The sequence below is a fragment of the Roseitalea sp. MMSF_3546 genome, from assembly GCF_030732865.1.
GTDB lineage: Bacteria > Pseudomonadota > Alphaproteobacteria > Rhizobiales > Rhizobiaceae > Roseitalea.
In genome coordinates this window covers 57,672-114,266 of sequence record NZ_JASHKB010000011.1, presented here as the reverse complement: position 1 = coordinate 114,266, position 56,595 = coordinate 57,672, and the positions used below count along the sequence as shown (strand labels likewise).

General features: G+C 67.3%; 53 protein-coding genes and 1 pseudogene (2 of these 54 running past the window's edge). 34 read left to right on the top strand and 20 right to left on the bottom strand.

What is annotated here, in order from left to right; all coding sequences use genetic code 11:
• On the top strand, positions 1-356 hold the 3' end of the coding sequence (locus RBB34_RS10975) for a helix-turn-helix domain-containing GNAT family N-acetyltransferase (RefSeq protein ID WP_306119260.1). The gene continues 619 nt to the left of window position 1, outside the view; the window shows 356 of its 975 coding nt (coding positions 620-975); its start codon lies beyond the left edge, outside the window; it ends in the stop codon at positions 354-356.
• A 150-nt stretch (positions 357-506) separates the two neighbouring features.
• Here RBB34_RS10975 and RBB34_RS10970 read toward each other — a convergent pair whose 3' ends face one another.
• Positions 507-1,514 (bottom strand): ester cyclase, encoded by a 1,008-nt coding sequence (locus RBB34_RS10970; RefSeq protein ID WP_306119259.1) that lies wholly within the window; start codon positions 1,512-1,514, stop codon positions 507-509.
• A gap of 141 nt (positions 1,515-1,655) precedes the next feature.
• Between RBB34_RS10970 and ugpC (RBB34_RS10965) the strand changes: the two genes are divergently transcribed.
• From ugpC (RBB34_RS10965) to RBB34_RS10890, 16 genes are all read left to right on the top strand, one after another.
• Entirely contained in the window at positions 1,656-2,708 is a 1,053-nt protein-coding gene (ugpC, locus tag RBB34_RS10965; protein WP_306119258.1) for a sn-glycerol-3-phosphate ABC transporter ATP-binding protein UgpC, read from the top strand.
• A 62-nt stretch (positions 2,709-2,770) separates the two neighbouring features.
• Complete coding sequence (locus RBB34_RS10960; protein WP_306119257.1) at positions 2,771-3,994, top strand: extracellular solute-binding protein; 1,224 nt, start codon at positions 2,771-2,773, stop codon at positions 3,992-3,994.
• Positions 3,995-4,065: 71 nt separating this feature from the next.
• Positions 4,066-5,091 carry a sugar ABC transporter permease gene (locus RBB34_RS10955; protein WP_306119256.1) on the top strand — a complete coding sequence of 342 codons (1,026 nt, stop codon included), beginning with the start codon at positions 4,066-4,068 and terminating at the stop codon, positions 5,089-5,091.
• A complete protein-coding gene (locus RBB34_RS10950) occupies positions 5,091-6,248 on the top strand; it encodes a carbohydrate ABC transporter permease (RefSeq protein ID WP_306119255.1) in 1,158 nt (385 codons plus the stop codon). Before RBB34_RS10955 ends, RBB34_RS10950 begins: the two co-directional genes overlap by 1 nt.
• Positions 6,245-6,781 carry an ester cyclase gene (locus tag RBB34_RS10945; RefSeq protein WP_306119254.1) on the top strand — a complete coding sequence of 179 codons (537 nt, stop codon included), beginning with the start codon at positions 6,245-6,247 and terminating at the stop codon, positions 6,779-6,781. Before RBB34_RS10950 ends, RBB34_RS10945 begins: the two co-directional genes overlap by 4 nt.
• 1 nt (position 6,782) lies before the next feature.
• Positions 6,783-8,114 (top strand): histidinol dehydrogenase, encoded by a 1,332-nt coding sequence (gene hisD / locus RBB34_RS10940; RefSeq protein ID WP_306119253.1) that lies wholly within the window; start codon positions 6,783-6,785, stop codon positions 8,112-8,114.
• The gene (locus RBB34_RS10935) at positions 8,114-9,169 is read left to right on the top strand and encodes an ester cyclase (protein WP_306119252.1); all 1,056 of its coding nucleotides are present in this window, start codon (positions 8,114-8,116) and stop codon (positions 9,167-9,169) included. Before hisD ends, RBB34_RS10935 begins: the two co-directional genes overlap by 1 nt.
• Positions 9,166-9,930, top strand: coding sequence for an SDR family oxidoreductase (locus tag RBB34_RS10930; RefSeq protein WP_306119251.1), 765 nt, complete (start codon positions 9,166-9,168; stop codon positions 9,928-9,930). The genes RBB34_RS10935 and RBB34_RS10930 overlap by 4 nt, the downstream gene beginning before the upstream one ends.
• Entirely contained in the window at positions 9,930-10,952 is a 1,023-nt protein-coding gene (locus RBB34_RS10925; protein ID WP_306119250.1) for a LacI family DNA-binding transcriptional regulator, read from the top strand. Before RBB34_RS10930 ends, RBB34_RS10925 begins: the two co-directional genes overlap by 1 nt.
• Positions 10,949-11,917, top strand: a complete 969-nt coding sequence (locus RBB34_RS10920; protein WP_306119249.1) for an ester cyclase — start codon at positions 10,949-10,951, stop codon at positions 11,915-11,917. Before RBB34_RS10925 ends, RBB34_RS10920 begins: the two co-directional genes overlap by 4 nt.
• Positions 11,918-11,922: 5 nt before the next feature.
• Positions 11,923-12,888, top strand: a complete 966-nt coding sequence (locus tag RBB34_RS10915) for a cupin domain-containing protein (protein WP_306119248.1) — start codon at positions 11,923-11,925, stop codon at positions 12,886-12,888.
• 11 nt (positions 12,889-12,899) lie between these two features.
• A complete protein-coding gene (locus RBB34_RS10910; protein WP_306119247.1) occupies positions 12,900-14,027 on the top strand; it encodes a cobalamin-independent methionine synthase II family protein in 1,128 nt (375 codons plus the stop codon).
• Positions 14,027-14,719: an alpha/beta hydrolase gene (locus RBB34_RS10905; protein ID WP_306119246.1), complete on the top strand. Its 693-nt coding sequence runs from the start codon at positions 14,027-14,029 to the stop codon at positions 14,717-14,719. The genes RBB34_RS10910 and RBB34_RS10905 overlap by 1 nt, the downstream gene beginning before the upstream one ends.
• A gap of 275 nt (positions 14,720-14,994) precedes the next feature.
• A complete protein-coding gene (locus RBB34_RS10900; RefSeq protein WP_306119290.1) occupies positions 14,995-15,327 on the top strand; it encodes a cytochrome P460 family protein in 333 nt (110 codons plus the stop codon).
• A 313-nt stretch (positions 15,328-15,640) separates the two neighbouring features.
• Positions 15,641-17,212, top strand: a complete 1,572-nt coding sequence (gene otsB / locus RBB34_RS10895) for a trehalose-phosphatase (RefSeq protein ID WP_306119245.1) — start codon at positions 15,641-15,643, stop codon at positions 17,210-17,212.
• Positions 17,194-19,683 carry a glycosyl hydrolase family 65 protein gene (locus RBB34_RS10890; protein ID WP_306119244.1) on the top strand — a complete coding sequence of 830 codons (2,490 nt, stop codon included), beginning with the start codon at positions 17,194-17,196 and terminating at the stop codon, positions 19,681-19,683. The genes otsB and RBB34_RS10890 overlap by 19 nt, the downstream gene beginning before the upstream one ends.
• A 265-nt stretch (positions 19,684-19,948) precedes the next feature.
• On the opposite strand, the gene guaA is transcribed toward RBB34_RS10890, so the two are convergent.
• The 5 genes from guaA to RBB34_RS10865 form a co-directional block, all read right to left on the bottom strand.
• Positions 19,949-21,511 carry a glutamine-hydrolyzing GMP synthase gene (guaA, locus tag RBB34_RS10885; RefSeq protein WP_306119243.1) on the bottom strand — a complete coding sequence of 521 codons (1,563 nt, stop codon included), beginning with the start codon at positions 21,509-21,511 and terminating at the stop codon, positions 19,949-19,951.
• Positions 21,508-21,705, bottom strand: a complete 198-nt coding sequence (locus RBB34_RS10880) for a hypothetical protein (protein WP_306119242.1) — start codon at positions 21,703-21,705, stop codon at positions 21,508-21,510. The genes guaA and RBB34_RS10880 overlap by 4 nt, the downstream gene beginning before the upstream one ends.
• Positions 21,706-22,183: 478 nt before the next feature.
• Complete coding sequence (locus RBB34_RS10875) at positions 22,184-22,786, bottom strand: 5'-methylthioadenosine/S-adenosylhomocysteine nucleosidase (RefSeq protein ID WP_306119241.1); 603 nt, start codon at positions 22,784-22,786, stop codon at positions 22,184-22,186.
• A 49-nt stretch (positions 22,787-22,835) separates the two neighbouring features.
• Positions 22,836-23,357, bottom strand: coding sequence for a TspO/MBR family protein (locus tag RBB34_RS10870; RefSeq protein WP_306119240.1), 522 nt, complete (start codon positions 23,355-23,357; stop codon positions 22,836-22,838).
• Between the two features lie 50 nt (positions 23,358-23,407).
• Positions 23,408-24,706, bottom strand: a complete 1,299-nt coding sequence (locus tag RBB34_RS10865) for an RsmB/NOP family class I SAM-dependent RNA methyltransferase (RefSeq protein ID WP_306119289.1) — start codon at positions 24,704-24,706, stop codon at positions 23,408-23,410.
• 179 nt (positions 24,707-24,885) lie between these two features.
• Here RBB34_RS10865 and RBB34_RS10860 point away from each other — a divergent pair, with 179 nt between their 5' ends.
• The 7 genes and pseudogenes from RBB34_RS10860 to RBB34_RS10830 all read left to right on the top strand — a co-directional run bounded on the left by RBB34_RS10860 (position 24,886) and on the right by RBB34_RS10830 (position 32,493).
• On the top strand, positions 24,886-26,196 hold the full coding sequence (locus RBB34_RS10860) for an FAD/NAD(P)-binding oxidoreductase (RefSeq protein ID WP_306119239.1): 1,311 nt from the start codon (positions 24,886-24,888) through the stop codon (positions 26,194-26,196).
• Positions 26,197-26,227: 31 nt separating this feature from the next.
• Positions 26,228-26,584 (top strand): DUF5368 domain-containing protein, encoded by a 357-nt coding sequence (locus tag RBB34_RS10855; protein ID WP_306119238.1) that lies wholly within the window; start codon positions 26,228-26,230, stop codon positions 26,582-26,584.
• Positions 26,585-26,650: 66 nt separating this feature from the next.
• Positions 26,651-27,280, top strand: a complete 630-nt coding sequence (locus tag RBB34_RS10850; protein ID WP_306119237.1) for a hypothetical protein — start codon at positions 26,651-26,653, stop codon at positions 27,278-27,280.
• 145 nt (positions 27,281-27,425) lie between these two features.
• Positions 27,426-28,898 carry a glucose-6-phosphate dehydrogenase gene (gene zwf, locus RBB34_RS10845; protein ID WP_306119236.1) on the top strand — a complete coding sequence of 491 codons (1,473 nt, stop codon included), beginning with the start codon at positions 27,426-27,428 and terminating at the stop codon, positions 28,896-28,898.
• A 1-nt stretch (position 28,899) separates the two neighbouring features.
• Entirely contained in the window at positions 28,900-29,601 is a 702-nt protein-coding gene (pgl, locus tag RBB34_RS10840) for a 6-phosphogluconolactonase (RefSeq protein WP_306119235.1), read from the top strand.
• Positions 29,602-29,646: 45 nt separating this feature from the next.
• Positions 29,647-31,470 (top strand): annotated as a pseudogene (gene edd, locus RBB34_RS10835) (phosphogluconate dehydratase); the annotation flags it as partial.
• 315 nt (positions 31,471-31,785) lie between these two features.
• Positions 31,786-32,493 (top strand): SAM-dependent methyltransferase, encoded by a 708-nt coding sequence (locus RBB34_RS10830; protein WP_306119234.1) that lies wholly within the window; start codon positions 31,786-31,788, stop codon positions 32,491-32,493.
• A gap of 24 nt (positions 32,494-32,517) precedes the next feature.
• Here the strand turns inward: RBB34_RS10830 and RBB34_RS10825 are convergent, their stop codons facing one another.
• From RBB34_RS10825 to RBB34_RS10800, 6 genes are all read right to left on the bottom strand, one after another.
• Positions 32,518-33,018 carry a copper chaperone PCu(A)C gene (locus RBB34_RS10825; protein WP_306119233.1) on the bottom strand — a complete coding sequence of 167 codons (501 nt, stop codon included), beginning with the start codon at positions 33,016-33,018 and terminating at the stop codon, positions 32,518-32,520.
• 136 nt (positions 33,019-33,154) lie between these two features.
• On the bottom strand, positions 33,155-34,060 hold the full coding sequence (rimK, locus tag RBB34_RS10820; RefSeq protein ID WP_306119232.1) for a 30S ribosomal protein S6--L-glutamate ligase: 906 nt from the start codon (positions 34,058-34,060) through the stop codon (positions 33,155-33,157).
• A complete protein-coding gene (locus RBB34_RS10815) occupies positions 34,057-34,563 on the bottom strand; it encodes a RimK/LysX family protein (protein WP_306119231.1) in 507 nt (168 codons plus the stop codon). The genes rimK and RBB34_RS10815 overlap by 4 nt, the downstream gene beginning before the upstream one ends.
• An 8-nt stretch (positions 34,564-34,571) precedes the next feature.
• Positions 34,572-35,531, bottom strand: a complete 960-nt coding sequence (locus RBB34_RS10810; RefSeq protein WP_306119230.1) for a GlxA family transcriptional regulator — start codon at positions 35,529-35,531, stop codon at positions 34,572-34,574.
• A gap of 76 nt (positions 35,532-35,607) precedes the next feature.
• Positions 35,608-36,507, bottom strand: coding sequence for a bifunctional methylenetetrahydrofolate dehydrogenase/methenyltetrahydrofolate cyclohydrolase FolD (gene folD, locus RBB34_RS10805; RefSeq protein ID WP_306119229.1), 900 nt, complete (start codon positions 36,505-36,507; stop codon positions 35,608-35,610).
• A 110-nt stretch (positions 36,508-36,617) separates the two neighbouring features.
• Entirely contained in the window at positions 36,618-38,717 is a 2,100-nt protein-coding gene (locus RBB34_RS10800) for a GumC family protein (RefSeq protein WP_306119228.1), read from the bottom strand.
• Positions 38,718-39,055: 338 nt separating this feature from the next.
• Between RBB34_RS10800 and RBB34_RS10795 the strand changes: the two genes are divergently transcribed.
• Positions 39,056-40,345: a lipopolysaccharide biosynthesis protein gene (locus RBB34_RS10795; protein WP_306119227.1), complete on the top strand. Its 1,290-nt coding sequence runs from the start codon at positions 39,056-39,058 to the stop codon at positions 40,343-40,345.
• Here RBB34_RS10795 and RBB34_RS10790 read toward each other — a convergent pair whose 3' ends face one another.
• From RBB34_RS10790 to RBB34_RS10780, 3 genes are all read right to left on the bottom strand, one after another.
• Positions 40,346-41,248, bottom strand: a complete 903-nt coding sequence (locus RBB34_RS10790) for a DUF6492 family protein (protein ID WP_306119226.1) — start codon at positions 41,246-41,248, stop codon at positions 40,346-40,348.
• Positions 41,245-42,039: a WecB/TagA/CpsF family glycosyltransferase gene (locus RBB34_RS10785; RefSeq protein ID WP_306119225.1), complete on the bottom strand. Its 795-nt coding sequence runs from the start codon at positions 42,037-42,039 to the stop codon at positions 41,245-41,247. The genes RBB34_RS10790 and RBB34_RS10785 overlap by 4 nt, the downstream gene beginning before the upstream one ends.
• Positions 42,040-42,124: 85 nt before the next feature.
• Positions 42,125-43,294, bottom strand: a complete 1,170-nt coding sequence (locus tag RBB34_RS10780) for a glycosyltransferase family 4 protein (protein WP_306119224.1) — start codon at positions 43,292-43,294, stop codon at positions 42,125-42,127.
• 162 nt (positions 43,295-43,456) lie between these two features.
• Between RBB34_RS10780 and RBB34_RS10775 the strand changes: the two genes are divergently transcribed.
• From RBB34_RS10775 to RBB34_RS10740, 8 genes are all read left to right on the top strand, one after another.
• Positions 43,457-44,449 carry a glycosyltransferase gene (locus RBB34_RS10775; protein ID WP_306119223.1) on the top strand — a complete coding sequence of 331 codons (993 nt, stop codon included), beginning with the start codon at positions 43,457-43,459 and terminating at the stop codon, positions 44,447-44,449.
• Positions 44,421-45,734 (top strand): O-antigen ligase, encoded by a 1,314-nt coding sequence (locus RBB34_RS10770; protein ID WP_306119222.1) that lies wholly within the window; start codon positions 44,421-44,423, stop codon positions 45,732-45,734. The genes RBB34_RS10775 and RBB34_RS10770 overlap by 29 nt, the downstream gene beginning before the upstream one ends.
• A gap of 74 nt (positions 45,735-45,808) precedes the next feature.
• Positions 45,809-46,678 (top strand): pyrroline-5-carboxylate reductase, encoded by an 870-nt coding sequence (proC, locus tag RBB34_RS10765; protein ID WP_306119221.1) that lies wholly within the window; start codon positions 45,809-45,811, stop codon positions 46,676-46,678.
• 82 nt (positions 46,679-46,760) lie between these two features.
• Positions 46,761-47,591: an ABC transporter ATP-binding protein gene (locus RBB34_RS10760; RefSeq protein WP_306119220.1), complete on the top strand. Its 831-nt coding sequence runs from the start codon at positions 46,761-46,763 to the stop codon at positions 47,589-47,591.
• Positions 47,591-48,292 carry an ABC transporter ATP-binding protein gene (locus tag RBB34_RS10755; protein ID WP_306119219.1) on the top strand — a complete coding sequence of 234 codons (702 nt, stop codon included), beginning with the start codon at positions 47,591-47,593 and terminating at the stop codon, positions 48,290-48,292. The genes RBB34_RS10760 and RBB34_RS10755 overlap by 1 nt, the downstream gene beginning before the upstream one ends.
• Before the next feature lie 5 nt (positions 48,293-48,297).
• Complete coding sequence (locus RBB34_RS10750) at positions 48,298-49,326, top strand: branched-chain amino acid ABC transporter permease (RefSeq protein WP_306119218.1); 1,029 nt, start codon at positions 48,298-48,300, stop codon at positions 49,324-49,326.
• Positions 49,326-50,786, top strand: coding sequence for a branched-chain amino acid ABC transporter permease (locus RBB34_RS10745; protein WP_306119217.1), 1,461 nt, complete (start codon positions 49,326-49,328; stop codon positions 50,784-50,786). Before RBB34_RS10750 ends, RBB34_RS10745 begins: the two co-directional genes overlap by 1 nt.
• A 178-nt stretch (positions 50,787-50,964) precedes the next feature.
• A complete protein-coding gene (locus RBB34_RS10740) occupies positions 50,965-51,891 on the top strand; it encodes an SH3 domain-containing protein (protein WP_306119216.1) in 927 nt (308 codons plus the stop codon).
• 12 nt (positions 51,892-51,903) lie between these two features.
• On the opposite strand, the gene RBB34_RS10735 is transcribed toward RBB34_RS10740, so the two are convergent.
• The 5 genes from RBB34_RS10735 to RBB34_RS10715 are packed head-to-tail and all read right to left on the bottom strand — an operon-like array spanning position 51,904 to position 56,241.
• The gene (locus tag RBB34_RS10735) at positions 51,904-52,386 is read right to left on the bottom strand and encodes a hypothetical protein (RefSeq protein ID WP_306119215.1); all 483 of its coding nucleotides are present in this window, start codon (positions 52,384-52,386) and stop codon (positions 51,904-51,906) included.
• 20 nt (positions 52,387-52,406) lie between these two features.
• Entirely contained in the window at positions 52,407-53,468 is a 1,062-nt protein-coding gene (locus tag RBB34_RS10730) for a D-TA family PLP-dependent enzyme (protein ID WP_306119214.1), read from the bottom strand.
• Between the two features lies 1 nt (position 53,469).
• Positions 53,470-54,339 (bottom strand): MurR/RpiR family transcriptional regulator, encoded by an 870-nt coding sequence (locus RBB34_RS10725; protein WP_306119288.1) that lies wholly within the window; start codon positions 54,337-54,339, stop codon positions 53,470-53,472.
• Between the two features lie 53 nt (positions 54,340-54,392).
• On the bottom strand, positions 54,393-55,457 hold the full coding sequence (ugpC, locus tag RBB34_RS10720) for a sn-glycerol-3-phosphate ABC transporter ATP-binding protein UgpC (protein WP_306119213.1): 1,065 nt from the start codon (positions 55,455-55,457) through the stop codon (positions 54,393-54,395).
• 28 nt (positions 55,458-55,485) lie between these two features.
• The gene (locus tag RBB34_RS10715) at positions 55,486-56,241 is read right to left on the bottom strand and encodes an SDR family oxidoreductase (RefSeq protein ID WP_306119212.1); all 756 of its coding nucleotides are present in this window, start codon (positions 56,239-56,241) and stop codon (positions 55,486-55,488) included.
• Between the two features lie 211 nt (positions 56,242-56,452).
• On the opposite strand from RBB34_RS10715, the gene RBB34_RS10710 reads away from it, so the two are divergent.
• Positions 56,453-56,595, top strand: the 5' portion of a protein-coding gene (locus tag RBB34_RS10710) for an extracellular solute-binding protein (RefSeq protein WP_306119211.1). 1,090 nt of this gene lie beyond the right edge of the window; only the first 143 of its 1,233 coding nucleotides appear in the window; its start codon is at positions 56,453-56,455; the stop codon falls past the right edge of the window.

Sequence of the window (56,595 nt, the reverse complement as noted above, 5' to 3'; positions counted from 1 at the left end):
GCGCCCGGCGCGGCGGCGCGATCGTCGGCACGATCGCCATCGACGGCGAGGATCTGGCGCCGAACGTTGCGCATCTGCGCTGGTTCATCGTCGCCGACGGCCTGCGCGGGGCGGGCATCGGCCGGGCGCTGATGCAGGCGGCGATGGAGTTCGTCGATAGCCACGGCTTTGCGGAGACACGGCTGTGGACCTTTTCCGGCCTCGACGCGGCCCGGGCGCTCTACGAGCGCGCCGGCTTCCGCCTCGTCGGGGAAAAGCCCGGCCGGCAATGGGGCGAACAGGTGCGCGAGCAGCAGTTCGTGCGCCCTCATCCCGGCCGCGCGGCCGACGAGCAGGATCGCTCATTCCACCCATGACGACAATCGGCTTTTCCGACTGTCCGGGCGCACCCATCACGGGCGCGACGGCGGCACGCCCGATCCCATGGTCGCGCCCGGCCACGCGCGCCATGTCGGAGAGCGCATCGCTGTCGCAGATTGCGCGCAAGCACGCTTGGTCGCAGGCCTTCATCCCGATCCGGCTGCCGGAAGGGCCCTCGATCGGGCCAGAAGGTCGACGCCCATCTGATCGAAAAGGCCCAGATAGTCGAGCAGCACCCAGTTCTCGATGATCTTCCGGTCGGCGAGCCGGTAGAAGTCCATCACGTTCAGCGTCAGGGCCTTGCCGGTCGCGGCAACGCCCAGATATTCGCCCCGATGCGTCATGGTCATGGAGGGCCAGCCCGAAAAGGCCGCATAGTCGCCATCGCCTATACGGCAGAAATGGTTGCCGCCCCTGCGGTCGGGAAAGGCGCGCAGGAATGCCGCCCGGTGATGGTTGACGAACCCGTCCCAGCCGAAGGTCGACCCGATTCCGCCGGGTCCGTACCACATCATGTCCTCGTGCCAGTGACCGTGCGTGCCGGTCTGGGCTTCCGAATGGAACGTGTCGGGATCGAAATCGTGCAGGTCGGCGATCATCGCTTCGACGATGTCCAGCGAGGTGCTGCCGGCCTCGGGATCGTTGGGAAGGATGCCGTCATGCGTCGCCGGTCCGGGGAACAGCATTTCCGTGCCCAGCATGCGCGGCAGCGGAAAGCGGCCGGCCTGGCGCATCAGATCGATCAGATCGATGATGATGCGCGCTTTGGTGATCTTGCCGTCATCGATGCGATAGAACTCGCCCGAGCGCAGGAAGGCAAGCCGGTCGGCGGGCCGCACCCCGAACAGGTCGCGGTCGAAGATGCCGACATAATGGGTCACCGAGCACACCCAGTTGCCGCCCTCGGCCCGGCGGTTGGCCGCACCGAAGAAGATTTCGTCACGGCGCCAGATCCGGAACAGGGCCCGGCGCAGCGGCATCAGGAAGCCTTCGACGACGGCTTCGAGCCCGTCCAGACGTCCGACCGGATGCGACACGTCCCAGACCGTATCGTGCGCGATCATCGAGCGCGAAAAACAGTCCAGCTCGGCGTCGGGGATGCGGATCAGGGCGTTCAGAAAGGCGTGACTCGCTTCCCTCCAATCGTCCATCATGTTGATCTTCCTTGTATTTCTCAATCAATTGCAAACGTATTCAAAAAGTGCTTGCCAAAAAGAACATCGCGAGTCTACGGTTTTTGAAATCGTATGCAAAGCGTCCGGCAACAACGCCATACGGTCCAGGGAGGGGGTCCCTTGGCGGAGATCCAGCTTCACAATGTCTCAAAGCGCTGGGGCAATTTCATCGGGGTCGATGATTTCAACCTGACGATCGCCGATCAGGAATTCCTGGTCCTTCTTGGTCCGTCGGGATGCGGCAAGACCACGACCATGCGCATGATCGCCGGTCTCGAGGATGTCACCGAGGGCCAGATCTCGATCGACGGCAAGGTGGTCAATGATCTCGATCCCAAGGATCGGGACATCGCCATGGTGTTCCAGAGCTACGGGCTCTACCCGAACATGAACGTGTTCGAGAACATCCGGTTTCCGCTCAAGGTCCGCAAGGTCGATCCGGCGAGCCATGAAGAGCGGGTCATGCGCGCGGCCCGGATGGTCGAACTGGAGCCGTTCATGCACAGACGACCGGCCGAGCTGTCCGGCGGCCAGCGCCAGCGTGTCGCGCTCGCCCGTGCGATCGTGCGCGAGCCCAACGCCTTTCTGATGGACGAGCCGCTGTCGAACCTCGATGCGAAACTGCGCGTGTCGACGCGCGCGCAGATCAAGAATCTCTCCCATGAGCTCAAGGTGACGACCATCTACGTCACCCACGACCAGATCGAGGCCATGACGCTGGCCGACCGCGTCGTCGTCATGAAGCAGGGCGTGGTTCAGCAGGTCGGCACGCCCACCGATATCTATGACCGGCCGGCGAACACGTTCGTGGCCGGCTTCATCGGCTCGCCGGCCATGAACCTGATGGATGGCGTGCTCGAAAACGGCACATTCACCGGGGACCGCGTCTGCATCTCGGGCCTGGACGGGCCGGACGGGCCGGTCGTTCTGGGCTTTCGGGCCGAAGACGCCAGTGTCGGCGAGGCACAGGGCGCGATCAACGCGCCGGTCTACACGATCGAGCTTCTGGGCGATGCGACCATGATCACGGTGCGCGCGGGCGGGGCTCTCGTCTCGGTAAAGGCGCCAAAGGATTACCGGGCCGAAATCGACGATTCGGTAGCGCTTTCGGTCCCGGCGAGCATCTGCCACCTGTTCGACAAGAAGACAGGGGCGCGTATCGGAGGCCACTGAACGGGCCGACCGGTATCACGCCGGGCAAGCCCGCCGCTGACGCATTGGAAAGGGAGAATGCAATGACACTGAGAACCCTCATGATGGCGGGCATGGTCTCGCTCTTGCCCGTGTCGGCCGCCCAGGCCGACTGCGCGTTCGAGAACGAAACGCCGGTCAAGGTGCTGTCGGCCGGCTTCGAGGCGTGGAAGGCGGTCACCGACGCCATGGCCGAATGCGGCAATGTCGATGCCGAACTCGATCAGGAATTCCGCACCAAGCAGCCCGCCGCCTTCGCTGCCAATCCGTCGCTCTACCACATTGGCGGGGTGGCCAACGGGACGATCACGCCGCTGCTCAACGAGGGCACCATACGCCCCCTTGACGATCTTGTGGCCGAGTACGGGGAGAACCTCGCGCCGAACCAGCTCATCAAGGTCGACGGGCAGACGATGGCCATCGCGATGATGGTCAACACGCAGCACCTGATGTACCGGCAGGACATTTTCGACGAGCTCGGCCTTGAGGTTCCCACCACCTGGGACGAGGCGCTCGAGGTCGCGGCGCAGATCGAGGAAGCGGACGTCGTCGACTATCCCCTCGGCGCGACGATGAAGTCGGGCTGGAACCTGGCGCAGGACTTCAACAACATGTTCCTGGGCTATGGCGGCCAGTTCACCGACGCCGAGTCAATGCCGACGGTCAACACCGAAGCGGGCGTCAACGCGCTCGAAATGATGAAGGCGCTGACCGAATACATGGACCCCGAATATCTGGTTTCGGACTCCACCTACGTGCAGCAGCAGTTCCAGCAGGGCAAGATCGCCATGGCCAATCTGTGGGCCAGCCGCGGCGCGGCGATGGACGATGAAGCCGAAAGCCAGGTGGTCGGCAAGGTCAACGCGGCCGCCGCCCCGCTCGCCATGGAGGGCGGCGCACCGGCGACGACCCTCTGGTGGGACGGCATCGTGATCGCCCGCAACATCTCCGACGAGCAAGCCCAAGCCGCCTTCCGTGTCGCCATGGAGGGCCTGGACACCGAGATGGTCAAGGCCAACAATGACGCCGCGATCTGGCTGATTTCGGGCTATCAGCCCAACCGCCTGGCCGAAGGCGCCATCGCGACCGCTTCGGCCGAACCGGCGCCGCCGTCCTACCCGTCGACCAGCCAGATGGGCCTGATGCACACCGCGCTCGGCAACGAACTGCCGGCCTTCTTCACCGGCGAACGCGACGCCGAGGCGACGCTGGCCGCGGTGGAAGATGCCTATATCACGGCCGCGCAGGAAGCGGGCCTGATCGAGTAGCCGCCGGGCACAGTCCCGCAGCCGGCGAGACCGGCTGCGGCAAGCTCCATGGGGCCTTGGGGGAGGCGGCGATGAAATTCAGAACATTTGCATGGTTCGTCGGGCCGTCGGTCCTGATGATGCTGCTGTTCATCGCCTTCCCGCTCGTTTCGGTGTTCCTGCAGAGCTTTCAGGTCACCCAGCCGGTGGTCGAGACGGTAGAGGTCGAAACCTGCACGCCTGGCTTTGTCGGCCAGACCTGCGTGACCGAGACCAAGACGACGCCGGTGCTCGATGCCAACGGCAACCCGGTGACGACGACCGAATGGGTCGGGCTGTTGAGCTACACCCGCCTGCTGCAATTCGATCAGGTGGGCGCGGCGATCGCCAGCGGTGCCTTCAGTTCGATCCTCGCCATCGATTTCTGGAAGGCGCTCCGGTTCACGCTGACATTCACGCTTGTCACCCTGCCGCTGGTGATCGGCCTGGGCCTGGCAATCGCGCTGGCGGTCAACAATGCGGCGCGTTCGGTCCGCGGTCAGATCATCTTCGTTTCGCTGCTGCCCTTCATCATCACGCCGGTGATCGGCGCCCTGTCCATCCGCTGGCTGTTTTACGGCGACGGCATCGTGACGGCGCTGCTCGAGGACATGCTGGCAACCGACATCTCGGTGGCCGCCAACGGATGGGCCATCGAGTTCTTGATGATGTTCTACCGGGTATGGCACGTCGCGCCGTTCGCCTTCGTGATCTTCTATGCCGGCTTGCAGACGGTCAATCAGGACACGCTGGAAAGCGCGATCATCGACGGGGCGAGCCGGTTCGAGCGGCTGCGCTTCGTGGTCGTTCCCCACCTGATGCCGCTGATCATCTTCGTCGCGCTGATCCACCTGATGGACGCCTACCGGGCCTTCGAGGAAGTGGTCGGCTTTTCCTCGCAGGCGCACCGCATCACGCTGCAATGGCTGACCTACGACCTGCTGACGCCGGACGATGCGGGCAACCGGGCGATCAGCCGCGCCTCGGCCAGCGCCATGCTGACCATGATCGGCATCGTCATCCTGCTGATCCCGCTACTGCGCCGCACATGGCGCGACCACAAGGGGAGCGCGCGCTGATGGCGACCGCCAAGGCCATGCAACAGCCCTTTTCGCTGCGCTTTGCGTCGGCATCGTTCCTGACGCTGTGGTGCCTGATCGCCGCCTTCCCGATCGTTTGGATCGCGGTGATGAGCTTCAAGTCGCCGGTGGACGCGTTCTCGGCCAACCCGCTGAACGTCGTCTTCGGCCCCGCGACGCGGGCCGACGGCAATGGCCTGTCGCTGCTCGATATCGCGGTCGGACTGGCGGTTCTGGTCGGCGCCGGCCGCATCGCGTTCACGCAATTGCCCAGGTGGGTCGCACGCTTCACGCCCAAGGGCCTGATCGTCGTCGGCTGGCTGGTCGGAGCCGGCGCGTTCGCCGCCGCATTCCTTTTGGTATTTTTCGGTCTGCTGCCGCCGGTTCTCGCCGTGCTCAATTCGATCGCGGGGCCGCTGGGTACGCCGATCATCGGGCTGACAGCCGAGCACTATTACGCGGTCTGGGTCGAAAACCAGTTCTGGCGCAACTTCCAGAATTCGCTGATCGTCACCGCCGGCGTCGTCACGGTCTCGCTGACGGTGGGCACGCTGGCCGGCTACGGACTCGCCCGCTCGGGCTCCAATCTCGCCTTCTGGATCCTGATCGTCGCGCTGGTCTTCCGCGCCCTGCCCCATTCGGTCCTGGTGGCGGGCTATCTGCCGGTGTTCATCAACTCGGCTGAAATCCTCCGGCCGATCCTAGGCGAGAACGCGCCGACGCTGTACGGCCAGCCGCTGGCGGTCATCGCCGTGCTGGTGGCCATCAACCAGCCCTTCACCATCTGGATGCTGCGCTCGTTCTTCCAGAACATTCCCAACGAGTTGGACGAAGCGGCGCGGGTCGACGGGTGCACGCATTTCCAGGCATTCCGCTGGGTGATCATGCCCGTAATGTGGCCCGGGGTGATCACCACCGGCCTGTTCTCGTTCCTTCTGGCCTACAACGACCTGCTGGTGACATCGCTGCTGCTGGACGCGCAGAACCAGACCATGGTTCCGGCGATCGCCGGCTATTTCAACCGCGAGACCACGACCACCGACCAGGTCGAGGCTGTCGCCGCCGCGGTCTCCATCACCGCGCCGCTGTTCCTGCTGGTGATGGTCTTCCAGCGCCAGATCGTGAGCGGCCTGACCGCCGGAGCGGTCAAGGGATGACAGGGGCCCGTCCCGAACAGGCGGTGCTCAGCCGCGCCACGGATCTTTCGAAGACCGGCGAGACCCGCGCGGTCATCGAAGCGATGGTGGACGGGCTCAACGATCACCGCATCGACGATATGGGCGAATTCTTCGCCGAGTCGTTCCGCTGGATGGGCAATTGTGGCTGCGGCACCAAGAACGGGCTGCGCGAATTCCAGGATCATTGGCAGCGCCCCTTTCAGGCCGCGTTTTCCGACAAGGTCTGCATCGACGAGGCCCGGCTCTTCATGGGGGAATGGGCCGCCGCCTTCGGCCGGCAGGAGGCGACCCATTCCGGCCCGTTCATGGGCCTGGAGCCGACCGGCAGGCGCGTTCAGATCCGGTACATGGATTTCTGGAAGGTGGTCGACGGCAAGATCACCGACAATTGGGTGATGGTCGATTTCCCGCATGTGCTCGCCCAGCTCGGCGTCGACGTGTTCGGCGGACAGGGCTGGGAGGCCTACGACCGCGGCGAGAAGACGCCGCCGGTCCCGAATGAACGAGGATGAGATGGCGATCAGGCATCTGAAAACCGCAAAACCGCAGACCGAACGTGCCCATGACGATGCCCGGGTCCGGGCCATCGTCGAACAGACGCTGGCGGACATCGAGGCGCGCGGCGACGCGGCCGTGCGGGACCTGTCCGAAAAGTTCGACAATTATTCGCCGCCCGCCTTCCGGCTCACCGACAGCGAGATCGAAGCCCTCATGGCAAGGGTCTCCGAGCGCGACATGAACGACATCCGCTTCGCGCAGGACCAGGTGCGCAACTTCGCCCGCGCCCAGCGCGATTCGATGCTGGACATCGAGATCGAGACCCTGCCCGGCGTAATTCTCGGTCACAGGAACATCCCCGTGCAATCGGTCGGCTGCTATGTGCCCGGCGGCAAGTTTCCGATGGTCGCCTCCGCACACATGTCGGTGCTGACGGCGCAGGTGGCCGGCGTGCCGCGCATCATCGCCGCGACGCCGCCCTTCAGGGGCGCGCCGAACCCGGCGGTGATTGCCGCCATGCATATGGGCGGCGCGCACGAGATCTACGTGCTCGGCGGCATCCAGGCGGTCGGCGCGATGGCGATCGGGACCGAGACGATCGAGCCGGTGCACATGCTGGTCGGCCCGGGGAACGCGTTTGTCGCCGAGGCCAAGCGTCAATTGTTCGGCCGGGTCGGCATCGACCTGTTCGCCGGCCCGACCGAAACCATGGTCATCGCCGACGAGACGGGCGCGGACGCAGAACTGTGCGCCACCGACCTTCTCGGCCAGGCCGAACACGGCTACAATTCGCCCGCCGTGCTGGTCACCAACTCCGAACGGCTCGCCCGCGACACGCTCGAGGAGATCGACCGGCTTCTGAAGATCCTGCCGACCGCCGACACCGCGTCGAAGAGCTGGGAGGATTATGGCGAGGTGATCGTCTGCGACAACCATGACGAGATGCTCGCCGTTGCCGACGACATTGCCTCCGAGCACGTGCAGGTGATGACCGACCGGGACGACTGGTTCCTCGACAACATGACCTGTTATGGCGCATTGTTCCTTGGCGCGCGCACCAATGTCGCCAATGGCGACAAGGTGATCGGCACCAACCATACGCTGCCCACCAAGAAGGCGGGCCGCTACACGGGCGGGCTGTGGGTGGGCAAGTTCCTCAAGACCCATTCCTATCAGAAGGTGCTCACCGACGAGGCTGCAACGCAGATCGGCGAATACGGCTCCCGGCTGTGCATGCTGGAAGGCTTTGTCGGCCATGCCGAGCAATGCAACGTCCGCGTGCGCCGCTATGGCGGGCGGAACGTGCCCTACGGCGCGGCGGCGGAGCCGAAACTGGCAGCGGAATGATGTCAGGCGACATCCACACCGCAAACAAGGCGGCGATCGCGCCGTTGCGCGCGGCGCTCTACGACTACGATCCGGCCGCGCTGCGCGCGCAGCTTCAAGGGCTGGTCGCCCCCGACGCGCCGGTCCGTTTTTCCGAACCGCTCGGCGAGACGACAGGGCCCGAGGGCTATTTTCGCGACATCGTCGCACCGTTTGCCGCGGCCTGGCCCGATCTGGAGCGGCGCGACTACATCGTCATGGCCGGACAGACCGAACACGGTGCCGACTGGGTCGGCTGCGGGGGCTACTATACCGGCACATTCGTGCATCCCTGGCTCGATATCCCGCCGACCGGGCACGTGGCGCACATGCGCTTTCACGAGTTCTACCGGCTAAAGGACGGGCGGGTGAGCGAAGTGCAGGCGCTCTGGGACGTGCCGGAGGTGATGATGCTGGCCGGCGCCTGGCCGCTGGCCCCGAGCCTGGGCCGGGAGTGGCACGTGCCCGGGCCGGCGACCGAAGACGGCATCGTGCCCGGCCCTTACGACGAAGCGGCCAGCGCCGGGTCCTGCCGGCACGTGGTCGACATGCTCGATGCGCTCAAGCGCCATCCTTCGGAAGGCGGGCCGGAGGTCATGGAAATGGACCGGTACTGGCATCCGAAGATGAGCTGGTACGGGCCCGCCGGTATCGGCACCGGGCGCGGCATTGCCGGGTTTCGCAACTGGCACCAGATCCCGTTCCTTGCCGGCATGCCCGATCGCGGCCGGTATGTCGACGAGATCACCTACCATTTCTTCGGCGATGGCGCCTATGTCGGCGTGACCGGCTGGCCAAACATGATCCAGACGCTGAGCCATGGCGGCTGGCTGGGCATTGCGCCCGTCGGCAAGCGCATCGAGATGCGCAGCCTCGACTTCTGGCGAGTGGAGAACGGCCTGATCCGCGAGAACTGGGTGCTGGTCGACCTTTTGCACATGTACCGGCAGATCGGCGTCGACGTCTTCGCGCGGCTGCGCGAATTCAACAAGGCGCGGTGCGGGTTCGACCCCGAGACCGGAGAGGCGTTGGCATGAACCTGCCGCAAACGCCGTCGTTTCGTCTTGACGGCAAGCGGGCGCTGGTCGCCGGCGCTTCCTCGGGCATCGGCCGCGGGTGCGCGGTGGCGCTGGCACGGGCGGGCGCGACGGTCACCCTCGTTGCCCGGCGGGCCGATGCGCTCGCCGCCCTGTGTGCGGAACTGGCCGAAGCCGGGCTCGATGCCGAAGCGCTCCCGCTCGACATCACGGACCTGGCGGCGGCGGCCGATGCCGTGGCGCGCGACGGGCCGTTCGACGTGCTGGTGAACGCGGCGGGCATGGCCCGGCACGGGCCGGCGCTCGAAACGCGCGCGGACGACTATGACGCGGTGATGAACGTCAATGCCAGGGCCGCCTATTTTCTGACACGCGCGGTGGCAGGCGGCCTGATCGCCGCGGGTCGGCCGGGCAGCCTGATCAATGTCTCCTCGCAAATGGGTCATGTCGGCGGCATCGACCGAGCGGTCTACGCGGCGTCCAAGCATGCCATCGAGGGCATGACCAAATCGATGGCCATCGAGTGGGGGCCGCACGGCATCCGGGTCAACACGCTGTGCCCGACTTTCGTGCGCACGCCGCTGACCGAACCCACCTTCGAGGATTCGGAGCGGCGGCGATGGATCGAGGACAGGATCAAGCTGGGCCGCATCGGCACCGTCGAGGACATGATGGGCCCCGTCGTCTTTCTGGCCTCGGACGCATCGGCGCTGGTGACCGGCTCCGCGCTCATGGTCGACGGCGGATGGACGGCCGGGTGATGGCGGGCGAAAAAATCACATCGTTGGACGTGGCGCGGCTGGCCGGCGTCAGCCAGTCGGCGGTCAGCCGGGCCTTTACACCGGGGGCCAGCATTTCGGCGAAAACCGTTCGCAAGGTGCGCGAGGCGGCCGAAGAGTTGGGCTACCGGCCCAACGTTCTCGCGCGCAGCCTGATCACCGGGCGAACGCGGATCATCGGCCTGGTGGTCGCCTATCTGGACAACCAGTTCTATCCGGTCGCCCTCGAGCACCTGTCGAACGCACTTCAGGCGCGCGGCTATCATGTGCTGGTGTTCATGGCCGGCAACGAAACGCGCGACGTGCCCGCGGTGATGCAGGAACTGCTCGACTATCAGGTCGACGGCATCATCACCGCCTCGGTGGCGATCAGCAACGAACTGGCCCGCCGATGCCAGGCGGCCGGCATTCCCGTCGTCCTGTTCAATCGCGGCCAGGACGATCCGCGTCTGTGCGAGGTAACCTCGGACAACGTTGCCGGAAGCCGCGCGGCGGCCGAGTTCCTCGTTGCGGGCGGGCACCGGCGGATCGCGCACATCTCCGGCTGGCAGGGCTCGTCCACCGGCCGTCACCGCGCCCAGGGATTCGTGGCGGCGCTCAAGGATGCGGGCCTCGAACCGTTGGCGGTGGTCGATGGCATGTACCGCCGGGACACGGCCGCACAGCTCACGCGCGCCCTGTTCGACCGCCCGTCCCCGCCCGACGCCATTTTCGTCGGCAACGATCACATGGCGTTCGCCGTCATGGACACCGTTCGCTTCGAAATCGGGCTTTCGGTGCCCGATCACGTCTCGATCGTGGGCTATGACGACGTGCCGATCGCCGCCTGGCCGGCCTACCGTTTGACGACGGTCCGCCAGCCGGTGCGGCGCATGGTCAGCGAGACGGTGGAGATCTTGCTCGGGCAGATCGAGGGGACCGTCGAAGCGGGGCAGAAGCGGCGCATCGAATCGAACCTGGTCGTGCGGGCCTCGGCCCGAACTCCGAAAGGATGGTCAGCATGAAGGGCTTTGACCCCAAGTTCAGGGACTTCCCCGATTTCATCATCGGGATCACCAAGGAAATCTGGGAAGACCGTGGCATCCATACGCTGCACGACTACTACGCGCCGGACATCGTCGTGCGTTCGCCCGCCTCGGTCGTGGCCGGAAACAAGGACGTCATCGCCGCCACCATGGCGACGCTGCACGAGTTTCCGGATCGGACCCTGCTGGGCGAGGACGTCATCTGGTCGGGCACTCCCGAGGACGGCATGCTCTCGTCGCACCGGCTGTTGTCGACGGCGACGCATCTGGGCGACGGGGTCTACGGCCGGGCGACCGGCAAGCGTCTTGTCTATCGCATCCACGCGGACTGCCACGCCAAGGACAACCGGATCGATGACGAGTGGATCGTCCGCGACCAGGGCGCGATCGTCCGCCAGCTCGGCCGGGATCCCAAATCCTGCGCCGCGGACCTGATCGCGCAGGAGGGCGGCGCGGATGCGTGCACGCGGCCGCTCACCCCGGACAACGATCGGCCCGGACCCTACACCGGGCGCGGCAACGACAATGAATGGGGCGGCAAGCTGGCCGATATCCTCACGCGGATCATGGCCGCGGACATGAGCGTGATCCCGAACGAATATGACCGCGCCTGCCACCTGGGCTATGCGGGCGGCATCACCGACCACGGCGTCGGGCCGGCCGACCGGTTCTGGATGGGATTGCGCGCGGCGTTTCCCTCGGCGGCCTTCGCGATCGACCACGTCATCGGCCGCGACGACCCGCTGATGCCGCCGCGCGCGGCGGTGCGCTGGTCGCTCTGGGGGCGGCACGACGGTTGGGGCACGTTCGGCGCGCCGTCGCACGCCATGGTCCATGTGATGGGCATCACCCACGCCGAGTTCGGCCCCTGGGGCCTGCGCCGCGAATACACGCTCTATGACGAAGTCGCGATCTGGAAACAGATCCTCATGCATACAGGATGACACCCATGACACCGCAAGCCATGCAAGAAAGGATCGTCCGCTACGGAGACCTGCGCCCGTGCCGCACGGCCTTTATCGATGCGCACACGCCCGGATCGGATCAGAAGGAAAACTTCACGATCATCGGCGGCGGCGTGTCCGAAAGCCCCGACCAGCATGTGCACTTAACGATCCCGCACGGCTTCAACATCGGTGCGGCGGGCCAGCCGCCCAAGTGCCGCAACTCTTTGCATTCGCACCGGACCGCGGAGGTCTTCTTCGTGCTGTCGGGCCGCTGGCGGTTCTTCTGGGGACGCTGGGGCCGTGCCGGCGAGGTCGTGCTGGAGGAAGGCGACATCTTCGACATCCCCACCGGCATCTTCCGCGGCTTCGAGAACATCGGCACTGACTACGGGATGATCATGGCGATCCTGGGCGGGGACGATGCCGGCGGCGGCGTCGTCTGGGCGCCGCAGGTGATCGAGGAGGCGAAGGCGCACGGGCTCGTGCTGTCCGAACAGGGCCGGCTTTACGACACCAAGAAGGGCGAGAGCCTGCCCGAAGGCGTCGCGCCGATGCCGGTCCTGACCGAAGACGAACTCGCCGCCTTCCCCGAACCCTCGCCCACCGAGGTCATAGGCGGCTATGTGCGCCGCTATTGGGACATGGTGGCAATGGCCGAGCAAAAGCCGGTCAAGGTCATCGGGGAGACGGGCATCATCCGCGACAGGCCCGGTTTCGAGGTGGATTTCATCACCCGCGCCTCGGCCGACCGGACCATGCAACGCCACGACCGGCCCAGCGTGCTGATGCCCGTCAAGGGCCACTGGCGCGTCGCATGGGAAGGTGGTGAAGCGGTTCTCGCCCCGGGCGACACGATGAGCGTCCCCGAGGGGATGGACCATGGCGTGGCCCCGTCCATGACCGGCGAGGCCGCGCTTTATCGCGTGGTCGGAACCGACGATCCGGCCGGCCCGACCTGGAAGCAATGAGGGAGCGTTCGATGCGCCTGCGATCGACCCATGTCGGCAGCCTGCCACGGACCCAGGCCGTCGTCGACCAGCTGTTCGCGCGGGAGCGCGGCGAAAGCATCAATCCGGACCGATTCGACGCGGTGATGACGGAAGCGGCGGACGAAACGGTGCGGCGCCAGGTGGCGGCCGGTATCGACATTGTCAGCGACGGCGAAACCTCCAAGATCTCCTATGCGACCTACGTCAAGGACCGCTATACCGGCTTTGCCGGCGACAGCCCGCGCAACGCGCCGGCCGACCTGAAGCTGTTTCCCTCGTTCCTGCAGCGCCTGGCGGACTCGGGCGGCACGCCCACCTACGCCCGGCCCATGTGCGTTGGCGAGGTGCGCTCGAAGGGACAGGGCGAACTGCAAAAGGACATCGCCAGTCTCAAGGCGGCCATGGACCGGCACGGCGCCCGGCGCGGCTTCATGAACGCTGCCTCGCCGGGCGTGATCTCGCTGTTCCTGCAAAACGACTTCTATCCCTCGCGCGAGGCCTATCTGGCAGCGCTGGCCGAGGCGATGAAAGACGAATACGCGACGATCGCGGCCGCCGGGCTCGATGTGCAGATCGACTGTCCCGATCTGGCACTGTCACGCCACATGCTGTTCACCGATCTGTCCGACGACGAGTTCGTCAAGATCGCCGCCAGCCATGTCGAGGCGCTCAACCATGCCCTGGCCGAGGTGCCCGAGGAGCAGATCCGGATCCATATCTGCTGGGGCAACTATGAAGGTCCGCATGTGTGCGATATCCCGATGGCGAAGATGTTCGACACGCTGATGTCGACCAGGGCACGATACGTACTGTTTGAGTCCTCCAATCCGCGTCACGGCCATGAGTGGACCGTGTTCCGCGATCGTGCGGCCGACATTCCAGCCGACAAGGTGCTCGTGCCCGGCGTCGTGGACACGACGACCAACTTCGTCGAGCATCCCGAGCTTGTCGCCCAGCGGCTCGAGCGGTTCGTGGACATTGTCGGGGCCGACCGCGTGATTGCCGGCTCGGATTGCGGCTTCGGCACGTTCGCCGGCTTCGGCGCGGTCGATCCGGAAATCGCCTGGGCCAAACTGAAAACGCTGGCCGAAGGCGCAAGGCTGGCCGGCGCTTCGTGATGACGCCGCTGGTCCTGCTACCGGGCATGATGTGCGATGCGCGCCTTTTCGGGCCGCAGATCGAGGCCCTTTCGTGCATGTGCACGCTTCACCTGGCGACGATTGCCGGCCACGACACGATGGCGGCCCTGGCCGCCGATGTCCTGGCCCATGCGCCGCCACGGTTCGCGCTCGCCGGACTGTCGATGGGCGGGATCGTCGCCATGGAAGTGTTCCGGCAGGCGCCCGGCCGCATCGAGCGCATCGCGCTGCTCGACACAAACCCGAAGGCCGAAACCGAGGCGATCCGCCAGCGCCGCGAGCCGCAAATGGCGCGCGCGCGGGCGGGCGAGTTGCGCGCGGTGATGCGCGAGGAGATGAAGCCCAACTATCTGGCCGAGGGCCCCGGCCGGCAACCGGTCCTGGACCTGTGCATGGACATGGCCGAAGCGCTCGGTCCGGAGGTCTTCGTGCGCCAGTCGCGCGCGCTGCAATCGCGACCGGACCAGCAGGACACGCTGCGCCGGGTCGCCGTGCCCGCCCTTGTGATGTGCGGGGAACAGGACCGGCTGTGCCCCGTCGGCCGGCACGAATTGATGCACGAACTCATTGCCGGTTCGCGGCTGGCGATCGTCGCCGGCGCCGGCCATCTGGTGACGCTGGAAAAACCGGCCGAGGCAAATGCCGCGTTGCTGGAATGGCTCGCAGCGTAGTTTCGGGCGCTCCGGTCGCATGACACCAGGTTGGCCCTGCCGGCCAGCTTGAAATGGCGCATGGGGCGCACCCGCCGGACACGCGCGGTGCGCAACCGATCGATGCTTGGCGGCACTGGCGTGCGACGGGCCCAATTGCGTCGCTTGGGCGTGGCAACGATCGATACAAAGGCATCGCCGCCATGCCGATGCCTCCTGCCGAGCCCGGACCGGATCATGCTCTCGGCGGCGGCCCAGCCGCCGCATGGCCGCCTTCCCCCGAACCCGTTCACGTGATGCTGGAGACGTTCTACACCGAAGCCACCATCGACGGTCATTCGGGCGATCTCGTGATCAAGCGCAATTATGGCCCCGAAGGCGTCTCGGTGGACGAGGTGATCGGCGCACGCGAGGACCATCTCGCCTCGGTGACGGTCATGTTCCGGCGGTCCGAGGGCTATGCGCCCGACGGCGGCAACTGGTTCTGGGCGAAATATCTGCCCGACGGCTCGCTCGACCAGGCGCCGAACGGCACGCCGTTAGCCGGACTGGCGCAGGGATGCATCAATTGCCACTCGGACGCGGACGGGGGCGACTACCTGTTCACGACCAACGCCCTGTCCGACTGACCGCGGCCGCCCGCTGGCAGCCGAACCGGCCCGCACAGCGTTGCCGGCAAGGGGCGCCAGCTCGGCGCCGCCGGCACAAGGATCGATGTCGGTCCAGCCGGCGAAGCGGTCGGTCGCGGCTCCACGGGCTCTCGCCATGGCGCGGAAATCTCGCTCGCGGCATTCGGTCGTGCTTTTCTCCGTGACCGACCTCGCCACGCTCGGTAAGGTTCAACGGGTAACTTCTCAGGGCTTGGATCGTCCCTTGTAGGGCGGGGCATTGCCCGACGCCGACGAGGCGGGAGGATGTCCGGCGGATTGGACGGAGAGTCAGATGGACAAGTCTGCCGGCCAGGGCGACGGAATCGCGGCAGTCATCTTCGACATGGACGGTGTCGTGACCGACACGGCCCAGGCGCATTTCGCGGCGTGGAAGCGGGTCTTCGACGAGGTGCTTCAGGCGCGCGGGGCGGATGCGGCTTTCACCCATGGCGACTACCTCGCGCATGTCGACGGCATTCCCCGCTATGACGGTGTGCGCCGGTTTCTGCGCTCGCGCGGCATCGAGGTGCCCGAGGGCGGCGATGACGACGAGCATCTGGAGTCGGTCCGGGGTATCGGCAATCGAAAGAACCGGTCCTTCCGTAACTGGCTGGAGAAGAACCGGGTGCCGGTGTTCGACGATGCCGTCGAGCTGATACACGCGCTGAAGAAGGCGGGCATCGGTGTTGGCGTCTTCTCGGCCAGCCGCAATGCGCCGCGGGTGCTGGAAAGCGCCGGAATCGCCCAGCTTTTCGATGTCACCGTCAGCGGTGCGGACGCGCAGGAACGCGATCTGTCGCCCAAGCCGGCCCCGGACCAGCTCGAAGAGACCGCCCGGCGGCTCGGCTGCGCGCCGGCACGGGCCGCGGTGGTCGAGGATGCCGTCGCCGGCGTGCGCGCCGGCGCAGCCGGGCGCTTCGGCCTGGTGATCGGCGTGGATCGGCAGGACGATGCCGGCCAGCATCGCCACGCGCTGCGGTCGAACGGGGCCGACCTCGTCACGGACGATTTGCGGCGGCTGTGTCTGCCCGAGGGCGGCGGACTGCGGACGCTGGACCGGCTGCCGCTCGTCCGGGACCGGCTGGACGCGGTTCGGGACCGCCTGGGATCGGGGCCAACTTCTGTCTTTCTCGATTATGACGGCACGCTTTCGCCCATCGTCGCCGATTACCGCGACGCGACGATCCCCGAGGAAACCCGCACCGCCGTCGCGCGCCTGGCCGAGCGTTGCCCGGTCGCCGTCATCAGCGGCCGCGACCTTGCGGATGTGCGTGCGCGCGTCGGACTCGACGAGGTGATCTATGCCGGCAGCCATGGTTTCGACATTGCCGGGCCCGACGGTCTCGAAGAACGCCCCGATGCGGCCGAGGGGTTCGTACGCCCCATCGAGCAGGCCGATGCGCAGCTGCGCGACGCGCTTTCGGGCATCGAGGGGGCCGATGTCGAGCGCAAGACCTTTTCGGTGGCGGTGCATTATCGCCGTGCGGCCGACAGCGATGTCGCGGCGATCGAGGACGCGGTGGACAGGATCGTCGGTCGCCACGACAAGCTGCGCAGAAGCCGGGGCAAGAAGGTCTTCGAGATCCAGCCCCGCGCCGACTGGGACAAGGGGCGGGCCGTGCAATGGCTGCTCGCGCATACGCGGCTTGGCGAGAGCGACGCGCTGCCCATCTATCTTGGCGACGATCTGACCGACGAAGACGCCTTCAGCGCGCTCGGCAGCGCCGGCCTGTGCATTGCCGTGCGAGGTGACACTCGTGCCACATTGGCGGACTATGCTCTGGCCGATCCGCAGGACGTGCGCCGCTTCGTCGAATGGCTGGCCGGACTGGACATGGGGGAACCATGGACGCGTGGCATCTGAGGTATACCGGCTACGACCCCGAAGCCGAGGGCCTGCGCGAAACGCTTTGCGCGCTCGGCAATGGCTACATCGTCTCGCGCGCAGCCGCGCCGAACGCCCATGCCGACGACGTGCACTATCCCGGCACCTACCTCGCGGGCGGCTACGATCGGCTGACCTCCGAGGTCGCCGGGCACCGGATCGAGAACGAGGACCTCGTCAACATTCCGAACTGGCTGCCGCTGACCATGCGGGCCGAGGACGGCGACTGGCTATGCCCCGACGATGTCGAGCATCTCGACTACCGGCAGGAGCTCGACCTGAAGAACAACGTGCTCACGCGCAGCATGCGCTTTCGCGACGGGGAGGGCCGGGTCACGCGTTGGGACGAGCGGCGCCTCGTGTCCATGCACGATCCCCACCTCGCCGCGCTTTCGGTGACCCTGACGCCCGAGAACTGGTCGGGCGGGATGCAGCTGCGCGCGGGTCTGGACGGCAGCGTCATCAACTGGGGCGTGCAACGATACCGCGATCTCGCCAGCCGGCATCTGGAGACGTTGCATACCGGCCGCGAGGACGGCGATATCCTGGCCATGCGCTCGCGCTTCGTTCAGGCGCGGCGGGAAGTGGCGCTCGCCGCACGGACCACCGTCGCGATCGATGGCGGCCACGTTCCCGCTGCGCGCACGAACGTGCTGCCGGACATCGTCGAGGAGGCGTTCGAACTCGAGGCAAGACAGGGGCACCCGATCACGGTCGAGAAGATCGCGGCCTATTTCGACAGCCGCGACGCCGGCATCACCGAGCCGCTCGAGGAGGCCGCGAACCATGTGCGTCACTCCGGCGATTTCCGCGCGCTCGAAGAGGAGCATTCACAAGCCTGGCACCACCTTTGGGAGCAGTTCGACATCCGCCTTGGCGATGCCGACAGCGACGCGCAGCTCAAGCTGCGCCTGCATATCCTGCACCTGCTGCAGACCGCTTCGGTCCATTCGGTCGGAATGGACGTGGGCGTCCCGCCCCGCGGCTGGCATGGCGAGGCCTATCGCGGGCACATCATGTGGGACGAATTGTTCATCTTCCCCTATCTGACGCTGCGCATGCCGGTGCTGACGCGCGCGCTGCTGCGCTATCGCTACCGCCGCCTCGACGAGGCGCGGCGCGCGGCACGCGAGGCAGGGCGAAAGGGCGCCATGTTCCCCTGGCAGAGCGGTTCCAACGGACGGGAGGAGAGCCAACGCGTCCACCTCAATCCCCGATCCGGAAACTGGATTGCCGACAATTCCTGGCGCCAGAGACATATCGGGGCGGCCGTCGCCTGCAATGTCTGGGAATATGTGCAGGCCACCGACGACCGCGATTTCCTGCGCGATTACGGCGCGGAGCTGTTCTGCGAGATCGCGCGCTTTCTGGCAAGTCTCGCCGAAGAGCGGCCCGACGGCCGCTACGGTATTCGAGGCGTGATGGGACCGGACGAGTTTCACACCGCCTATCCGGGTGCCGATCCGAGCACCGACGGCGGGCTCGACAACAACGCCTACATGAACTTCATGTCCTGCTGGGTGCTCTCGCGCGTCGACGACGTGCTCGAGCTGATCCCGGCCGACGAGCGGCGGCGCCTGTGCGAGCGGATCGGACTGAGCCGCGAGGAACTGGCGCATTGGGAGGATGTGAGCTGCAGGCTCTACATTCCCTTCCACGAGGAGGGCATCATCAGCCAGTTCGAGGGATACGAAAAACTGAGGGAATTCGACTGGGACGGCTACCGCGGCAAATACGGCAATCTCCAGCGCCTCGACCGCATCCTCGAGGCCGAGGGGGAAGATCCCAACGACTACAAGATCTCCAAGCAGGCCGACACGCTGATGATCTTCTATCTCTTCGGCAGCGACGAGATCGGCCACATCTTCGACCGCCTCGGCTACCCCTTCGATCCGGACATGATCCTGCGCAACATCCAGTACTACATGCGTCGCACCTCGCACGGTTCGACGCTGAGCTGGGTGGCCCATGCCTGGGTTCTCGCCCGGGCCGACCGGCAGCGCTCCTGGCAACTGGCACTCAAGGCGCTCGACGCGGATATCGCCGACATCCAGGGCGGAACGACGAAGGAGGGTATCCACCTGGGCGCGATGGCCGGAACGGTGGACCTGATGCAGCGGTGCTATACGGGCATCGAACTCCGGTCGGGGACGCTGATGTTCAACCCGCGCCTGCCCGACGAGGTGGACCGGCTGCGCTCGACGGTCCGGTTCCGCCGCCAGATCCTCGATTTCGAGATCACGCAGGACGAGCTGACCGTGACCAGCCGCAAGATGACCGCGTATCCGGTGACGATCTCCTATCGCGGACAGGGGCGCGAGATGAGCCCGGGACAGTCCTTCACCTTCCGGCTGATCCCGGAAATCAAGCCGGACCGGCCCGAACGCGCGCGCGAACAGGAGCGAATCCGGGCGGAGCAGGAGGACCGTTTCGCGACGGCGGCGGGCTAGGTCACTCGCTTAAACCGGCTCGCTGCTCCTGATGTCTTCTGCTTTGGGTTGCCGTCGGCTGGCTTTTCGTGCGTGACGATCCTTTCGGCGCGCGCGGCGGTCTTCGCGACTTCGGCATGGTCGGCGCGCAGCGCAACGGCGGTTCTGGCGGGGCCGGCGACCACGGGCTCGCGTTCCGCGATCGTGGGCGAAGCCTTGCATATCCTCTACCAGCGGGTCATGGGCAGTCTTGCGATCGTGGCCGATCGTCCCCGGCGCTTCGGAATCATTCCCACTCGATCGTGCCGGGCGGTTTCGACGTCACGTCATAGACCACGCGGTTGATGCCGCGGACCTCGTTGATGATGCGCGTTGCGACCTGGCCCAGAAAGCCCATGTCGTAGGGGTAGAAATCGGCCGTCATGCCGTCGACCGAGGTCACGGCGCGCAGCGCGCACACGAACTCGTAGGTGCGGCTGTCGCCCATCACGCCGACCGTCTGGACCGGCAGCAGCACGGCGAAGGCCTGCCAGATGGCGTCGTAGAGCCCCGCCTTGCGGATCTCGTCGAGATAAATCGCATCGGCCTTGCGCAAGATGTCCAGCCGCTCGCGCGTCACCGCGCCGGGGCAGCGCAGCGCCAGGCCGGGACCGGGAAAGGGATGGCGGCCGATGAAGCTGTCGGGCAGGCCGAGCTCGCGGCCCAGTTCGCGCACCTCGTCCTTGAACAGTTCGCGCAAGGGCTCGACCAGCGCCATGTCCATGCGCTCGGGCAGCCCGCCGACATTGTGATGGCTCTTGATCGTCACCGACGGACCGCCGGCAAAGGACACGCTCTCGATGACATCGGGATAGAGCGTGCCCTGGGCGAGGAAATCGGCGCCGCCGATCCTGTTCGCCTCGGCCTCGAACACATCGATGAACAGTCTGCCGATGGTCTTGCGCTTTTGCTCGGGGTCGGAGACCCCGTCGAGCGCTTCCAGGAAGGTGTCCGATGCATCCACATGCACCAGCGGGATGTTGTAGTGCCGGCGGAACAGTTCGGCGACCTCGGCCGCCTCGTTCAGCCGCATCAGGCCGTGATCGACCAGAATGCAGGTGAGCCGGTCGCCGATCGCCTCGTGGATCAAGAGCGCGGCCACCGAGGAATCGACGCCGCCCGAAAGCCCGCAGATCACCCGGCCCTGGCCGACCTGCTGGCGGATGGCGGCGATCGCCTGGTCCTTGTAGGCGGCCATGGTCCAGTCGCCCGAAAGGCCGGCGATCCGGTGCACGAAATTGGCCAGCAGCCTGGCGCCGTCGGGCGTGTGAACCACCTCGGGATGGAACTGGACGGCATAATAGCGCCGCGCCTCGTCGGCGATGGCGGCGAACGGCGCGCCGGGCGACGTGCCGATGACCTCAAAGCCCGCGGGCAGGCCGGTGACCCGGTCGCCATGGCTCATCCAGACCTGATGGCTCTCGCCCTTGCGCCAGATACCCTCGAACAGCGGACTGTCACGCTCCACGGTCAGGAAGGCGCGGCCGAACTCGCGATGGTCGGCCGTCTCGACGGCACCGCCAAGCTGGGCGCACATGGTCTGCTCGCCATAGCAGATGCCGAGCACCGGCACGCCCGCCTCGAAGATCGCCTGCGGCGCGCGCGGCGAGCCGATATCGACGGTCGAGGCCGGCCCGCCCGACAGGATCACCGCCTTCGGCGCAAGCCGGGCAAAGCCCTCTTCTGCGGACTGGAAGGGCACGATCTCCGAATAGACGCCGGCCTCGCGCACCCGGCGGGCGATGAGCTGGGTGACCTGGCTGCCGAAATCGACGATCAGCACGGTTTCGGGATGAAAGGCTTCGGTCATTTGCGATCGGTGTCCGGCAATGGCGCGCCCGGCGGCGCGTACAGCGCGACGATTTCGGCCTCGGTCAGCTTTCCGGTGTCGTTGGCGAAGGCATAGAACGGCGGCTTTTTGTCTATATGGACCTCGACCCTCATGTCGAGACCGCCCGCACCCTCGAGCGTGCCGACCGAAACGTGATACGTGTCATCGCCCAACAGACGATAGAACAGATTGCCGCCGCAGGTGGCGCAAAAGCCGCGTTCGGCCCATTGCGAGCAGCGATGCGGGTGATGGCCGCCTCATCGGAAAGACGCACCCGGGTGCAGGCGATCGTCATCAGCGGACCGCTCGCCCAGCGCCGGCACATGCCGCAATGGCAGGCGCGGAAATGGCGCTTGCCGAGCGTTGCGGTGCAGGTACGGGCGCCGCAAAGGCAGCGGCCGGTTCGAACGTCGCCGGTCATGGCGGGGCTCCGGGCAGATCGCGTCTGCCAAGGCGCTTACGCCATCGCGGCACGGCGCGCAATTGCGGGCCCGGCGCCGGCGCCGGGCATGGCCGCGCCCCCGCACGTGGAAAATCGGGCGGACCGGTGCGCGCGTCGGCCTCCTCATTGTCGTGGGGTGGCCGGACACTGCGTCCGGACTACCGGGTGAACGCGCCTTGCTCGGCGCGACCGCCGTGCCGGGGCCCTTTCTATGGGCCGCCGCGTATCGCCGCCTCGATGCGATCCACCGCATCGGCGAGCTTTTCGTCGATGACGTGCAGATATTGCGTCCAGTCGTCGAAATGGCGCAGGTCCCGGGCGCCATCGGAAATGCCGCGCACGCCGACCAGCGGGACATCGAACGCCATGCAGGCGCGCGCAAGCGCAAAGGTCTCCATGTCGACCATGTCGGCGTCGATGGCGTCATAGGCCGTCCCGGAGATGATGCCGGCGCCGGTCGACAGGCGTTTTGCGGGAAGGTCGCCCATGACGGTCAGCGGCAGTTCGGCCGGAAGGTCGAGAAACGGCGTCAGCCCCTTGTCGAAGCCCAGGGGGGAGGCGTCCATGTCGCGGTAACTGACCGAGGCGACCTCGTAGACCGCGCCCTGCTCGAGGCTGCGCGAGCCGGCCGAGCCCAGCGAGATCACCATGTCGGGACGTTCCGTCGCGAGCGCGCGGGTGAGATTGACCGCCGCCTCGACCGGGCCGACGCCACACACAAGCGGCGAGAACCGCGCCTTCAGATGCGGCCCATATTCGGCGTCGGCGGCCATGACGTATAGAAGCTTGGTGTCGCCGACAGCCTTGAGCATGATCGATTCCCCGGCGCAGACTATCGCGCCTTGCCCGCCAAGGCCATCGTCAGTTCATCCACCAGATCGCCAGATTGAGGATGCCGGCAAAGACGATCCAGGCCAGATAGGGTGTCATCAGCCAGGCGCTGATGCGGTCCGCCGTCCAGGTCAGGGCGATGAACGTCACCGTGAGCGTGATCATCGCGGCGATGACCAGGAGCGCCAGCCCCGGCAGCTGCATGCCGAAGAAGACCGGCGACCACAGGAAGTTAACCGCGAGCTGGCCGAACCAGACCTGCATGGCCGCGCCCTTGTAGTTGCGCATCCAGGTGCGCCAGCCGGCGATCGCAACCAGGGCGTAGAGGATCGTCCAGACCGGCCCGAACAGCCAGCTTGGCGGGTTGAAGAACGGTTTTTGCAACTGGTCGTACCATTCGCCCGGCGGCGTCATTGCCCCGATCAGGATGCCGCCGCCAAGGGCCAGGGCGATGAATGCCGCACGCGCGATCCAGCGCCCCGTTGGAGACTTGGCGCCTTGCGGGCCCCGGCCGCCGGTCAGATCATCGACAGAGTTGCTGTTGGTCGCCATCTCGTTTCCCTTTCGGTCATCGCCGCCGATACCGGTCAAACGGGACCGCGTCATGGCCGGTTCCCCTGCGCGCGCTGCAGGACGGCGAAGAAGAAGCCGTCGGTCTGCGTGGCCCGTGGGGTGAGCGTGACGCAATCGAGATCGGACGACCAGGGCTGCGGCTTGTCGAAGCCGAACAGATCCTGCCAGACCTCGCCGGCGGAAAGAAGCGACCAGCCGGCATGGCGGTCGCCGAAGCGGTAAACCTGCTCCTCGTTCTCGGCCAGGAAGACCGAGCAGGTGATATAGCACAGATAGCCGCCGGGCCGGACGTAACGGGCAGCGGCGTCCAGGATGGCCGCCTGCTCGGCGCAGCGCCGGTCGAGCTGGCCCTGTGTCAGGCGCCACTTGGCGTCGGGATTGCGGCGCCAGGTGCCCGAACCGGTGCACGGCGCGTCGACCACGACGCGGTCGCATCGGCCGTCTAGCGGCGACAGGTCCGCATCGGCGGCATGCACCTGCACATTGCGCGTTCCGGCGCGCCTGAGCCGGTCGAAGATCGGCGCCAGACGCTGCTTGTCGGCATCGAAGGCATGCACCTGGCCCTTGTTCTGCATCGCCGCGGCGAGCGCCAGCGTCTTGCCGCCGGCGCCGGCGCACAAGTCGAAGACCTGCTCGCCGGGCTGCGCGAAGACCAGATCGGCAACGATCTGCGATCCCTCATCCTGGATCTCGAACCAGCCCTTCTGAAAGGCCGGCTCGGCCTGCACGTTGGGCAGCCGCCCGGCGCCCCCTGGCGGCGTGATGCGCAGGCCGTGCCTTGCGATCGCGGTCGGCCGCGCGCCGGTTCTGGCGAGCGCCTTTTGCACCTTGTCGCGGTCGGCCTTCAGCGTGTTGACGCGCAGATCGAGAGGCGGGCGCTCGGCGAACGCCTTGGCCTCGTCGATCCACTCCTCGCCGAAATTGTCTGCAAGCAGATCGGCGCACCAGGCCGGCACGTCGGCCTCGACATGGGCATCGGCGAACGTCATGTCGCAGGTCGCCGCCGCCGCGAGCGCGGCCATTGGCGGTTCGGGCGCGAAGCGGTCGCCGGCGAGCGCCTCGGCGATGGCTTCGGGCGTCAGCGACCAGCCCTCGAGCAACGCGCCGAAGGCGAGCGCGAGCGGGCCGTCATCGTCCATGCGATAGCCGATCGAGGCGCGGCGGCGCAGCGCGTCATAAACGATGTTGCCGATCGCCGCGCGGTCGCCCGAACCGGCGAAGCGGTGCGCCCTGCCCCAGTCGGCGAGCGCGACCGAGGCCGGCCGGTGGTTGGTGTCGATGTCGGCCAGCACGTCGATGGCCGCGGCGATGCGTCCGCCAAGGCGCATGTGATCGGGTCCCCTTGCGTCGAAGGCACCGCCATAGCGGACCGGCACGGCGACGGAAAGGGCCGTTCGGGCATCGCGCAATGAGGATGCGAATATAAGAGTCGATTGATATAGATCATGCCGCGCGCGCCCGCGACGATCTATCAGAGCCGGAAAGGCGAAACCCAAGGGAGGAAGCCATGGCTCTGACGTTATCGAGGCGCGCGTTCCTGACGGCCTCGGCGGGCACATCGGCGCTGGCATTTGCGGGCATGGGCGCAAGACAGGCCGCCGCGCAGGTCCGCACATCGGCGAAGATCGTCATCATCGGGGCGGGCGCGGCCGGCGCCTCGCTCGCCAGCCGCCTGTCGCAAAGACTGGACGGCGCGCAGATCACGGTGATCGATGCGCGCCAGCGCCACCTGTATCAGCCCGGCTTCACGCTGATCGCCGCCGGCCTGAAACCGGCCGACTACGCCGTCTCGCAGACCGAAGACTGGCTGCCGCCGGATGCCCGCTGGATCGAGGAACGCGCCGCCGAGATCGATCCCGAGGCCAAGACCGTGACGACCGAGGGCGGCACGGCGGTCGCGTATGACTATCTGGTCGTCGCCGCCGGGCTGACGCTCAACTACGAGCAGATCGAGGGCATGTCGACGGAGTTGATCGGCAAGGACGGCATCGGCTCGGTCTATGCCAGCCCCGAGGCGGCCGAAGCGACCTGGCGCGAGATGGACCGGTTCACCGATCAGGGCGGGGTGGGTCTGTTCTTCCGCCCGGCAACGGAGATGAAGTGCGCCGGCGCGCCGCTCAAATACACGTTCCTGACCGACGACTATGCGCGCCGCAAGGGCAATCGCGGCAAGACCGAGATCGTCTATGCGGCCCATTCGAAGTCGCTGTTCGGCGTGCCGATCGTCAACGAGAAGGTGCGCATGCTCTACGACGAGCGCGGTTTCGACGTGCGCTACGAGCACGTCATCAAGGCGATCGATCCGGGCACGAAGACCGCCACCTTCACAACGCCCGAAGGCGACACCGAGATCGGGTTCGATTTCATCAACGTCATCCCGCCGATGAGCGCGCCGGCCGTGGTGCGCAACTCTCCCCTTCCCTGGGCCGACCGCTGGGTCGGGCAGGGCTATGTCGAGGTCGACCCGCACACGCTGCGCCATCGCCGCTATCCGGAGGTGTTCGCGGTGGGCGACGTCGCCGGCGTGCCCAAGGGCAAGACGGCCGCCTCGGTCAAGTGGCAGGTGCCGGTGGTCGAGGACCAGCTCGTCGCGCAGATCGCCGGCGGCCGGTCCGAACAGACCTATAACGGCTACACATCCTGCCCGCTGATCACGCGGGTCGGCCGGGCGATGCTCATCGAGTTCGACTACGACAACAATCTGGTGCCGTCCTTCCCCGGCGTGATCGCCCCGCTGGAGGAGTTGTGGATCTCCTGGCTGATGAAGGAGATCGCGCTCAAGGCCACCTACAACGCCATGCTGCGCGGCCGCGCCTGAGCGCCCGCACCAACACAATGGGAGTGAGACCATGAAGGAACTGACCTTGGGAACGCTGATCGCGGTGCTCGAAGAGATGTTCGGCCAGCCGCTGTTCTGGGCGCTGGTGGTCGCGGCCGGGCTGATCACGCTGGGGTTCATCTATGTTCTTGTGCGCGACCGCTCGCTGCGCAGCCGCTGGTTCCTGCGCGCCGAGCTCGTCGCGCCGATCGGGGCGGTCGCGGCGATCTGGTTCGTCTTCTTCATCACAAGATCGGGGCTTGGCGACATCGGCGGGCCGATCGACGTGATCGCGCTGATCGCGATCGGGCTGGCCGGCGCCGTCGGACTGACCTTCCTGGCCTATACGGTGCAGGCGCTGACGGGCCGGCGCGAGAACGCGCATTGACGCGCATCAAGGCCTGGGCAGCGCGCACAGGCGAAGATGGCGAGTGTCGACAGGAAAGGCCATGCCATGGATGAAGTGCCGATCGACTATGGCCGGGTGACCGAAGCGGTCGGCCTGTTTCACAGCGAGGCCGATCTGCAGGCGGCGATCGACGATCTGCTCACGCAGGGCTTCGACCGGTCCGAACTGAGCCTGATGGCCTCCGAACACGCCGTCATCGAAAAGCTGCACGGCCAGTACATGTCGGCACGCGACATCGAGGACAGCGCCCAAGTGCCGACGACGGCCTATGTCGCCCGCGAATCCTACGGCGCCCTTGAAGGCGGCATCGTCGGCGCCTTGATCTACGTGCCGGCGCTCGTCGGCGCCTCGGCCGTCGTCGCCTCGGGCGGCGCGCTGGCTGCGGCGATCGCGGCGGCGGCCATCTATGGCGGGGTCGGCGCGGCGCTCGGCACCGTGCTGGCCGGGCTGGTCGGCAAGCGGCGCGCCCGGGAGATCGCCGATCATCTGGAGCGCGGCGGGCTGCTGCTGTGGGTGCGGACGCGGGATCCCCAGCACGAGAAACGGGCGCTGGCAATCATGGACGGGCACAACGCCGCCGATGTCCACGTCCATACGCTGCCTTCGCTGTCGCCGGGTGGCGAAGGCCGTTGGACGCAAACCGCCGAGCATGTGGGCCACGCCGGACGTAGCTGACCGGCTGCCGCGACGCCTTGCGGCCCGTGGCGGCCGGCCGGGCCTGGTTCGGTGAACGGTCGAGAAAGGCCGCCCCGGCGGGTGGCATTCCTAAATCGATTAGATTATGATCCGGCGAGCGCCTTCCAATCACCGGATCCGATCCATGTCGAGCCAGATCATCCCTGTCGACCCGTTCGACTGCATCATCTTTGGCGGCACCGGCGATCTTGCCGAACGCAAGCTGCTGCCGGCGCTGTATCACCGTCAGAAGGACGGGCAGATGACCGACCCGACGCGGATCGTCGGCGCCTCGCGGGCGGCGATGTCGGACGAGGAGTATCGCGCTTTCGCGCTCGAAGCGCTGAAGACGCACGGCCCCGACGATCTCGACCCGCGCGAGGTCGAGCGGTTCCTCGCCAAGCTGCACTACGTGTCGATCGATGTGCGCGCCGACCGGGGCTGGGACGCGCTCAAGGCGCTGATCGGCGACAACGCCACCAAGAAGCGCGCCTGCTATCTGGCGGTGGGTGCGGCGCTTTACGGGGACATCGCGACCAGGCTGCACGATGCGGGGCTGATCACGCCCGAAACCCGCATCATCGTCGAAAAGCCGATCGGCCGTGACCTGAAGTCGGCGATGGCGCTCAACGACACGCTCGGCGAGGTGTTCGACGAGTACCAGGTCTTCCGCATCGACCATTATCTGGGCAAGGAGACAGTGCAGAACCTGATGGCGCTGCGCTTTGCCAATGCGCTCTACGAGCCATTGTGGAATTCGGCCCATATCGATCATGTGCAGATCACCGTCGCCGAATCGGTCGGCCTTGAGGGCCGGGCGGGCTATTACGACAAGGCCGGCGCCCTGCGCGACATGGTGCAGAACCATCTTCTTCAGCTTCTTTGCCTGGTCGCGATGGAACCGCCCGCCTCCATGGACGCCAATGCGGTGCGCGACGAGAAGCTGAAGGTCCTGCGCGCATTGGCACCGATCGACGAGGCCAATATCGAAAAGGCCACCGTGCGCGGCCAGTACGGGCCGGGGGCCTCGGCCGGCGGGCCGGTGCCTGGCTATCTGGACGAACTGGGCGACGATCAGAGCAATACCGAGACCTTCGTTGCGCTCAAGGCCGAGATCGGCAACTGGCGCTGGGCCGGCGTGCCGTTCTACCTGCGCACCGGCAAGCGGATGACGACACGCGTGTCGGAGATCGTCGTCGCCTTCAAGCCGGTGCCCCATTCGATCTTCGGCGCGCAGGCCGGCCGGCTGACCGCCAACAATCTGGTGATCCGCCTGCAGCCCGACGAGGGCGTCAAGCAATGGATCATGATCAAGGATCCCGGCCCGGGCGGCATGCGCCTCAGGCACGTCCCGCTCGACATGAGCTTTGCGTCCGCCTTCAACGTGCGCAATCCGGACGCCTATGAGCGGCTGATCATGGACGTCATTCGCGGCAACCAGACGCTGTTCATGCGCCGCGACGAGGTCGAGGCCGCCTGGCGCTGGATCGATCCGATCCTCGATGCCTGGGAGGAAACGGGCCAGCTCTGCCAGCGCTACACGGCCGGCACCTGGGGGCCGTCGGCCTCGATCGCGCTGATCGAGCGCGACGGCCGCACCTGGCACGAGAGCGTGTGAGATGGGCGATATCCGCCGCCACGACTATGACACCCGCGACCAGCTGGCCGAGGCGCTCGCCGCCGGCATCTCCGGCGTGCTGGCCGGCGGGATCGCCACGCGCGGCCATGCCACGCTCGCCGTTTCGGGCGGCTCCACGCCCAGGCGCTTTTTCGAGGCGCTGTCCAGGGCCGATCTGGACTGGGCGTCGGTGATGGTGCTGCTCGTCGACGAGCGCCTGGTGCCGCCGGACCATGAGCGCGCCAATGCGGGGCTGGTGCGCCGGCACCTTTTGCGGAACCGGGCGGCCGAGGCCCGCTTCGTGCCCTATGTCGTGGATGGGCATACGCCGGCCGAATGCGCGCGGCTTTCGCAGGCCGCCTTCGAGCAGGACGGCCACCGGCTCGATGCCTGCGTGCTGGGCATGGGAACGGACGGGCACACCGCCTCGTTCTTTCCCGGCGGTGACACGCTCGGCGAAGCGCTCGATCCGCAAGCCGCGCAAAAGGTGATCGCGCTGTATGCCGAGGCCGCCGGCGAGCCGCGCCTGACGCTGACGCTCGGCCCGATCCTGGATGCGCGCTTCGTCGCGCTGCATATCGAGGGTGCTGAAAAGCGCAAAGTCTTCGAGGCGGCTCTTGACGGAGACGATACGAACCAGATGCCCGTGCGCGCCGTGCTCAAGCAGGACATCGCGCCGGTGCACGTCTTCTGGGCGCCGTGAACCTTGCCACTTGACGAAAACGAAAACCGCGACTGAGAGGCCACAATGACCGCCTACGACGTCAACAGCACCGTCGCCGCCGTCACGACACGCATCCGCGAGCGCTCGCGCGCCGGCCGCGAGATCTATCTCGAACGGCTCGCCGAACGCGCCAGCCAGGGGCCCAAGCGCACGAAACTGTCCTGCGGCAACCTCGCGCACGGCTTCGCCGCATGCGGGACGACCGACAAGGCGAACCTGAAGGGCGACGTGGTCGCCAATCTGGGGATCATCACCGCCTATAACGACATGCTGTCGGCGCATCAGCCCTTCGAGACCTTTCCGCAGGTGATCAAGGCCGCCGCGCGCGAGGCGGGCGCGGTGGCCCAGGTCGCCGGCGGCGTGCCGGCCATGTGCGACGGCGTCACGCAAGGCCAGGCGGGCATGGAACTGTCGCTGTTCTCGCGCGACGTGATCGCGCTCGCCGCCGGCGTCGGCCTGTCGCACGACATGTTCGACGCGGTGGTTTATCTCGGCGTATGCGACAAGATCGTGCCGGGGCTCGTCATCGCCGCGCTGACCTTCGGCCATCTGCCGGCGGTCTTCATCCCGGCCGGGCCGATGACCTCGGGCCTGCCGAACGACGAGAAGGCGCGCATCCGCCAGCTCTACGCCGAAGGCAAGGTCGGCCGCGACGAGCTGCTCGAGGCCGAAAGCGCCTCCTATCACGGCCCGGGCACCTGCACCTTCTACGGCACGGCCAATTCCAACCAGATGCTCATGGAGATCATGGGCCTGCACATTCCCGGCGCCAGCTTCGTCAATCCCAACACGCCGCTGCGCGAGGCCCTGACCCGCGAGGCGACGAAGCGGGCGCTGGCGATCACCGCGCTCGGCAACGAATACACGCCGGTCGGCGAGATGATCGACGAGCGGTCCGTCGTCAACGGCCTGGTCGGCCTGCACGCCACGGGCGGGTCGACCAACCATACCATCCACCTGATCGCGATGGCCGCCGCGGCCGGCATCACGCTGACCTGGCAGGACATTTCGGACCTGTCCGACGTCACGCCGCTGCTGGCGCGGGTCTATCCGAACGGGCTTGCCGACGTGAACCATTTCCACGCCGCCGGCGGGCTGGGCTTCATGATCCGCGAACTGGCCGATGCGGGCCTCCTGCACCGTGACGTGCGCACCGTGTGGGGCCACGGGCTCGATCCCTACATGATCGAACCGGGGCTCGGCGCCGAGGACGGAACCGTCACGCGCCAGCCCGCGCCGAAGGTCTCGGGCGACGAGAAGGTGCTGGCGCCGTTCGCCAAGGCGTTTCAGCCGACCGGCGGGCTGCAGATGCTGACCGGCAATCTGGGCAATGCGGTCATCAAGGTCTCGGCGGTCAAGCCCGAGCGCCATGTCATCGAGGCACCGGCGAAGATCTTCCACGACCAGGGCGAGTTGCAGGCCGCCTTCAAGGCCGGGGATCTCGACGGCGACATGGTCGCGGTAATCCGCTTCCAGGGCCCCAAGGCGAACGGCATGCCCGAACTGCACAAGCTGACGCCCGTGCTCGGCATCCTGCAGGATCGCGGGCACATGGTGGCGCTGGTCACCGACGGGCGCATGTCGGGTGCCTCTGGCAAGGTGCCGGCGGCGATCCACGTGACGCCCGAGGCCGTCGATGGCGGGCCGATCGCCAGGGTCCGCGAAGGCGACATGGTGCGCGTCGACGCAGCCACGGGCCGGCTCGAAGTGCTGGTCGACCGGGCCGAATTCGAGGCGCGCGCGCCGGCGGTGGCCGATCTTTCGGGCAACACGCATGGCGTGGGGCGCGAACTGTTCGAGACCTTCCGCCGGGTCGCGAGCCGCGCCGATCAGGGCGCCAGCGTGTTCATGCCCGCGCCCGCCGCGTCCGGCTCGGCGCGGGCCGACGGCGCGGTCGACGTCAAGCTCGCCGACGACGCGTTCCGCTGAGGCCGGCCGGCCTTGCGCGGACGGGAACGCAGGGACCAATCACCCCAGGGTGCCGCCGTGCATCGAGCGCAATGACCGCCCGTGCAGCGGCCGGACAAGCGCAACGAACCGTTAACCCTGTTTGTAAAGACAGGTTAACGGGAGGTTTACGCAGATGGTCAAGCAATCGTAAACATGGGTCGATCCGCCGTGGCGATGCGAGCAAGGCGGCCCGCGAACCCTGTGAAGCGAACCATGTCCAGTATTGCCATCCAGACGCCGTCGATCGCCGATCCCTACAAGAACCCCGGTTCGATCGAGAACCGGTTCCGCCGGGGCCGGTTCGCCCATATCCGGTCACTGATCGAGGACGCGCTCGCCGAGCGCGGCCGGGTCGACATCCTCGATCTTGGCGGGCGCGAGCTTTACTGGGATATCGGCAGGGAGTTCCTCGACGCCCATCGCGGTCGCATCCGCATCCATCTGGTCAATCTTGAGGAGGATTGCCAGCCGGTCAGCCGGAGCGAGCTGTTCACCGCGCAGGCCGGCGATGCCTGCGACCGGCGCCTGCTCGAGGGTCGGCGGTTCGACCTCGTCCACTCCAATTCGGTCATCGAGCATGTCGGCGATGACGAGCGGATCGGCCGCTTTGCCGAAAACGTGCGACGGCTGGGCGCGCGCTACTATGTACAGACGCCCAATTTCTGGTTTCCGCTGGAGCCGCATTTCCGCGTGCCCGGTTATCAGTGGCTGCCCGCCCATCTGCGCACCAGGATGCTGCAGGCGCGGCGACTGGGTTTTTACCGGCGTCAGCGCAGCTATGACGATGCGCGCGCCATCGTCGACAGCGTGCGACTGCTGCGCCCGCGCACCATGGCGAGGCTGTTTCCCGAAGCCGACATCCGCATGGAAACGGTGCTCGGCCTGCCCAAGTCGATCATGGCCAGCCACGACGGCCGGTAACGCCCGGCCGCCACGGCGCGCGGTCTATTGCGACGTCATTTGCCCGCCGTGTCCGGCGCCCTTGCCCAAAAGCTCGCCGATCGTCTTCATGTCTTCGACCGTGAAGGTCACCGCGACATCGCCGCCCTGCTCGAAGGTCAGCGTCGCAGGCCACAGCGTTCCCTCGACCATCGGCTCGCCGAGTTGCATGAACATGACGTGCAGGCCGCCGGGGCGCAGCGTCACCTGCCCGCCGGCCGGGATCTCGATGCCGCCCTCGATCTCGCGCATGCGCATGACATCGCCGTCCATGGCCATTTCATGAACCTCCACGCGGCCGGCGAATTCCGCCGAGCCGCCGAGCAGGCGGTCGGCCTGGGCACCCTCGTTGCGGATGATCATGTAGCCGCCCGAAACCGGCGCGCCCGCCGGCGTTGCGCGGATCACCGGATGGTCGATATGCAGCGCGCCCTTGGCGCCGTCATGGGCAATTGCGGTGCCGGTCAGCAAAAGCGCGGCGATGGCGGCAAGGGTGGATCGGGTCATGGGTCGTGTCCTGTGGTCGATACGGGGCGCCGGTCGGTCGGCCGGTCCCTTTTTTCACCCGAATGCGCCGGCAGGCAAGGCTCGCCGGGGCGATGCGGCACCTGACCGCAGGCAAGCCTCACCCAGGCGAGCGCCCTCAGCCGCGCCCGCGCGTGCGGGTCTTGCCCTGCTTCACATTGGCCTCGAGAAAATCGATGATCCGGCCGGCGACATCCTTGCCGGTCGCCTTTTCGACGCCCTCCAGCCCGGGCGAGGAATTGACCTCCATGACGACCGGGCCGTGGTTGGAGCGCAGCATGTCGACACCGCACACGTTCAGACCCATGGTCTTGGCGGCCTGAACCGCCGTCGCCCGCTCGGTCGGCGTGATCTTGACCGCCTCGGCGCTGCCGCCGCGATGGATGTTGGACCGGAACTCGCCGGCCTTTCCGGCGCGCTTCATCGTGGCCACGACCTTGCCGCCGACAACGAAGGCGCGGATGTCGGTGCCGCCGGCTTCCTTGATGAACTCCTGGCCCATGATGTGCACCTTGGCGCCGCGAAACGCCTCGATCACGGACTTGGCCGACTGCATGGTCTCGGCGAGCACCACGCCGATGCCCTGCGTGCCCTCCAGAAGCTTGATGACCACGGGCGGCCCGCCGGTCATGCGCACGATGTCCTCGGCGCGCTTGGGATCGTAGGCGAAGGCCGTCACCGGCAGGCCGACCCCGTCGCGCGCCATGAGCTGCATGGAACGCAGCTTGTCGCGCGAGCGGCCGATGGCCACGGACTCGTTGAGCGGATACACCCCCATCATCTCGAACTGGCGCAGCACCGCCATCCCGTAAAAGGTGATCGAGGCGCCGATGCGCGGGATCACCGCATCATAGCCCTCGATCTTCGCCCCGTCATAGTAGACCGACGGTCGGCGCGAGGTGATGTTCATGTAGCAGTGCAGCGTGTTGACGATGTCGAGCGCATGGCCGCGGCTCTCGGCGACTTCCTTCAGCCGCCGGTGCGAATAAAGACCGGCATTGCGGGCCAGCATGAGAATTTTCAATGGTCAGCGTCCATCTGTTCGGGACCGACGGGATTGCCGGCCATCCAGGAGCGGGTCGGGTCGACGATCAGCCGCCCGATCCGCATCGCGCTGCGCCCCACCAGCATGTTGTAGACCATGTCAGTGCGGTCGGTCAGAGTCACCTCGGCGCGGAAGATTTCCCGGCCGATGACGAAGCGCGTGGCGATCACGCAGCGCCGCTCGACCTGACCGCTGCTGCTGCGAACCTCCCGGAACTCGCGCATGCGGGCACTCGCGTGTTCGGGCGCCGGCCTGCCATTGGGACCGGGCGGATGAAAGCGCACCCAGCGCCTGCCGTTGCGGTCGAAGAATTTCAGATCATCGACATGAAGGGCCGAGGTCAGTGCGCCGGTGTCGACCTTGGCGCGGATCAGACCCACGCCGATATCGGGCAGGGCCAGCTTCTCGCGCCAGCCGACGATCTGGAAGCCGCGCGCGACGAGGTCATGGACCTTCACCGCCGAAGTTGCCCCTGGTTTCATCGATCCCCTCAAAAGGTTGTGCGTCGCTCGTCGCTCGGTGCACGGCCGAACTGCATCCGGTAACTCTGCGCGAAATAGGAGTGCGAGGTGAACCCCGTCGAAAGCGCCACCTCGAGAATGGGAATGTTGGTCTGACGCAGCAATTGGCGGGCGCGCTCGAGGCGAAGCGTCATGTAGTAGCGTCCGGGCGTGGAGTTCAAGTGCTTGAGGAACAGCCGTTCGACCTGACGCACCGAAAGCTGCACGGCGGCGGCGAGTTCGCCCGCCGAAAGCGGCTCCTCGAGATTGTCGGCCATCAACTCGGTGAGCCTGCGCAGCTTGTCCGACTTGGCGGCAAGGTCCGGCTCGCGGCCGACGCGCTGGCGATCGAGATGGCTGCGGATGCGTTCGTACTGGAAATTGTTGGCGACCTTGTTGGCGATATCGGCGCCGAAATCGCCGCGCACCAGTTCCAGCATCAGATCGATGCCGGTGATGCCGCCGGCGGCGGTGTAGCGCTTGCGGTCGATCTCGTAGACATTGGACGTGCATTCGATGTGCGGAAACGCCTCGCGGAAGGCCGCGCGGTTCTCCCAGTGAATGGTGCAGCGGTGTCCTTCAAGCTGGCCCGCCTCGGCAAGGACGTGACTGCCGACCGACAGCGCCCCGAGACTGGCGCCGCGCCGACCGAGCGCGCGCAATTGCGATATCACCCGCGCCTTGCCGGGAAAGTCGAGATTCATCGAGGCGATGATGAAGATCAGATCGGCCGCCGGGATATCGCCGACAGAATGGGCCGGCTTGATGGTCAGCCCGTTGGAGGCGCGCACCGGCTCGCCATCATGGGAGATCGCCGACCAGTGATAGAAGGTCTGGCCGGAGACCAGATTGGCGCTGCGCAGCACGTCGATGGCGGCCGATACGCAGAACATGGAGAAACCCTCGGCGAGTATGAAGGCGAAATGCCGCGAAGGATTTCCATCGTTCATCGGGCGAGGGTCGGTGATTGATTGTCCGGCCGTCGAGCTTGGATGCAATGCAACCGCAGTGCAAGTGCCATCGAGATCAGAGATCGGGCCCATGCACGCCCGCGGCGCGGCGGGCGGCGATCAGCGTGTTGGCCATCAGCATGGCGACCGTCATCGGACCGACGCCGCCGGGCACCGGCGTGATCGCACCGGCGATCCGGCCGGCCTCCTCGAAATCGACGTCGCCCACCAGTCGCGTCCCGCCCTCGCCCCGTTCGGGCGCGGGAATGCGGTTCATGCCGACATCGATCACCGTCGCGCCCGGCTTGATCCAGTCGCCCTTGACCAATTGCGGCCGACCGACGGCGGCAACAAGGATGTCGGCGCTGCGGCACAGCGAAGGCAGATCGGCGGTGCGCGAATGGGCGATGGTCACGGTGGCGTTGGCCGCAAGCAGCAGGCTGGCCATCGGCTTGCCGACGATATTGGACCGGCCGACGACGACGGCATGCTTGCCCGAAAGATCGGCGCCGAGCACCGAGCGGACCATGCGCATGACGCCTGCGGGCGTGCACGGCACGAAGCCCTGGTCGGCGTGTCCGCTGGCCAGGCGTCCGACATTGACGAAGTGAAATCCGTCGACATCCTTGGCCGGGTCGATGGCCTGGATCACCGCCCCTTCGTCGACATGTTCGGGCAGCGGCAGTTGCACCAGTATGCCATGGATCGCCGGATCGGTGTTCAGTTCGGCGATCAGGCCCAGAAGAGCGGCCTGTTCGGTGTCCGCCGGCAGGGCGTGCTCGACCGAGATGAAGCCGCAGGCGCGCGCCGTCCTGCCCTTGTTGCCGACATAGACCCGCGAGGCGGGATCCTCGCCGACAATGACGACCGCCAGCCCTGGCCGGACATCGGTCGTCGCCTGAAGCGCGGCTGCCGCCTCGGTGACACGTGCCGTCACATCGGCCGCCATGGCCTTGCCGTCGATGATGTGCGCCATGATCGCTCCTTGCCCGTTCGCACAGCGCATAGACCAAATCGGTGCCGCGAGCGACACCAATCTCGCCCATCGCGCGCCCTGGCGCGGCGCGTCCGGAACGGGCCGGTCAGTCAGCCGAGGCGGCGGACATTGTCGCGGCGCGCGACGAGTTCGTCGACGACCTCGCGAATGTCGCGCAGGGCCTGGCGGATGTCCTCGAGTTCGCCGTCATCGCCCGGAGCATCGGCGACGGGCGCGGGGGACCGATGCCCGCGTGGGTCGGGCTGCGGCATGTGGTGGGACGCATCGGCGCGCGCCGGATAGGGGGCATGCGGCCAGGGGGCCGGAGCCGGCATCGGCGCGGCGTAGGGCGGCCGGCCATAGTCGGGATGGTGCGCCGGCGCGGCGACGGCATGCGGCGCGGGATAGCCATGGGGCGGCATCGGCGCGACCGGCGCGGGCGGATGGCTCCAGCCATGGGCCGGTTGCGGCGGATAGGCCGGGTAGGCAGCCGGTGCCCCCTCGCCGCTATGGGTCGGATGATGGCCCTGCGCGGTCTGCGGATGCGGATAGGGCGCGTAGGGATAGGGCGGATAATCTGAATGCATGGTCGCGGGTTCCATTGGCTCGGTGGGGTTTGTGTCGCTGCGTTGCGGGCGGGTGCCCGCGCCCGGACCGTCGGTCAGAGTGTCGTCCGGGCCGGCCTTTTGGCCGAGAAGGCCGGTCGAGCGGAGGCTGCCGACAAGCCCGGCCATGATCGCCACGCCCAGGCCGATCAGGAAGCCGGCAATGGTGAAGCCCATGGCGATCGTGCGCCGTGACATGGACGAGGCATTGAGCGGCGGCTCGGCCTCGGCAAGCACCGAGGCGTTCACCGTCCCCAGCGCTTCCAGCTCGCCCGTCTCGCGGGCACGCAGAAGTGCGCCGGCATAGATGGCGCGGGCCGCCTCGGCGTTGCTTTGAAGATCGCGCAGGGTGACCAGCGCGTCGCTCTTGTTGCTGATCTCGGCCTTGGCGCGGACGACTTCGGCGGCCAGTTGCTGCTCGGTCTGAACCGCCTGGCGCAGTTCGGACTGGGTGCCGGCGACGATGCGCCGGAGTTCGGCGGCGATGTCCTGGCGGGCGGCCTCGATGGAGGCGCGGGCGCTGGCAAGGCGCGGATGGCGCGGACCCAGTTCGCTTTCGAGCTGGGCCGCCTCCTGGCGCAGCGCCGCGAACTGCGCGCGCAGCGTCGACAGCGCCGAGGTGATCAGATCGTTGGGCAGCGAGCCCTCGATGACCGCCTCCACCGTCGTCGCCTGTGCCGCCTGGGCGCGCGAGCGGGCGCGAATGGTGGCCGCGCGCGCCTCGGCGAGCTGGGCGCTCGAGGCATTGAGTTCGTCCTCGGTGAGCAGTCGCCCCTGCGTGCTGATCAGCCCGTTGCTGTTGCGGAAGTCCTCGACGCGCCGCTCGGCGGCCTCGACATCGGCCTGCAGCGTGGCAAGACGCGAGGTCAGCGCGTTGTTGGCCGCGCGCGCCTTGTCGGAGGTGATGTCGGCCTGCTCGTCGATGAAGGCGCGGGTGACCTCGTTGGCGAGCAGCGCCGCCTTGCGCGGGCTCTCCGATTCAACGCCGATATTGATGACGAATGTGCGCGTGGTCCGGTCGATCGTGATCGCATCGCGCAGGTTCTCGAGCGTGGTGCGCGCGGTGTCCTCGACCGGCGGTTCGCCGGCAAAAAGCGATGCGATCTGGTCGATGCCGCCGAACAGGTCGAAGCCGGCTTCGTCCTGCCCGTTGAACTCGGTGTCTTCGTCCAGGTCGGTGCGCTCGATCACCCGGTCGAGCACCTGGCGCGAGGTGACGAGCGAAAGCCGGCTGTCGATGATGGCGAGCGCGGCCTCGTTGGCCAGGAACTCGCGTTCGAGATCGCGCTCGATCAGCGCCAGTTCGCGCGGATCGATCAGGATCTCCGACCAGGCCGTGTAGCGCTTGGGCACCGACAGCGCGACCATGACGCCAATGATGGCGCCGACGAGCGTGAAGGCGACGATCGACCAGCGCCAGCGCCAGATCGTGGTGACCATGGCGATCGGGTCGATCAGCGCACCGTTCGGCGAGGCCTGCGCGGGCATCGACCGGTGCGACGGACGTGCGGGCGCGCCGGTGGCATCCGGGCGCTCGCCGTCGTCGCGTTGCGGCGCGTGCCCGCCCGCGCCTTCCGTGCCGTCGCGGTCGCCGTCGCCGCGCATGAACGCAGTCCCGCGCGACCGGCGATCCGGGCGGTCCCGGTCGGTGCCCGGCGCGTCGGCCGTTGGCGCCTTTCGGGCATCGGCCGCCTCGCGCGGTTCTGCCGCTTCGGCGCGCGCGCGCATGAGCAGCGATCTGGGGGCCGTTTCTGGTCTGGGTTCAAACATCACTGCTTACGCGAGAATTGAGGATCCGCCCGGGCCGGTCCGGTAAACGCAGATTGAACGGACATGGGAAACAAAGGGTTAATTTCCGTTTCGGAAAGCGGGCATTGCCGGCGATCGAGAGCATCGCCAGGCGGCATACGCGATCTTAAGCGTTGCACCCTAACCTGCGCGACGTGAAACAGCTTGCCGCCGACAACCCGACATTGCAGACACGCGCTGCCGGCGACGAATCGCTCGCGGTGCTGGCCGGCAAGTATGCGCGCGCCTTTTCGGGCGATGGCGCGCGGGTCTTCATCCAGCTCTTCTATTTCTACCTCGTCGCCAACACGCTGACGATCGCCGAATTCGGCCTGTTCGCCACGGCTTCATCCGTCGGCATCGTGCTGTCGCGCGTTGCCGGCTTCGGCTTCGTGTCGCCGCTCTATCGGATCGCGACCGTCAAGCCGCAACTGATCGGCGCCTATACGGGCGGCTATCTGCTGGCGGTCGCGATCTCGCTGCCGCTCGTCGCTGCGGTCGGATGGGGCGCGCACGCGCTGTTCTTCGGCGCGGCGATGCCGCTTGTCGTCTTTGCCATGATCGCGGGCACCGAGATCGTGCTGTGGCGGACGCTGGAAGTGGTGATCACCGTCAACAAGGGGCTCGAACGCTTCGGCCGCGCCTCGGTCGTCATCGTCTTCGGCTTTTCGGTCAAGGCCGCCGCCGCGCTGGCGCTCGCCCTGTCGCCGGCGCCGGACCTTGCGCAATGGGCCGTCATCTACATGGGCGGGCAAGCCGCCATGGCCGCCCTTGCGGTGGCCGTCTTCTATCCGCGCCAGCGGCTGCGCCTGCCCTTGCGGCTGTTCCGGCGGCGGGTGCCGGACGCGCTGTCGGTGAGCGGCGCCGAAGTGCTGTTCTATGTGCAAAACGAACTCGACAAGCTGATCGTGCTGTCGCTTGGCGGGCCGATGGCGGCGGGGCTCTATGCCATCGTCATGCGGCTGGTCGACCTGACCGCCATGCCGGTGCGCACCTTCTCGACGCTGCTCACCCAGCGGCTGATGCGCCGGCCGCAGCTTCTGGACGGTGTGCGGATGCGTGCGGCATTGGAGGCGGGCGTGTTTGCGCTGTCGACGGCGGCGCTGGTCGCAATGGTCCTCGTCTTTTCGGTCAAGCCCGACATTCTGGGCACCAATGTCGCCGAGGCGGCTCCGCTGCTGGTCATGGTGCTGCTCGTGCCGGGGCTGCGCAATCTGATCGAATATCAGGCCGAACTGCTGTACGGGCGCGGGCAGACCTTCACGCGGTTGGTGCTCTATGCGGTGGTCGGCACGATCAAGGCCGGGCTGATGGTCGCCCTGCTGGGAAGAGCCGGGGACATCGAGCATTGGCTCGTGTGGATCAATGCCGTCTTCGCCGCGCTCTATCTGGTGTCGTTTTCGATCACCTACCGGGCGATGGGGCGCCGCGCGGTTCGCGTGTGATCAGGCGGCCAGACGCTCGCCGAAGGCGGCGGCGCGGAAGCGGGCCGGCTCGAGCGCGATGAAGGACTGCACGCCGATGCCGGCCTGCCGCTCGCTCAGCCCGTCGACGACCGCTTGCAGTTCGGCATCGCTCGGCGCGGGATCGAACCATTGCATCGGACACAGCGTCTCGGCATCGATATAGTGCCCCGCACCGCCAAGGACGCCTTCGACATAGGCGCCGTAGATCATGCATTCGGAGAACTTGCGGCTGCGGCCGATCACCGCCGGCCAGGGCCTTCCATGCAGCCGCTCCATGTGCGCGCACATGTCGACAACGGTCTGGCGCTTCCAGGTGACGAACTGGCAGATATAGTCGTGATCGGCGCGGTCGGCCTCGGCGATGCCCAGCGCCTCGCCGGCATGGGTCACCCAGTGGCGGTGATCGGCCAGCGCCTTGAGCGCGCCGCCGCGCTCGCGATAGAGCCGCATGGCGTCGCCGCGCCAGATGGCGCCGACATCGAAGGGTTTGACGAAGGCGGTGTCCGAATCGCAATAGATCAGCCCGTCGACATCGAGCCGATGCGCGATGGCGATGCGCTTGAGCTGCTGGACGTGCCAGCCATGCAGCGGCAGGGTGAGCGCGCTCAGCCAGATGCGCCGCTGCCTGGGCGACAGCGATTGCGGCATCCGTTTCAGCCACCAGGGCAGAAGCTCGGTGTCGGTGACGATCCTGCGCCTTGGCCCCTCGAGCGCGGCGAACAGGTCGCGATCGGGCGTATCGACAAGCAGGTAATGGCAGTCAAAGCCGGTCACGAAGCGGTCGATGCTCTCGCACAGGATCCGGCAGCGCGGAAAATCGGGCGCATAGGAGGCGGTGACGATCGCGTTGGTCTTGCCTGGCGGCACGGCGGCGGGGCTCATGCGGTGCTCTCCCCGGGCAGGGTGGCGCCAAGGCGCTGGCGAACGACCCGGGACAGGAAGACCGGGTTGCCCAGCAGGTAGCGCCGCCACATGCGTCCGGGCTCCTGCGCCAGCCGGTAAACCCACTCGCTGCGCGCCGCCCGCACCCAGCGCGGGGCCCGCGGCACGGTGCCCGTGGTCAGATCGAACAGCGCGCCCACGCCCATCGGCACGGTGCAGTGGTGGGCCCTGACATTGGCGGCGATCCACATTTCCTGACGCGGCACGCCGAGCGCGACCAGCAGGATGTCGGCGCGCCAGCGTGCCAGTTCGTCCAGCATCGCGCGTTCATCGTCGGCATCGACATAGCCATGGGCGAGCGCGCGGTACTGGTGGCGCGCATCGATGCGCGCGAAGGCCTCAATCGCCTTTTCCGCCACGCCGGGACGCGCGCCGAAAAGGCCCACCTTGAGCGGATGGTCGGCGGCGGCCAGAAGCGCGGGCACGAAGTCGCTGCCGTTCAGATTGGCGCGAAAGGGCGCGCCATGCAGCAGCCATGCGGCGATATCGACGCCGATGCCGTCGCTGAGCACCAGAAAGCGCGACAGCGTTGCGCGGAAGTCCGGATCGGTGAAAGCGATATTGGCGTTGTGCGCGTTCAGAAAGGTGACCGGGCAATGCAGCCTGCTGTCGATCATGCCTAGAACATGGGCGAGAGCGCGGTCGCGCGTCATGTCATGGACGCGCACGCCCAGAATATCGCGCGCCGCATGCGGGATCGTCTCGATATCCATGGCCGCCAGATCGGTCATATCGTGTGCGTCCGCCCCCGATTGGTCGCTACCGCACACTAGCCGGCAAGGCTTTTGTTTGCGTTAATCCGAAAGCGCGGATCGACTATCGGCCGTTTACCGAGATGGCCTCCAGCGCCCGGCCGATCGCCGCGTCCATGCCGGCGATCTGCGCCGATCGGAAGGCAGCGCCGTCGACGTCGCCGGCCGCGCCGGTGCGGTGATCGACCACGAGCCGGGCCAGTGCCTGGCCAAACGCCTGTGGCGCATCGGCAACCCGCAGATTGTCCGGCCTTTGCGCGATGCCGCGCAGCGAGGACGGCGTCGCCACGGCCGGAAGGCCCATCTCGAAGACCTCGATCGTCTTGAGCTGGACCCCGGTGCCGGCGCGCGCGGCGAGCGCCACCACCCGGCACTGTCGCAGGAACTGCTTGGCATCGAGAACCCGGCCCAGAAAGCGGACGCGCCGGTCGCGCTGCGGAAAGCCCGCCGGCAGGGCGCCGGCGACCGCCACGGTCACCTGCTCGGGCAGATGCGGCATGACGTGCTGCAGGAACCATTCGAGCCCGATCCGATTGGGCGCCCAGGTCCAGCTTCCGATCATGCCGATGTCGAAGGCCGGAACGCGCGGCCCGCTCGCGCCATCGGCGGCCGGCGTGACGAGCGGCAGGACGCCGGCGCGCGGCGAGCCGGCGAGGCCGAAGGCGGCACGGTCCTCTTCGGACAGCGTCAGCACGTGGCGCGCGCCGCCCACAAGCCGCTGTTCCAGCCCCTCGAGCAGACGCGCCTCGCGCCGATACATGAAGCGCTCGACCGGCTCCTGCGCGTGGCGCGCCGCATCGGCGGCGCTTTCATGCTCGACATTGTGGGCGATGTAGATGAACCGATCCGATGTCAGCGCCGGCTCGAAGGCGCCAGCCAGCGCGGTGCCATTGACCACCATGGCGTCGGCGCCGATGGCCGCGATCGCCTCGGCGACGGCACGCCGGGGCACCACACGCAGCTTGGCCGACACGAAGGGCACATTGCCGGCCATGGATCTGGCCTGCCAGATGAGCTTTTGGCCGAGACCGGCATCGGCGGTGCGCACCTGCACGCTGCCCAGGCAATGGGTGTTGTGCGGATCGGCGAGCGGCTTGTCTGGCCATTTGAAGCCCAGATGCGTCACCCGGACGCCGGCGCGGGCGAAGGCGTCCGCGATGGCGGCATTGGCGATTTCGTAGCCGCTTTCGGGCTGACCGGCGGGTACCAGCGAGGTGGCGAGTACGAGATGCATGGGATCGTGCGCGGTTGCTTGGATGGCCGGGCTAGCACAGATGGATGAAGGTCCGCTTAAGCCGCGGCGCATCGCGCGCTTGCCGGCGACGGGAGCCTCAATCGATCCTTAACGGCTTTCGTGCTTGGGTCGATGCGCACGCGCAATCGAGGCAGAACGCCGATGAAGCAGAGGCTGGCGGACAACATCTCGCTTGTCGCCCAGACGCCGGGGCTCGACGCCGGCGCGATCGAGGTCGTGGTGACCGTGCCGACGTTTCGCCGGCCCGAGCATCTGGTGCGCACGCTGGACAGCCTGAAGGCGCAGACCACCGAACGGCCTTTCGCCGTCATCGTGATCGAGAACGAGGCCGAGGAACGCGCCGGCGCACGGGCGGTCGCCGACCTGTTCGAGGACGGCACGCACAAGGGCCTGGTCATCGTCGCCCATGATCGCGGCAATTGCCATGCCTACAATGCCGGCTGGTTCACCGCGCTGACCGCCTTTGCGAATTTGCGCGCCCTGTGCGTGATCGACGATGACGAGATCGCGAGCCCGGGCTGGATCGAGGCGCTGTGCGCCACCTCGGCGCGGTTCGATGCCGCCCTGGTCGGCGGGCCGCAACTGCCCGTGTTCGAGACCGGGTCGAACGGCAAATGGACGCGCCATCCGGTGTTCACGCCGCACTATCACGCCACCGGCCCGGTGCCGGCGCTCTTTTCGTCGGGCAATCTGCTGGTCCGCCGCGACGTGCTGCAGGCGATGGCGCAGCCCTTCTTCGACCCGGTGTTCAATTTCACCGGCGGCGGCGATGCCGATTTCCTGGCGCGGGCGCGCGATGCCGGCTTTACCGCCGCCTGGTGCCAGGAGGCGGCCGTCCGCGAGTCGATCCCGCGCACCCGCGTGTCGCGGCGCTGGATCCGCGACCGCGCGCTGCGCAATGGCCAGCTCTCGGCGCTGATCGCCCATCGCCGCCGCGCCAATGCGCGCCTGGGACGTGTGACCACGATCGCCGAAAGCCTGGCGCTCGCGCTTGCGGCGCTGCCGCGCGCGCTGGCCGGGTTCGCCCGATCGGGCTGCCTGCTCAACGCGCTTTATCCCGTGCACATCGCGGCCGGGCGCATCCTTTCGGAGTTCGGCTACGCCCATGAGCAGTACCGCAACCCTGCCGACTGAGGCCGCAAGGGTCCATGTGCGCCTGACGCAGGACCACCTGCGCCTTGCGCTGGCGACGGCCGTGCTCGCGCTGATCTGGATTTCGCTGCGTCCCTTCGAGGCCGAGTACATTCGCTCGGGCGAAGCGGTGCAGGCCGGCCGGCTGATCAACCAGCTCGGCTACAGCGCCATGGCGGCCGCCGTTCTGGCGACCATCGTCTCGCTTGTCGACCGGCGCGTGGTCGGCGCCTTTGTCGGCGTGCCGTGGATCGCCATGCTGGCGATCGTCGCCGCCTCGGCCCTTACCGGCGATCCGGGCGAAAGCGTGTGGCGCTCGGTGCTGTTCTCGCTGATCGCCGCCGGGCTTGCCGGCTCGGTCGCGCTGCTGCCGGCGAGCCTGCGCGATTTCGATCGGGCGATCGCCATCGCCGCAATCGCCCTGCTGGCGACGTGCTATGCGGGCCTGCTCGTGTTTCCGGACGCCGCCGTGCACCAGGCCGGCGAATTCGAGGCCGAGCATGCCGGGCTGTGGCGCGGCACCTTCACGCACAAGAACATCGCCGGGCCGGTGATGGTCATGGTCGGCTTCGCCGGGATCTACCTGATGCGGCGGGGCCGGCTCGGCGCCGGCGCGCTGATCGCCGCGCTCGCCTTCGCCTTCATGGTCCAGGCGGGCTCGAAGACCTCGCTGGCGCTCGCGCCCGTCGTCGTGGCGATCGTCCTTGTGCCCGCGCTCGCCGGCCTGCGCCCGCTCGCAGTGGTCGCTTCGCTGGCGGCCATCGCCGGCACACACATGCTCACGCTCGGCTCGGTTTTCGTGCCGGCCTTCGACACCGTGCTGACCTCGATCGTCGCCGATGTGACGTTCACCGGCCGCACGGCGATCTGGGACTTTGCCGGCGATTACGTGCTCTCTCGGCCCTGGACCGGGTTCGGCTATGAGGGGTTCTGGCGCACGCCGCTGCTTCTGGACACCGAACAGCCCTTCGACCGCTCCTGGGATCCGCGCGGCATCATCCACGGCCACAACGGGTTCATGGACGTGGTGCTGTTCTTCGGCCTGCCGGGACTGGCCCTGATGGTCTGGCTCGTCGCGATCGCGCCGGCGATCGACTATGCGCGGTCCGGCCACAGCCGCGACAATGCGATCCTGGCCGATCTGTTCTACATGATCGCGGTGTTTTCCGTGCTGACGGCAGCGCTGGAAAGCTTCTATTTCCGCCGCGCCGACCCGATCTGGCTGACAACGCTTGTCGCCCTTGGCGGACTGCGCCTGACCGCCCGGCTGCCGATGCGCGGGGATTGAGCGGCACCGGCGGTGGATTGGCACCGACAGCGCTTGCACATGCATGAACGGTATTGCAGCTTCGTCGCCGGACAATGCAACGAAGGGACACAGCCTTGGTGAGGCATCTGACAAGCGTCGTCCTGGTCGGGTGCGGCAATATGGGTCACGCCATGCTGCGCAGCTGGCTGGCGACGGGCACGCTTTCGGCGCAGAACGTGCACGTGGTCGAACCTCTCGATGCGCTGTTGCTGCGCGCCAGCGACGAGGGCGCGCGCACCTATTCGACCGCGCGGGCCCTGCCCGACGATCTGGCGCCGAACCTGATCGTCTTCGCCGTCAAGCCGCAGGCGATCGACTCGGTGGTCCGCGACTATGTCCGCTTCTCGCAGCGCGGATCGGACACGACCTTCGTGTCGGTGGCCGCCGGCATCACGCTGGCGCGGCTCGAACAGGCGCTCGCCCCCGGCGCGCCGGTGGTGCGGGTGATGCCGAACACGCCGGCGGCCATCGGCGAGGGCATGATGGTAATGTGCCCCAACACCACGGTCAGCGACCGCCAGCTCGACGGCGTGCGGACACTTCTCAAGGCCAGCGGCGTCGTCGCCACCGTCGACGACGAAGCGCAGATGGACGCGGTCACGGCCATATCGGGCTCGGGGCCGGCCTATGTCTTCCACATGATCGAGGGGCTGCGCGCGGCGGGCGCGGCGGCCGGCCTGCCCGAGGACATCGCCCACCGGCTCGCCATCCAGACCGTCTATGGCGCGGCCGCCTATGCCCGGCAGAGCGCCGAGGACCCGGCGGCCCTGCGCGAGCAGGTGACCAGCCCGAACGGGACGACCGCCGCCGCGCTCGAAGTGCTGATGCGGCCCGGCGGGCTGAGCGCGCTGCTCGAGGAGGCGGTCAGGGCGGCCCGCGACCGGGCGGCGGAGCTGGGGCGCCAGTCAAACCGACACGCTTGACGCGACCGCACAGGCGTTGCACAAGCGCCGGAATTGCCGACATACAGCAGAAAATCCTTCCGCGGGGGCGGCCCAAAGCGCGATGATCGTCGTTGACTCCGTCTACAAGCATTTCGGCGGCCTGCACGCGGTGGAAAACGCCTCGCTGCGCGTCGCCAAGGGATCGATCACCGGGCTGATCGGCCCCAATGGCGCGGGCAAGACGACGCTGTTCAACATCATCGCCGGCAACATCAAGCCCTCCAGCGGCACGATCCTGCTCGACGGCGAGGACGTCACCGGGCTCAAGCCGCACCAGCTGTTCGAGAAGGGCCTGCTGCGCACCTTCCAGATCGCCCACGAGTTCTCCACGCTCACCGTGCTCGAGAACCTGATGATGGTGCCGCCCTACCAGTCGGGCGAGAACCTGATGAATGCCTGGTTCTCATTCGGCGAGGTGCGCCGGCAGGAACGCCAGATCCGCGCCCGGGCAATGGAGGTCATCGACTTTCTCAACCTGACGCACCTGACCCAGGAGTTGGCCGGAAACCTGTCGGGCGGGCAGAAGAAGCTGGTCGAACTGGGCCGCACCATGATGGTCGATGCCAAGGTCGTCCTGCTCGACGAGGTGGGCGCGGGCGTCAACCGCACGCTGCTCAACGAGATCGGCGATGCCATCGTCCGGCTCAACCGCGAGCGCGGCTACACGTTCTGCATGATCGAGCACGACATGGATTTCATCGGCCGGCTGTGCGATCCGGTCATCGTGATGGCCGAGGGCAAGGTGCTCGCCAAGGGCACGGCCGACGAAGTGCGCGCCAACGAGGCGGTGATCGAGGCCTATCTGGGCCGGGGCTCGCGCAAGAAGAAGCAGGCCAAAACGGCCGATGACGGCGCCGAGACGGTCAAGGCCGAAGCCGGAGCCGACGGCTGATGTATCTGGTCGGCGAGGACATGACCGGCGGCTATGGCGGCGCCGACATCATCAAGGACTGCACCATCGGCGTCGACAAGGGCGAGATCGCCGTCATCGTCGGGCCGAACGGCGCCGGCAAGTCGACCGCCATGAAGGCCATGCTGGGCATGCTGGCGATCCGCAAGGGCCGGGTCACGCTCGGCGGCAAGGACATCACCGCGCTCACGCCGCAGGCGCGCGTGGGCGAAGGCATCGCCTTCGTGCCGCAGACGGGCAATGTGTTCACCACGATGAGCGTGCAGGAAAATCTCGAAATGGGTGCGTTTTTGCGCCGCGACGACATTTCGGGCACGATGGGACAGGTGTTCGAACTGTTTCCGATCCTGAAGGAAAAGCGCCGCCAGCATGCCGGCGAACTCTCCGGCGGCCAGCGCCAGCAGGTCGCCGTCGGCCGCGCGCTGATGACGCAGCCGAGCGTGCTCATGCTCGACGAGCCGACGGCCGGCGTCTCGCCGATCGTCATGGACGAATTGTTCGACCGGATCCTCGAAGTGCGCGACACCGGGCTTGCGGTGCTGATGGTCGAGCAGAACGCCCGCCAGGCGCTCGAGATCGCCGATCGCGGCTATGTGCTGGTCGGCGGCGTCAACTGGCGCGAGGGCACGGGGGAGGAACTGCTCGCCGACCCCCAGGTGCGACAATCCTTCCTGGGAGGCTGAGCGCGATGCTGCCCGAGACCACCGACATTCTCAACGCCCTCGTGCTGATGAGCAATTTCGTGTTCGTGCCGGCGCTGGCCTATGGCTCGCAGCTGGCGCTGGGCGCGCTCGGCGTGACGCTGGTGTTCGGCATCCTGCGCTTTGCCAATTTTTCCCATGGCGATCTGATGGCGATGGGCACGACCATCGTGATCCTTCTGACCTGGGTGCTTCAGGCCAACGGCGTCAGCGCCGGCCCGCTGCCCACCGCACTGATCGCGCTGGTGCCGGCGATCGTCGTGACGGCGATCATCGCCATCGGCATCGACCGGTCTGTCTTCTCCTTTTATCGCAAGCGCCGCGTGGCGCCGGTGGTGCTGGTGATCGCCTCCGTCGGCGTGATGTTCATGCTGTCGGCGACGGTGCGCGTGATCATGGGCACCGACAATCGCAGCTTCACCGATGGCGAACGCTTCATCATCCGCGCCCGCGAGTTCCGCGAGATGACCGGGCTCGACGAGGGACTCGCCATCCAGACCACGCAGGCACTGAGCCTGGTCGTCGCCATCGTCACCATGATCGCGCTGTTCGCCTTCCTGCGCCGGTCGCGCACCGGCAAGGCGATGCGCGCCTTTTCGGACAATGAGGACCTGGCGCTGCTGTCGGGCATCAACCCGGACCGCGTGGTGCTGGTGACCTGGATCCTGGCGGCGGCGCTGGCCACGATCGCCGGGGCGCTCTACGGCCTGGACAAGAGCTTCAAGCCGTTCACCTATTTCCAGCTCCTGCTGCCGATCTTCGCGGCAGCGATCGTCGGCGGCATCGGCCAGCCGATCGGCGCGGTGGTGGGCGGCTACATCGTCGCCTTCTCCGAAGTGATGATGACCTATGCCTACAAGCGCTTCATCGCCTATCTGGTCCCCGAGCAATGGGAGCCGGACGGGCTGGTGCAACTGCTCGGCACGGACTACAAGTTCGCCATCTCCTTCATCATCCTGGTCGTGGTGCTGCTGATCCGGCCGACCGGCATCTTCAGGGGGGCGGTGATCAAGTAATGACCGATACGACCGTCACCGGAGCGGCAGGTGTCGCCACGCGCAAGTCGGCCAATGCCGACGAGGCGCCGGTCCACGCCATCGTCGAGCGCCGGCAATCGCCGTTGCGCGCGCCGCTGGCCTTCGTGTTCATGGGCGGGGCGCTGGTCGCAACCGGCTATTTCCAGTCGCCGGCCGTCGCGCTGACGATCCTGAACATGAGCCTGGTGTCGGCGATCATGGCGATGGGGCTGAACCTGCAATGGGGCTATGCGGGCCTGTTCAATGCCGGCGTGATGGCCTTTACCGCGCTTGGCGGCGTGACGGCGGTGCTCGTCGCGCACCCGCCGGTCTGGGAGGCGTTGCAGGTCGGCGGGCGCGGGCTCGCCCTGTCCTTGCTGATCGTGCTCGCCATCGTCGCCACCATCGCCTTTCTGGTCTCGGCGACGCGCGGGCGCACGCGCTCCTTCCTGATCTTCGTGACCGTGATCGTCGGCTATGCGCTGCTGCGGCCGGTGTTCGGTTCGGCGGTCGGCGCGATCGAGTCGGTCGATCCGGCGGCGACCGGCTTCATCGGCGGGTTCGGCCTGCCGATCACGCTGTCGTGGATCGCGGCGGGGTTCGTGGCGGCGGCGGTCGCCTGGATCATCGGCAAGGTGGCGCTGGGCCTGCGCACCGACTATCTGGCGATCGCGACGCTGGGAATCGCCGAGATCGTCATCGCGATCCTGAAGAACGAGGACTGGCTGGCGCGCGGCGTCAAGAACGTGACCGGCCTGCCCCGGCCCGTGCCCTACGAGATCGACCTGCAGCAGCAGGCCTGGTTCATCGAACTGGTCGAGCGCGTCTATCAGAACCGGCTCGCCGGAATCACGGACGCGGCCGCGCGCGAGCAGGCGCTGCGGCAACTGGTCGTGGACGGGTCGGGCTACTTCGTCGACATCGCCTATGCCGGCCTGTTCACGGTCGTGCTGCTCGTGCTCCTCGCCTTGTGCGTGCGCGCGCTCAATTCGCCCTGGGGCCGGATGATGCGCGCCATCCGCGACAATGAGGAAGCCGCCTCGGCCATGGGCAAGAACGTGACCAAGCGGCATCTGGAAGTGTTCATCCTGGGCTCGGCGATGATCGGCATCGCCGGTGCGATGATGACGACGCTGGACGGCCAGTTCACGCCGGGCACCTACAACCCGCTGCGCTTTACCTTCCTTGTCTGGGTGATGGTGATCGTCGGCGGGTCGGGCAACAATCTGGGCGCGGTGCTGGGCGGTTTCCTCGTCTGGTTCTGCTGGGTACAGGCCGAGCCGGCCGGCGCCTGGATCATCGCGCAGGTCACCGCCGACATGGATCCGGGCACCGAGCTGTACCGGCATCTGCAGGACATCGCCGCTCCGTTCCGCCTTTTCGTGATGGGTTTCGTGCTGCTGCTCTTCCTGCGCTTTGCGCCGCGCGGCATCCTGCCCGAGAAGGTGCGCCACTCCTGAGGCGACCGGGCCGTGCCGGCGCCTCACCGAAATCGACATCGGTGTTTCCGAACGTGACCGGTCGCGGCGGCGGGCGTCCGCATTCTCGCCGCCTTGGCGGGCGATGTCATCCGCCATGGGGGCAGCGCGGATGGCGCAAGCAACGCTCCATTCGCGCCTGCGAAACTGGAGTAAGATCATGCGTTATCCCATGCAGCCCGCCGGCCGCGGCCGGACCGGGCCCAACCCGACGCTGCGCGTCGTCCTTCCCTATGTCGCGGCGGGCACGCTGACCGTCGCCGCGCTGACCGCCGGCACCGTGCTCGGTGCGAGCGCATTTCGCTCGGTCGGGCCGGTCAACGAGCAGGCCGGCGCCAATTCCTTCGAGCGGCAACTGACCGAAGCCGAAAAGGCCGACGCGATCGCCATCGCCACCAGCCCGGCGCCCGTGATCATCGAGCCATCGGAAGGCCAGGCCGGCGCTTCGCTCGAGATCGATACGGCCGGCCAGCGGACCGATCCCGGAATCATCACGAGCGCCATGGCCGCCCGGGCCGAGCCTGCGGCGCGGACCGGTCCGGGTCCGGCATCGGCCGAGCGCCTCGTCGAGCCGACGCCTTCAACCCTTGCCAATGCCGAAACGCGCATGCAGGGAACGGGCGGTTCGGTCGGCGCGAGCGGCCCGGCCCCGGCCGTCGAGATCGCCGAGACGGAGGCCGAGGCGCTGGCCATCGAGGCGCGCATGGCGGCCCAGGGCACGGCGCTGTTCGAGCTGCCCGGACCGTCGGAGCCGGCAGCGAACGGCTCGGGCGTGTTGGCGACAGCGGCGCCCGGCGAAGCTGCCGGCGACGCCGCCGCCCCGGCGGCCGAGCCCGAACCGGCCGAACCAGCAACCCAGACCGCCGCTGTGGCGCCCGAACCTGCGGCGGCCGCCGAGCCGGACATGGTCGCCGGCCGGGCAAGCGAATATGTGAACATGCGCGCCGGCCCGGACAATGGGGCAGCGGTGCTGGCGGTGGTGCCGGCCAACGCCCAGTTGCAGACGCAGGCGCGTTGCCAGCACTGGTGCGCGGTGGTCTATGACGGCCAGCGCGGCTTCATCTACACGAGCTTCATCCGGCGCTGACGGCGCCGCAGATCAGCCGAGCGGATGCGGGATGTAGCCGACGAAGCTGGCGATCTTCCAGGCCCCGTCGATCCTGTGGCAGAAATAGAGCGTCTGCCAGTTGAGCCGGTCGACGGTGCCGTCGGCGCGGGCCACGGTGCCGTCGAACTTCTTGTGAAGCACGGCCCGGTCGCCGTCGATCTCCATGTCGCGCAGATTGGTGGTGCGGAACAGCGCCTCGCGCAGCGGCTCGGCATAGTCCGTGCGGGCCGATTCGGCGGCCTGGCGCAGCCATTCGTCGCGATACGCATCGAGCGTGGGGAAATCGAGCCGCCAGCTATCGGGATTGGCGCGGAAATGGCCATGCAGACCGAAGAAGCGGTCGGTGGCGAAATCGCCCTCCACCATCGACCAGTCCTGGGCGATGAAGGCATCGATGTCGCGGCGCACCAGCATTTCCCACATGGCGTGCCGGTCGGCATCGGCCTTGGGGAACGGGTTCGTGTCGTAGGTCATTTTGGGCTCCATTTGTCGGATCAGGCGAGCCGGCCGCGCGCGGCGACGGGCACGGTGTCTTCGAGCCGGCCGTCGCGGACGAGATGGACCTCGTCGAACAGGTTCGAGACGACGCAGACATGGTTTGGAACGACGCGCAGGCGCGCGCCGATCGGCGGCCTATCGGCGCAGGCGGTCAGATCGACGATGCCATGCTCCTCGCTGAGCGCGGTGATCACCGCGTCGGGGTATTCGACGACGTGGCCGTGGCCGGGCGCGGCGCAGGTATCGGCGGCAAGCGCCTTGGAACCGGCATCGATGACGGCGCGGTCCGGCGTCGGCCGGCTGACCACCGTGGCGAGCACGGTCAGGGCGCAATCGTCGAGCGTGCCGTGGCCGAAGCCGACCTGCATGCGGTCCGAATAGATATAGGTGCCGGGCCGGTGCTCGGTGGCGGCGCTCACCTCATGGGCGCGGTACATGTCCGGCGTGCCGCCATTGGAGACGATCTGCGGCGCAAGACCCGCCTGCACGAGACGATCGCGCGCGGCGGTCAGCCAATGGCCGACCTCGGCGGTCTTGCCGGCGGGCGGATAGGTCATCAGCCCGGCGAAATGCAGCCCCGGCGCGGCATCGATGCGCCGGGCGAGCGCCAGCGCGGCTTCGGGCGACTGCACGCCGCAGCGCCCGGCGCCGGTGTCGCACTCGACGACAACGCGCAACGGCCGCGTCGGATCGGTGAAACGCCGGGCATAGCCGTCGACGACGGTGTCGTTGTCGGCGGCCACAGTGATCGTCGCCATGGCGTGCAGCGCGGCGAGGCGGTCGAGCTTGGCCTGGCCGAGGATGTTGTAGGTCACGAGGATGTCGTCGAGCCCGGCATCGGCCATCACCTCGGCCTCGCCCAGCTTCTGGCAGGTGACGCCGCTGGCGCCGAGCTCGACCTGTCGGCGGGCGAAGCGCGGCAGCTTGTGCGTCTTGACATGCGGACGCAGCGCCAGGCCATGGGCATCGGCATAGGCCTGCGCCCGGCCGAGATTGGTCTCGACGCGGTCGAGATCGATCAGCACGCAGGGCGTCTCAAGGCTTGGAAAGTCAGTCAACTCAGTCACCGATGGGCAGCTTGGGATTGCGGATGTCCTGGCTGGCAAGGCTCTGGCGCACGCGGCGCAGATGCTCGATGGCGCCCGGCCCGACGGCATGGGCTGTCGCCATGGACAGGATATCGACGGCGGCCAGCAGCGCATAGCGCACCGAGGATGGCTTGTAGAGATTGCCATCCTCGCGAAAGGTCAGTGGCAGCATCGTGTCGGTGCTCGCCGCCAGCGGCGTGTCGGGGGCGGTGACGGCCACCGCATGGGCGCCGTACTGCCGGGCGATGAGCAGCGCATCGAGCACCGAGCGCGCCTGACCGGAGATCGAAAAGCCGATGATCACGTCGGGGTCGACCAGCACCGAGGCGTTCATGCGCTGCAATTGCGGGTCGGTCTGGGCAGTGACCTTGAGGCCGAGCCGGAACAGCCGGTTCTGCAACTCGACCGCCGCCATGGACGAGCCGCCGCCCGTGCCGCAGACGAGGATCTGCGGCGCGTCGGCCACGCGGCGGGCAATGGCCTTGATGTCGGACTCAACGAGCCCGAAGGTCATCAGGTCGAGCGCGTCATGGGCGCCGGTGGCGACGGCGGCTATCGGATTGTTGGTCAGCGAACCCTCGTCGGGGCTGGGCGGGGGCTCGCGCAGATAGGCACCGCCGATGGCGAGCGCCTGGGCGAGATGAAAGCGCATGTCGCGCGTGCCCGAAAAACCCAGCGCCCGGGCCAGGCGCGTGATGGTCGGCTCGCTGACGGCGGCACGCTCGGCGATTTCGGCGATCGGCGCATGGGCGGCGAATTGCGGATCCGACAGGATGCATTCGACCAGGCGGCGCTCGGCGTCCTTGCCCTTTTCGAGCCGTTCGCGCAGCCGGCCGACGATGTCGACGGTCTGACCGGCGCGGGTGGACAGTTCGGCTGCTCGGGCTGGGGTGCTCACAGGCGCTGGCCGCTCCCATCATCGAAGACATGGACGAGCGCCGGATCGACGCCCAGATGCAGGGTCTCGCCGGGCTCGGGAATGTCGCGGTCGCGGAACACCGCGCGGATCTCGGTGCCCGCGATGTGGCCGAAGACGTGAATCTCCGGCCCGGTCGGCTCGACCACCTCGACGGTCATCGCAAGCGGACCGTCGGCATCGCGGCGGAAATTCTCCGGCCGCAGCCCGACCGTCACGGGCGTGCCGTCCGCCGCAGCGACGGGCGCGACGGGAAGGACGGCCTGATCGCCTATGTGCACCGCCGGCCCGTTGCCGCCGGTGACGTAGCGGCCGGACAGAAAACCCATGGCAGGCGAGCCGATGAAGCCGGCAACGAAACGGTTGGCCGGCCGGTCGTAGAGTTCGAGCGGCGCACCGGTCTGCTCGATCCTGCCGCCGTTCATGACGACGATGCGGTCGGCCATGGTCATCGCCTCGATCTGGTCGTGGGTGACGTAGACGATCGTGGTCTTGAGCTTCTGGTGCAGCGCCTTGATCTCGGTGCGCATCTGCACGCGCAGCTTGGCATCGAGATTGGACAGCGGCTCGTCGAACAGAAACACCTTGGGATCGCGGACAATGGCGCGGCCCATGGCGACGCGCTGGCGCTGACCGCCCGAAAGCTGGCCCGGCTTGCGCTCGAGATAATCGGTCAGGTTGAGGACCGCGCTTGCCTGCTCGATGCGCCGTGCGGCTTCGTCGGCGTTTTCGCCGCGCACATTGGGGCCGAAGGCGATGTTGTCGCGCACCGTCATGTGCGGGAACAGCGCGTAGGACTGAAACACCATGGAGATGTCGCGGCGCTGCGGGGCGATGTCGTTGGCGCGGCGCGCGTCGATGAGCAGATCGCCGCCCGAAATCGGCTCGAGCCCGGCGATCATGCGCAGCAGCGTGGACTTGCCGCAGCCCGACGGGCCGACCAGCACGACGAACTCGCCTTTGGCGATGGAAAGCGACAGGTCCTCGATCACCGTCACGGCGCCAAAGCGCTTGGCGATGCTCCTGAGCTCCAGCGTCGCCATCAGGGCTCTCCTCGCGAATGCGTGAGCATCAGGCGATCTCCCGCACGAAGGGCAGATGGCTCGAGCTCAGCCCGCCATCGACGGGAATTGTGACGCCGGTGATGCCGCTCGCCAGGGGCGACGCCACAAACGCGACGGCATTGGCGACCTCGCCCGGCGCGACCATGCGGCCGATCGGAAAGAAGGACGAGACGCGCTCGAGGATCGCCGGGTCCCGCTCGATGCGGTGATCCCAGGCGGCGGTGCGGATCGAACCGGGCGCGACGACATTGGCGCGAATGCCGTTGACGCCCTCTTCGGCCGCGAGCGCCCGCGCCCAGGCGCCAAGACCGGCCTTGGCCGCCGCATAGGCCGGATTGCCGTAATGGGCGAGCGCGTTGACCGAGGAGACGAAGACGAAGCTGGCACCGGAGGGATTGGCGCGCATGGCCGGCAGCAGCGCGCGCGACAGGTCGGCCGCGCCGCGGAAATTGAGGTCCATTTCATGGTCGAACCGTTCGGTTGTCAGCTGCGCCATCGTCTCGGCGCGCGTCCAGCCGGCGTTGGAGACCATGACGTCGGGCGCGCCGTCCTCGCAGATCGCCCGGGCGGCGGTCTCGACCGCGTCGCGATCGGTGATGTCGAACAGATGGTAGCGGTCGACGGGCAACGCGCCGAAATCGGTGCCCGGCACGTCGCAGGCCACCACGACCGCGCCCAGCTCGGCGAATCGGCCGACCAGCGCCATGCCGACGCCGCCGCTCGCCCCGGTAATGACAACCCTCTTGCCTTCGAGCCCGAACATCCTGCATCCCTTGTTGGCATCGCAAACCGGAGGCGAATGCCGGCCGGCCACGCAACGCTAACGACAAAAATGTAATTTCGCAACAAAAAACTCAAAAACCGCTTGCGTTCGCGCGCAAAACGTAAAAAGATTACATTAGCGCTCGGCCGCCCCGGCCGGGCGCACGGGATGGCCCATTGCACGCGCAATGCGTGTTCCAACGGAGGAAACCATGAAGAGATTCACACTCGGCGCAACGGGGCTCACCCTTGCGCTCGCAATGACCACGACGCTGGCATCGGCCCAGTCACTGCGCGTGACCGTCGCCGAATACAGCGCCAAGACCGGCCCCTATTTCGAGGAGGCCGCCGAAGC

Excerpts from the sequence above, each read along its gene's own strand:
- RBB34_RS10970 (WP_306119259.1), bottom strand. The coding sequence starts at position 1,514 with ATGATGGACGATTGGAGGGAAGCGAGTCACGCCTTTCTGAACGCCCTG.
- RBB34_RS10960 (WP_306119257.1), top strand. The coding sequence starts at position 2,771 with ATGACACTGAGAACCCTCATGATGGCGGGCATGGTCTCGCTCTTGCCC.
- RBB34_RS10955 (WP_306119256.1), top strand. The coding sequence starts at position 4,066 with ATGAAATTCAGAACATTTGCATGGTTCGTCGGGCCGTCGGTCCTGATG.
- RBB34_RS10950 (WP_306119255.1), top strand. The coding sequence starts at position 5,091 with ATGGCGACCGCCAAGGCCATGCAACAGCCCTTTTCGCTGCGCTTTGCG.
- RBB34_RS10945 (WP_306119254.1), top strand. The coding sequence starts at position 6,245 with ATGACAGGGGCCCGTCCCGAACAGGCGGTGCTCAGCCGCGCCACGGAT.
- hisD (WP_306119253.1), top strand. The coding sequence starts at position 6,783 with ATGGCGATCAGGCATCTGAAAACCGCAAAACCGCAGACCGAACGTGCC.
- RBB34_RS10935 (WP_306119252.1), top strand. The coding sequence starts at position 8,114 with ATGTCAGGCGACATCCACACCGCAAACAAGGCGGCGATCGCGCCGTTG.
- RBB34_RS10930 (WP_306119251.1), top strand. The coding sequence starts at position 9,166 with ATGAACCTGCCGCAAACGCCGTCGTTTCGTCTTGACGGCAAGCGGGCG.
- RBB34_RS10925 (WP_306119250.1), top strand. The coding sequence starts at position 9,930 with ATGGCGGGCGAAAAAATCACATCGTTGGACGTGGCGCGGCTGGCCGGC.
- RBB34_RS10920 (WP_306119249.1), top strand. The coding sequence starts at position 10,949 with ATGAAGGGCTTTGACCCCAAGTTCAGGGACTTCCCCGATTTCATCATC.
- RBB34_RS10915 (WP_306119248.1), top strand. The coding sequence starts at position 11,923 with ATGACACCGCAAGCCATGCAAGAAAGGATCGTCCGCTACGGAGACCTG.
- RBB34_RS10910 (WP_306119247.1), top strand. The coding sequence starts at position 12,900 with ATGCGCCTGCGATCGACCCATGTCGGCAGCCTGCCACGGACCCAGGCC.
- RBB34_RS10905 (WP_306119246.1), top strand. The coding sequence starts at position 14,027 with ATGACGCCGCTGGTCCTGCTACCGGGCATGATGTGCGATGCGCGCCTT.
- RBB34_RS10900 (WP_306119290.1), top strand. The coding sequence starts at position 14,995 with ATGCTGGAGACGTTCTACACCGAAGCCACCATCGACGGTCATTCGGGC.
- otsB (WP_306119245.1), top strand. The coding sequence starts at position 15,641 with ATGGACAAGTCTGCCGGCCAGGGCGACGGAATCGCGGCAGTCATCTTC.
- RBB34_RS10890 (WP_306119244.1), top strand. The coding sequence starts at position 17,194 with ATGGACGCGTGGCATCTGAGGTATACCGGCTACGACCCCGAAGCCGAG.
- guaA (WP_306119243.1), bottom strand. The coding sequence starts at position 21,511 with ATGACCGAAGCCTTTCATCCCGAAACCGTGCTGATCGTCGATTTCGGC.
- RBB34_RS10875 (WP_306119241.1), bottom strand. The coding sequence starts at position 22,786 with ATGCTCAAGGCTGTCGGCGACACCAAGCTTCTATACGTCATGGCCGCC.
- RBB34_RS10870 (WP_306119240.1), bottom strand. The coding sequence starts at position 23,357 with ATGGCGACCAACAGCAACTCTGTCGATGATCTGACCGGCGGCCGGGGC.
- RBB34_RS10865 (WP_306119289.1), bottom strand. The coding sequence starts at position 24,706 with ATGCGCCTTGGCGGACGCATCGCCGCGGCCATCGACGTGCTGGCCGAC.
- RBB34_RS10860 (WP_306119239.1), top strand. The coding sequence starts at position 24,886 with ATGGCTCTGACGTTATCGAGGCGCGCGTTCCTGACGGCCTCGGCGGGC.
- RBB34_RS10855 (WP_306119238.1), top strand. The coding sequence starts at position 26,228 with ATGAAGGAACTGACCTTGGGAACGCTGATCGCGGTGCTCGAAGAGATG.
- RBB34_RS10850 (WP_306119237.1), top strand. The coding sequence starts at position 26,651 with ATGGATGAAGTGCCGATCGACTATGGCCGGGTGACCGAAGCGGTCGGC.
- zwf (WP_306119236.1), top strand. The coding sequence starts at position 27,426 with ATGTCGAGCCAGATCATCCCTGTCGACCCGTTCGACTGCATCATCTTT.
- pgl (WP_306119235.1), top strand. The coding sequence starts at position 28,900 with ATGGGCGATATCCGCCGCCACGACTATGACACCCGCGACCAGCTGGCC.
- RBB34_RS10830 (WP_306119234.1), top strand. The coding sequence starts at position 31,786 with ATGTCCAGTATTGCCATCCAGACGCCGTCGATCGCCGATCCCTACAAG.
- RBB34_RS10825 (WP_306119233.1), bottom strand. The coding sequence starts at position 33,018 with ATGACCCGATCCACCCTTGCCGCCATCGCCGCGCTTTTGCTGACCGGC.
- RBB34_RS10815 (WP_306119231.1), bottom strand. The coding sequence starts at position 34,563 with ATGAAACCAGGGGCAACTTCGGCGGTGAAGGTCCATGACCTCGTCGCG.
- RBB34_RS10810 (WP_306119230.1), bottom strand. The coding sequence starts at position 35,531 with ATGAACGATGGAAATCCTTCGCGGCATTTCGCCTTCATACTCGCCGAG.
- folD (WP_306119229.1), bottom strand. The coding sequence starts at position 36,507 with ATGGCGCACATCATCGACGGCAAGGCCATGGCGGCCGATGTGACGGCA.
- RBB34_RS10800 (WP_306119228.1), bottom strand. The coding sequence starts at position 38,717 with ATGCGCGGCGACGGCGACCGCGACGGCACGGAAGGCGCGGGCGGGCAC.
- RBB34_RS10790 (WP_306119226.1), bottom strand. The coding sequence starts at position 41,248 with ATGAGCCCCGCCGCCGTGCCGCCAGGCAAGACCAACGCGATCGTCACC.
- RBB34_RS10785 (WP_306119225.1), bottom strand. The coding sequence starts at position 42,039 with ATGACCGATCTGGCGGCCATGGATATCGAGACGATCCCGCATGCGGCG.
- RBB34_RS10780 (WP_306119224.1), bottom strand. The coding sequence starts at position 43,294 with ATGCATCTCGTACTCGCCACCTCGCTGGTACCCGCCGGTCAGCCCGAA.
- RBB34_RS10775 (WP_306119223.1), top strand. The coding sequence starts at position 43,457 with ATGAAGCAGAGGCTGGCGGACAACATCTCGCTTGTCGCCCAGACGCCG.
- RBB34_RS10770 (WP_306119222.1), top strand. The coding sequence starts at position 44,421 with ATGAGCAGTACCGCAACCCTGCCGACTGAGGCCGCAAGGGTCCATGTG.
- proC (WP_306119221.1), top strand. The coding sequence starts at position 45,809 with ATGCAACGAAGGGACACAGCCTTGGTGAGGCATCTGACAAGCGTCGTC.
- RBB34_RS10760 (WP_306119220.1), top strand. The coding sequence starts at position 46,761 with ATGATCGTCGTTGACTCCGTCTACAAGCATTTCGGCGGCCTGCACGCG.
- RBB34_RS10755 (WP_306119219.1), top strand. The coding sequence starts at position 47,591 with ATGTATCTGGTCGGCGAGGACATGACCGGCGGCTATGGCGGCGCCGAC.
- RBB34_RS10750 (WP_306119218.1), top strand. The coding sequence starts at position 48,298 with ATGCTGCCCGAGACCACCGACATTCTCAACGCCCTCGTGCTGATGAGC.
- RBB34_RS10745 (WP_306119217.1), top strand. The coding sequence starts at position 49,326 with ATGACCGATACGACCGTCACCGGAGCGGCAGGTGTCGCCACGCGCAAG.
- RBB34_RS10740 (WP_306119216.1), top strand. The coding sequence starts at position 50,965 with ATGCGTTATCCCATGCAGCCCGCCGGCCGCGGCCGGACCGGGCCCAAC.
- RBB34_RS10735 (WP_306119215.1), bottom strand. The coding sequence starts at position 52,386 with ATGACCTACGACACGAACCCGTTCCCCAAGGCCGATGCCGACCGGCAC.
- ugpC (WP_306119213.1), bottom strand. The coding sequence starts at position 55,457 with ATGGCGACGCTGGAGCTCAGGAGCATCGCCAAGCGCTTTGGCGCCGTG.
- RBB34_RS10715 (WP_306119212.1), bottom strand. The coding sequence starts at position 56,241 with ATGTTCGGGCTCGAAGGCAAGAGGGTTGTCATTACCGGGGCGAGCGGC.